This window comes from Scandinavium sp. (assembly GCF_051650185.1).
Lineage (GTDB): Bacteria > Pseudomonadota > Gammaproteobacteria > Enterobacterales > Enterobacteriaceae > Scandinavium.
Genome location: NZ_JBOFIN010000014.1, coordinates 1 through 57671 on the forward strand (window position 1 = coordinate 1; position 57671 = coordinate 57671).

Annotated in this window: 51 protein-coding genes, 1 other RNA gene and 1 pseudogene (1 of these 53 running past the window's edge); 36 read left to right on the forward strand and 17 right to left on the reverse strand. The window is 54.9% G+C overall.

The window, feature by feature from the left end; all coding sequences use genetic code 11:
• Positions 1 to 23: 23 nt before the first annotated feature.
• From ihfA to selO, 7 genes and pseudogenes are all read left to right on the forward strand, one after another.
• Positions 24 to 320, forward strand: a pseudogene (gene ihfA, locus ACRCWW_RS01525) (integration host factor subunit alpha); the annotation flags it as partial.
• A gap of 168 nt (positions 321 to 488) precedes the next feature.
• The gene (gene btuC, locus ACRCWW_RS01530) at positions 489 to 1469 is read left to right on the forward strand and encodes a vitamin B12 ABC transporter permease BtuC (RefSeq protein WP_438680815.1); all 981 of its coding nucleotides are present in this window, start codon (positions 489 to 491) and stop codon (positions 1467 to 1469) included.
• A 28-nt stretch (positions 1470 to 1497) separates the two neighbouring features.
• Positions 1498 to 2049, forward strand: coding sequence for a glutathione peroxidase (locus ACRCWW_RS01535; RefSeq protein WP_438680816.1), 552 nt, complete (start codon positions 1498 to 1500; stop codon positions 2047 to 2049).
• An 11-nt stretch (positions 2050 to 2060) separates the two neighbouring features.
• Complete coding sequence (btuD, locus tag ACRCWW_RS01540) at positions 2061 to 2798, forward strand: vitamin B12 ABC transporter ATP-binding protein BtuD (RefSeq protein ID WP_438680871.1); 738 nt, start codon at positions 2061 to 2063, stop codon at positions 2796 to 2798.
• A gap of 77 nt (positions 2799 to 2875) precedes the next feature.
• Positions 2876 to 3340: an NlpC/P60 family protein gene (locus tag ACRCWW_RS01545; protein WP_438680817.1), complete on the forward strand. Its 465-nt coding sequence runs from the start codon at positions 2876 to 2878 to the stop codon at positions 3338 to 3340.
• Positions 3341 to 3615: 275 nt separating this feature from the next.
• Positions 3616 to 4329: an EAL domain-containing protein gene (locus ACRCWW_RS01550; protein ID WP_438680818.1), complete on the forward strand. Its 714-nt coding sequence runs from the start codon at positions 3616 to 3618 to the stop codon at positions 4327 to 4329.
• 61 nt (positions 4330 to 4390) lie between these two features.
• Positions 4391 to 5833 carry a protein adenylyltransferase SelO gene (selO, locus tag ACRCWW_RS01555; protein ID WP_438680819.1) on the forward strand — a complete coding sequence of 481 codons (1443 nt, stop codon included), beginning with the start codon at positions 4391 to 4393 and terminating at the stop codon, positions 5831 to 5833.
• Between the two features lie 3 nt (positions 5834 to 5836).
• On the opposite strand, the gene ACRCWW_RS01560 is transcribed toward selO, so the two are convergent.
• The 8 genes from ACRCWW_RS01560 to ppsR all read right to left on the reverse strand — a co-directional run bounded on the left by ACRCWW_RS01560 (position 5837) and on the right by ppsR (position 14054).
• Entirely contained in the window at positions 5837 to 6604 is a 768-nt protein-coding gene (locus ACRCWW_RS01560; RefSeq protein ID WP_438680820.1) for a heme ABC transporter ATP-binding protein, read from the reverse strand.
• Positions 6597 to 7586: a FecCD family ABC transporter permease gene (locus ACRCWW_RS01565; protein WP_438680821.1), complete on the reverse strand. Its 990-nt coding sequence runs from the start codon at positions 7584 to 7586 to the stop codon at positions 6597 to 6599. The genes ACRCWW_RS01560 and ACRCWW_RS01565 overlap by 8 nt, the downstream gene beginning before the upstream one ends.
• Positions 7586 to 8404, reverse strand: a complete 819-nt coding sequence (locus tag ACRCWW_RS01570) for a heme/hemin ABC transporter substrate-binding protein (protein ID WP_438680822.1) — start codon at positions 8402 to 8404, stop codon at positions 7586 to 7588. The genes ACRCWW_RS01565 and ACRCWW_RS01570 overlap by 1 nt, the downstream gene beginning before the upstream one ends.
• Positions 8401 to 9429 (reverse strand): hemin-degrading factor, encoded by a 1029-nt coding sequence (locus tag ACRCWW_RS01575; RefSeq protein ID WP_438680823.1) that lies wholly within the window; start codon positions 9427 to 9429, stop codon positions 8401 to 8403. The genes ACRCWW_RS01570 and ACRCWW_RS01575 overlap by 4 nt, the downstream gene beginning before the upstream one ends.
• A gap of 49 nt (positions 9430 to 9478) precedes the next feature.
• Positions 9479 to 11458 carry a TonB-dependent hemoglobin/transferrin/lactoferrin family receptor gene (locus ACRCWW_RS01580; RefSeq protein ID WP_438680824.1) on the reverse strand — a complete coding sequence of 660 codons (1980 nt, stop codon included), beginning with the start codon at positions 11456 to 11458 and terminating at the stop codon, positions 9479 to 9481.
• Positions 11459 to 11540: 82 nt separating this feature from the next.
• Positions 11541 to 11765 (reverse strand): hemin uptake protein HemP, encoded by a 225-nt coding sequence (hemP, locus tag ACRCWW_RS01585; RefSeq protein WP_438680825.1) that lies wholly within the window; start codon positions 11763 to 11765, stop codon positions 11541 to 11543.
• Positions 11766 to 12020: 255 nt separating this feature from the next.
• On the reverse strand, positions 12021 to 13067 hold the full coding sequence (aroH, locus tag ACRCWW_RS01590; RefSeq protein WP_438680826.1) for a 3-deoxy-7-phosphoheptulonate synthase AroH: 1047 nt from the start codon (positions 13065 to 13067) through the stop codon (positions 12021 to 12023).
• A 153-nt stretch (positions 13068 to 13220) separates the two neighbouring features.
• Complete coding sequence (ppsR, locus tag ACRCWW_RS01595) at positions 13221 to 14054, reverse strand: posphoenolpyruvate synthetase regulatory kinase/phosphorylase PpsR (protein WP_438680827.1); 834 nt, start codon at positions 14052 to 14054, stop codon at positions 13221 to 13223.
• A 339-nt stretch (positions 14055 to 14393) separates the two neighbouring features.
• On the opposite strand from ppsR, the gene ppsA reads away from it, so the two are divergent.
• Complete coding sequence (ppsA, locus tag ACRCWW_RS01600) at positions 14394 to 16772, forward strand: phosphoenolpyruvate synthase (protein WP_438680828.1); 2379 nt, start codon at positions 14394 to 14396, stop codon at positions 16770 to 16772.
• A 188-nt stretch (positions 16773 to 16960) separates the two neighbouring features.
• Positions 16961 to 19336 carry a glycoside hydrolase family 3 N-terminal domain-containing protein gene (locus tag ACRCWW_RS01605; RefSeq protein ID WP_438680829.1) on the forward strand — a complete coding sequence of 792 codons (2376 nt, stop codon included), beginning with the start codon at positions 16961 to 16963 and terminating at the stop codon, positions 19334 to 19336.
• Here the strand turns inward: ACRCWW_RS01605 and rprA are convergent.
• Both rprA and ydiK read right to left on the reverse strand, forming a co-directional pair.
• An RNA gene (gene rprA / locus ACRCWW_RS01610) (antisense sRNA RprA) lies at positions 19334 to 19441 on the reverse strand. The two genes, ACRCWW_RS01605 and rprA, sit on opposite strands and share 3 nt — an antisense overlap.
• 195 nt (positions 19442 to 19636) lie before the next feature.
• A complete protein-coding gene (ydiK, locus tag ACRCWW_RS01615) occupies positions 19637 to 20761 on the reverse strand; it encodes an AI-2E family transporter YdiK (protein ID WP_438680830.1) in 1125 nt (374 codons plus the stop codon).
• Positions 20762 to 20970: 209 nt separating this feature from the next.
• On the opposite strand from ydiK, the gene ydiJ reads away from it, so the two are divergent.
• The 10 genes from ydiJ (at position 20971) to ldtE (ending at position 32746) form a co-directional block, all read left to right on the forward strand.
• Positions 20971 to 24027, forward strand: coding sequence for a D-2-hydroxyglutarate dehydrogenase YdiJ (ydiJ, locus tag ACRCWW_RS01620; RefSeq protein ID WP_438680831.1), 3057 nt, complete (start codon positions 20971 to 20973; stop codon positions 24025 to 24027).
• Entirely contained in the window at positions 24024 to 24434 is a 411-nt protein-coding gene (gene menI, locus ACRCWW_RS01625) for a 1,4-dihydroxy-2-naphthoyl-CoA hydrolase (protein ID WP_438680832.1), read from the forward strand. Before ydiJ ends, menI begins: the two co-directional genes overlap by 4 nt.
• A gap of 433 nt (positions 24435 to 24867) precedes the next feature.
• Positions 24868 to 25782, forward strand: a complete 915-nt coding sequence (lpxP, locus tag ACRCWW_RS01630) for a kdo(2)-lipid IV(A) palmitoleoyltransferase (protein ID WP_438680833.1) — start codon at positions 24868 to 24870, stop codon at positions 25780 to 25782.
• 337 nt (positions 25783 to 26119) lie between these two features.
• Complete coding sequence (gene sufA / locus ACRCWW_RS01635; protein ID WP_438680834.1) at positions 26120 to 26494, forward strand: Fe-S cluster assembly scaffold SufA; 375 nt, start codon at positions 26120 to 26122, stop codon at positions 26492 to 26494.
• Between the two features lie 2 nt (positions 26495 to 26496).
• Complete coding sequence (sufB, locus tag ACRCWW_RS01640; RefSeq protein WP_438680835.1) at positions 26497 to 27984, forward strand: Fe-S cluster assembly protein SufB; 1488 nt, start codon at positions 26497 to 26499, stop codon at positions 27982 to 27984.
• A 16-nt stretch (positions 27985 to 28000) separates the two neighbouring features.
• Positions 28001 to 28747: a Fe-S cluster assembly ATPase SufC gene (gene sufC / locus ACRCWW_RS01645; RefSeq protein ID WP_438680836.1), complete on the forward strand. Its 747-nt coding sequence runs from the start codon at positions 28001 to 28003 to the stop codon at positions 28745 to 28747.
• Entirely contained in the window at positions 28722 to 29993 is a 1272-nt protein-coding gene (gene sufD, locus ACRCWW_RS01650) for a Fe-S cluster assembly protein SufD (RefSeq protein ID WP_438680837.1), read from the forward strand. The genes sufC and sufD overlap by 26 nt, the downstream gene beginning before the upstream one ends.
• On the forward strand, positions 29990 to 31210 hold the full coding sequence (gene sufS, locus ACRCWW_RS01655; RefSeq protein WP_438680838.1) for a cysteine desulfurase SufS: 1221 nt from the start codon (positions 29990 to 29992) through the stop codon (positions 31208 to 31210). Before sufD ends, sufS begins: the two co-directional genes overlap by 4 nt.
• A 12-nt stretch (positions 31211 to 31222) precedes the next feature.
• On the forward strand, positions 31223 to 31639 hold the full coding sequence (sufE, locus tag ACRCWW_RS01660; RefSeq protein WP_438680839.1) for a cysteine desulfuration protein SufE: 417 nt from the start codon (positions 31223 to 31225) through the stop codon (positions 31637 to 31639).
• 102 nt (positions 31640 to 31741) lie between these two features.
• Complete coding sequence (gene ldtE, locus ACRCWW_RS01665) at positions 31742 to 32746, forward strand: L,D-transpeptidase LdtE (RefSeq protein WP_438680840.1); 1005 nt, start codon at positions 31742 to 31744, stop codon at positions 32744 to 32746.
• A 66-nt stretch (positions 32747 to 32812) separates the two neighbouring features.
• Here ldtE and ACRCWW_RS01670 read toward each other — a convergent pair whose 3' ends face one another.
• The 3 genes from ACRCWW_RS01670 to ynhH all read right to left on the reverse strand — a co-directional run bounded on the left by ACRCWW_RS01670 (position 32813) and on the right by ynhH (position 34992).
• On the reverse strand, positions 32813 to 33049 hold the full coding sequence (locus tag ACRCWW_RS01670) for a major outer membrane lipoprotein (RefSeq protein ID WP_002908860.1): 237 nt from the start codon (positions 33047 to 33049) through the stop codon (positions 32813 to 32815).
• A 310-nt stretch (positions 33050 to 33359) separates the two neighbouring features.
• Positions 33360 to 34772, reverse strand: a complete 1413-nt coding sequence (pykF, locus tag ACRCWW_RS01675; RefSeq protein ID WP_438680841.1) for a pyruvate kinase PykF — start codon at positions 34770 to 34772, stop codon at positions 33360 to 33362.
• Positions 34773 to 34779: 7 nt separating this feature from the next.
• Positions 34780 to 34992 carry a protein YnhH gene (gene ynhH / locus ACRCWW_RS01680; RefSeq protein WP_438680842.1) on the reverse strand — a complete coding sequence of 71 codons (213 nt, stop codon included), beginning with the start codon at positions 34990 to 34992 and terminating at the stop codon, positions 34780 to 34782.
• Between the two features lie 198 nt (positions 34993 to 35190).
• Here ynhH and fumD point away from each other — a divergent pair, with 198 nt between their 5' ends.
• On the forward strand, positions 35191 to 35403 hold the full coding sequence (gene fumD, locus ACRCWW_RS01685) for a fumarate hydratase FumD (RefSeq protein WP_438680843.1): 213 nt from the start codon (positions 35191 to 35193) through the stop codon (positions 35401 to 35403).
• A gap of 28 nt (positions 35404 to 35431) precedes the next feature.
• Here fumD and ACRCWW_RS01690 read toward each other — a convergent pair whose 3' ends face one another.
• A complete protein-coding gene (locus ACRCWW_RS01690; protein ID WP_438680844.1) occupies positions 35432 to 36070 on the reverse strand; it encodes a TetR family transcriptional regulator in 639 nt (212 codons plus the stop codon).
• Positions 36071 to 36196: 126 nt separating this feature from the next.
• Here ACRCWW_RS01690 and ACRCWW_RS01695 point away from each other — a divergent pair, with 126 nt between their 5' ends.
• The 4 genes from ACRCWW_RS01695 (at position 36197) to ACRCWW_RS01710 (ending at position 41093) form a co-directional block, all read left to right on the forward strand.
• Positions 36197 to 38056: a bifunctional sugar phosphate isomerase/epimerase/4-hydroxyphenylpyruvate dioxygenase family protein gene (locus tag ACRCWW_RS01695; RefSeq protein WP_438680845.1), complete on the forward strand. Its 1860-nt coding sequence runs from the start codon at positions 36197 to 36199 to the stop codon at positions 38054 to 38056.
• Between the two features lie 65 nt (positions 38057 to 38121).
• Positions 38122 to 39450, forward strand: coding sequence for an MFS transporter (locus ACRCWW_RS01700; protein ID WP_438680846.1), 1329 nt, complete (start codon positions 38122 to 38124; stop codon positions 39448 to 39450).
• Positions 39451 to 39460: 10 nt separating this feature from the next.
• On the forward strand, positions 39461 to 40297 hold the full coding sequence (locus ACRCWW_RS01705) for a shikimate dehydrogenase family protein (RefSeq protein ID WP_438680847.1): 837 nt from the start codon (positions 39461 to 39463) through the stop codon (positions 40295 to 40297).
• Positions 40298 to 40367: 70 nt separating this feature from the next.
• Positions 40368 to 41093 (forward strand): substrate-binding domain-containing protein, encoded by a 726-nt coding sequence (locus ACRCWW_RS01710; RefSeq protein WP_438680848.1) that lies wholly within the window; start codon positions 40368 to 40370, stop codon positions 41091 to 41093.
• Here the strand turns inward: ACRCWW_RS01710 and ACRCWW_RS01715 are convergent.
• From ACRCWW_RS01715 to ACRCWW_RS01725, 3 genes are read right to left on the reverse strand one after another with little or no spacing between them, the layout of a single operon-like run.
• The gene (locus tag ACRCWW_RS01715; RefSeq protein ID WP_438680849.1) at positions 41073 to 41825 is read right to left on the reverse strand and encodes an ABC transporter ATP-binding protein; all 753 of its coding nucleotides are present in this window, start codon (positions 41823 to 41825) and stop codon (positions 41073 to 41075) included. The two genes, ACRCWW_RS01710 and ACRCWW_RS01715, sit on opposite strands and share 21 nt — an antisense overlap.
• Positions 41822 to 42826, reverse strand: coding sequence for a FecCD family ABC transporter permease (locus tag ACRCWW_RS01720; protein ID WP_438680850.1), 1005 nt, complete (start codon positions 42824 to 42826; stop codon positions 41822 to 41824). The genes ACRCWW_RS01715 and ACRCWW_RS01720 overlap by 4 nt, the downstream gene beginning before the upstream one ends.
• A complete protein-coding gene (locus ACRCWW_RS01725; RefSeq protein ID WP_438680872.1) occupies positions 42813 to 43820 on the reverse strand; it encodes an ABC transporter substrate-binding protein in 1008 nt (335 codons plus the stop codon). Before ACRCWW_RS01725 ends, ACRCWW_RS01720 begins: the two co-directional genes overlap by 14 nt.
• Before the next feature lie 409 nt (positions 43821 to 44229).
• On the opposite strand from ACRCWW_RS01725, the gene ACRCWW_RS01730 reads away from it, so the two are divergent.
• The 12 genes from ACRCWW_RS01730 to ACRCWW_RS01785 form a co-directional block, all read left to right on the forward strand.
• The gene (locus ACRCWW_RS01730; RefSeq protein WP_438680851.1) at positions 44230 to 44745 is read left to right on the forward strand and encodes a fimbrial protein; all 516 of its coding nucleotides are present in this window, start codon (positions 44230 to 44232) and stop codon (positions 44743 to 44745) included.
• 92 nt (positions 44746 to 44837) lie between these two features.
• Entirely contained in the window at positions 44838 to 45521 is a 684-nt protein-coding gene (locus tag ACRCWW_RS01735; protein WP_438680852.1) for a fimbria/pilus periplasmic chaperone, read from the forward strand.
• Between the two features lie 29 nt (positions 45522 to 45550).
• Complete coding sequence (locus tag ACRCWW_RS01740; protein ID WP_438680853.1) at positions 45551 to 48064, forward strand: fimbria/pilus outer membrane usher protein; 2514 nt, start codon at positions 45551 to 45553, stop codon at positions 48062 to 48064.
• A 24-nt stretch (positions 48065 to 48088) separates the two neighbouring features.
• On the forward strand, positions 48089 to 49105 hold the full coding sequence (locus tag ACRCWW_RS01745) for a fimbrial protein (protein WP_438680854.1): 1017 nt from the start codon (positions 48089 to 48091) through the stop codon (positions 49103 to 49105).
• 71 nt (positions 49106 to 49176) lie between these two features.
• Complete coding sequence (locus ACRCWW_RS01750; RefSeq protein ID WP_438680855.1) at positions 49177 to 49800, forward strand: response regulator; 624 nt, start codon at positions 49177 to 49179, stop codon at positions 49798 to 49800.
• Between the two features lie 4 nt (positions 49801 to 49804).
• Positions 49805 to 53425, forward strand: coding sequence for a transporter substrate-binding domain-containing protein (locus ACRCWW_RS01755; protein ID WP_438680856.1), 3621 nt, complete (start codon positions 49805 to 49807; stop codon positions 53423 to 53425).
• Between the two features lie 125 nt (positions 53426 to 53550).
• The gene (locus ACRCWW_RS01760) at positions 53551 to 54318 is read left to right on the forward strand and encodes a basic amino acid ABC transporter substrate-binding protein (protein ID WP_438680857.1); all 768 of its coding nucleotides are present in this window, start codon (positions 53551 to 53553) and stop codon (positions 54316 to 54318) included.
• Between the two features lie 69 nt (positions 54319 to 54387).
• Positions 54388 to 55152: an amino acid ABC transporter permease gene (locus ACRCWW_RS01765; protein ID WP_438680858.1), complete on the forward strand. Its 765-nt coding sequence runs from the start codon at positions 54388 to 54390 to the stop codon at positions 55150 to 55152.
• Positions 55139 to 55861, forward strand: coding sequence for an amino acid ABC transporter ATP-binding protein (locus ACRCWW_RS01770; RefSeq protein WP_438680873.1), 723 nt, complete (start codon positions 55139 to 55141; stop codon positions 55859 to 55861). The genes ACRCWW_RS01765 and ACRCWW_RS01770 overlap by 14 nt, the downstream gene beginning before the upstream one ends.
• Positions 55862 to 55951: 90 nt before the next feature.
• Complete coding sequence (gene pgeF / locus ACRCWW_RS01775; protein WP_438680859.1) at positions 55952 to 56674, forward strand: peptidoglycan editing factor PgeF; 723 nt, start codon at positions 55952 to 55954, stop codon at positions 56672 to 56674.
• Positions 56675 to 56877: 203 nt separating this feature from the next.
• Entirely contained in the window at positions 56878 to 57498 is a 621-nt protein-coding gene (locus ACRCWW_RS01780) for a helix-turn-helix transcriptional regulator (protein WP_438680860.1), read from the forward strand.
• Between the two features lie 4 nt (positions 57499 to 57502).
• A protein-coding gene (locus tag ACRCWW_RS01785) for a response regulator transcription factor (protein ID WP_438680861.1) crosses the window boundary here: on the forward strand, positions 57503 to 57671 show its 5' portion. 437 nt of this gene lie beyond the right edge of the window; the window shows 169 of its 606 coding nt (coding positions 1-169); it begins with the start codon at positions 57503 to 57505; its stop codon lies off the right edge, out of view.

Sequence of the window (57671 nt, forward strand, 5' to 3'; positions counted from 1 at the left end):
GGCATCATTGAGGGATTGAACCTATGGCGCTTACAAAAGCTGAAATGTCAGAATATCTGTTTGATAAGCTTGGGCTTAGCAAACGGGATGCCAAAGAACTGGTAGAGCTGTTTTTCGAAGAGATCCGTCGCGCTCTTGAAAACGGTGAGCAGGTAAAACTCTCCGGTTTTGGTAACTTCGATTTGCGCGATAAAAATCAACGCCCCGGGCGCAACCCGAAGACGGGCGAGGATATTCCCATTACAGCCCGGCGCGTGGTGACCTTCAGACCCGGCCAGAAGTTAAAAAGCCGTGTCGAAAACGCTTCGCCCAAAGCAGAGGAATTTCTGATTAACCAAAAAGGTCGCTTATGCGGCCTTTTTTCTTTTCTGCTTTCAGGCAAGTCGCATCCCTCCGAAGGTAATCGCCTTGCATGCAGAGCTTTTCCTTCCCACTTGGCCGTAACCCTCTTAAAATCATTCACCTGACCTCAATGGATCCCGGATTTCATGCACACACTCGCCCAACGACAGCACAGACGAAATCAGCGATGGCTTGGCGTGTTGCTGCTGCTTCTGCTGCTGGCTATTTTTATTAGCCTTTGCGCGGGGGAACAGTGGCTGTTTCCTCACGACTGGCTGACGCCGCGTGGGGAATTGTTCGTCGGGCAGATTCGTTTGCCGCGTACACTGGCGGTGATGCTGGTCGGGGCGGCGCTCGCTGTCTCTGGCGCGATAATGCAGGCGCTCTTTGAGAACCCGCTGGCGGAGCCTGGACTGCTGGGTGTCTCTAACGGCGCGGGCCTTGGGCTGATAGCGGCGGTGCTGCTCGGAAAAGGCTTGCTCCCCGGTTGGGCGCTTGGGTTCAGTGCGATTGCCGGGGCATTGCTGATCACCGTTGTCCTTCTTCGCTTTGCCCGCCGCCACCTTTCAACCAGCCGTTTGCTCTTAGCGGGCGTAGCGCTGGGGATTATTTGCAGTGCGCTGATGACCTGGGCAGTTTATTTTTCGACGTCGTTCGATTTACGTCAGCTCATGTACTGGATGATGGGCGGTTTTGGCGGCGTGGACTGGCATCAGGCCTGGCTGATGCTGGCTTTACTCCCGGCGATGCTGTGGGTTTGCCTGCAATCTCAGGCGCTGAATTTGCTGTCATTAGGCGAAACGTCTGCCCGCCAGTTGGGGCTTCCCCTCTGGCTGTGGCGCAGGCTTTTGGTGCTGGTGACCGGCTGGCTGGTGGGCGTCAGCGTGGCGCTTGCTGGCGCAATTGGATTTATTGGTCTGGTTATCCCGCATATTCTGCGTTTATGTGGCCTGACGGATCACCGTGTTTTGCTCCCCGCATGCGTACTGGCGGGTGCCACGACGCTGCTTTTTGCTGATATCGTTGCCCGACTGGCGTTGGCATCGGCGGAATTGCCGATAGGCGTTGTGACCGCCACGCTAGGCGCGCCCGTATTTATCTGGCTATTATTGAAAGCTGGCCGCTAAGCGCCGGTTAATCACCGAAGAGGATGCTATGCAACACGATATTCTGAACACCCACGTCACGACCATTGATGGCGAAAACATCAGCCTCGAAAAATTCAAAGGGGATGTCCTGCTGGTGGTGAACGTTGCCTCCCAGTGCGGGTTAACGCCGCAGTATGAGCAACTGGAGAACATTCAGAAAGCCTGGGAATCGCAGGGTTTTCGCGTGTTAGGCTTCCCGTGCAATCAGTTTTTGGGCCAGGAGCCGGGTAACGAAGAAGAGATCAAAACCTTCTGCAGCACCACTTACGGTGTGACTTTCCCGATGTTCAGCAAAATCGACGTCAACGGTGAACATCGTCACCCGCTGTACCAAAAACTCACTGCGGCGGCACCCGTAGCCGTAGCCCCTGAAAGCAGCGGTTTCTACGAGCGTATGGCCAGCAAAGGGCGCGCGCCAAAACACCCTGGCGACATTCTGTGGAACTTCGAGAAATTCCTGCTTGGTCGTGATGGTGAAATTATCCAGCGTTTCTCACCGGATATGACCCCAGAAGATCCGATTGTGATGGAGTCAATCAAGTTGGCACTGGCGAAGTAATCATGCCATTGATGCAGCTTCAGGCAGTGGAAGAATCCGGGCGGTTGCAGCCCGTCACAGCGGAAGTTATGCAGGGTGAAATCCTGCATCTTGTCGGGCCAAACGGGGCCGGCAAGAGCACGCTGCTGGCGCGAATGGCGGGCATCAGTCAGGGCAAAGGGCAGGTTAGCTTGCTGGGCCGCTCTTTGACGGAATGGCAGGCGTTAGCGCTTGCCCGCCATCGGGCTTATCTGACGCAGCACCAGACGCCACCGTTCGCCATGCCTGTCTGGCACTATCTGACGTTGCATCAGCATGATAAATCGCAGCACCCGTTGCAGCACGACATTGCCGAGAAGTTAGGGCTTGAAGATAAACTAGCACGCCCGGTAAATCAGCTTTCCGGCGGAGAATGGCAGCGCGTCCGTCTCGCTGCTGTCGTTTTGCAAATTCATCCTCAGGGAAACCCGGACGGCAAATTGCTGTTGCTGGATGAACCGATGAACAGCCTTGATGTCGCTCAGCAAGCGGCATTCGACAGGGTGCTGACAGAGCTTCATCAGCAAGGCATCATGATTGTGATGAGCAGCCACGACCTTAATCATACGTTGCGCTTTGCCAGCAGCACGTGGTTGATGCGTCGAGGGAAATTACTGGCGAGTGGCAAGACGCCGCACGTTTTGACGACAGAAAATCTGACGGCTGCGTATGATATGCCGTTCAAAAAGCTGACGACGGACGGCACTGAAATCCTGATAGCAGCCCTGTGAGGCGGCTAATGGTTGCCAGTTTCCGGCATCGCGAGCTAAATTAAACCTATAAAAAAACTCAGAGGATACGCCAGGATATGCGTCCCTTTATTTTGTTAGTGGCGGCATTAATTTTAGCAGGGTGTAGCAGCCATCGTGCGCCGCCGCCCAACCCACGCCTTTCTGATTCCATCACGGTCATTGCCAATCTTAACGATCAGCTAACGAACTGGCGCGGTACGCCGTATCGGTACGGTGGCAGCACGCGTCGCGGGGTAGATTGCTCCGCCTTCGTCATGATGACTTTCCGCGATCAGTTCGATATGCAACTGCCTCGCGACACGAAAAATCAGGCGAGAGTTGGCACGAAAATTGACAAAGACGATTTATTGCCGGGCGACCTGGTGTTCTTTAAAACCGGGTCTGGTGGCAGTGGTTTGCATGTCGGGATCTACGACACCGACAATCAATTTATTCACGCCTCAACCAGCCAGGGGGTGACGCGTTCCTCGCTGGATAATGTCTACTGGCGGAAAAATTTCTGGCAGGCAAGACGGATATAGCCATAAGACAAAAAGGGCCGAAAGGCCCTTTTTGTTTAGGAAGAAATAAAAGCCCGCTTGCGAAATAATTATCGCGTCTAACACTATTCACGTAATGAATCTGTGGATTGTGCGTCTGCATGAATATGGATTACAATCATCATAATGATAATGCAAAGGAATTCCTGAAATAAAAAGGAACGAATGAACTTAATCTTTTTGAAATCAAAGATTTTCTATTCTACTGGAACCACACAGCCGCGACCGGGGATAGCCCTTAAACAGGGGTGGGCGCAATGATTGTCTCACTGGATAAAGCATACCGGCCAGAATTGTTATTCCTCCCTGCCAGAAATGGCGGGGGCGAGCTTGTGGGGCTTGAGCTCATTGCTAACTTCGTTGGTGCGCAAGACAACGTCCGCACGCCAACCAGTTTGATTACCTCACGCCTGAGTCCGGATGATGAAATTGCGCTGTTTACTGAAAAACTCTTGCTGCTTGAAAGCTGCCATATCTTTTTTATTCAACAGCAATTGATTGCCTGGATTAATATAACGCCGGCAATCGCCGAAGCACTTTTAGCGCAAAAGGAACTGGCAGAACGCGCTGCCCGATTTTCTTTTCTTGAATTCACCGTCAATGAGAATTTTCCTCAGTTGAATACGCTCGATGAACAGCATTTGTTAGTTCAGCTGGTGAATCACTTTCCGTTGGTATTGGGCAATTTTGGTGCCGGAGAAGCGTCGGCCTTACCTGTTTTTAGCGGGCTGTTTAAACGCGTTGCGTTGGATAAAAACTTTATCCAACAGCAGGCACCGCTATTATCTTTTGACCCTTTTATGCGAGCGATCACCGCTCAAATTAAACCGTTCTGCAGTGTCATGATGGCGGCCGGAGTGGACAGCCAGGCACTGCTCGAGCGCCTGCAGCCATGGGGGTTTAGTGCCTATCAGGGCGCACTGTGGCCGGCTGTGGATGCGGCGGCGTTAACGTCACTGGTGCAGCAATAACCCTGCATCTCGCCCGTATTTATCTGCCTGCGTTGGCACTACACTAAAGACAGGAGGAACCATGACCCTGTCTTTTACCCATCACTGGCACGATGAGCTGCCAGGTTTTTATACCGAGCTTTCCCCAACGCCGCTGGATAACGCGCGCCTGATTTGGCACAACGCGCCTTTGGCGGAAGAGCTCAGCTTGCCCGCATCACTCTCTGCCACGACAACCGGCGCGGGAGTCTGGGGCGGTGAAACGCTGCTGCCCGGCATGCTGCCTTTGGCGCAGGTTTACAGCGGTCACCAGTTTGGCGTCTGGGCTGGACAGCTTGGCGACGGGCGAGGGATCCTGCTTGGCGAGCAGCAGCTGGCCGACGGTCGTCGTTATGACTGGCACCTGAAAGGCGCTGGTCTGACACCGTATTCACGCATGGGTGACGGGCGTGCAGTATTGCGTTCAACGCTGCGTGAAAGCCTTGCTTCAGAAGCCATGTTTGCTCTCGGCATTCCAACGACTCGCGCGCTGTCTGTGGTCACCAGCGACACGCCGGTGTACCGCGAAACGGTTGAGCAGGGGGCAATGCTGATTCGCGTGGCGGAAAGTCACGTCCGCTTTGGGCACTTCGAGCATTTCTATTACCGCCGGGAGCCGGAGAAAGTACGCCAGCTCGCCGACTATGTGATTCGCCACCACTGGGCTCATCTCGATAAAGAGGAACATAAATACGCTTTATGGTTCCGTGACGTTGTCACAAAAACGGCGCGAATGATTGCCCGTTGGCAAACCGTCGGCTTTTGCCATGGCGTGATGAACACCGACAACATGTCGATCCTTGGCCTGACCATGGATTACGGCCCGTATGGTTTTCTCGATGACTACCAGCCGGGTTATATCTGCAACCACTCGGACCATCGGGGGCGTTACAGCTTTGAAAACCAGCCTGCTGTAGGGTTGTGGAATCTGCAACGTCTGGCACAAACGCTGTCGCCGTTTATCGCCGTCGACACGCTGAACTCGCTGCTGGATGTTTATCAGGAAGCGCTGCTGGTGGAGTACGGCAAGCTGATGCGTGCCAAATTGGGCCTGTTCAGCGAAGAAAAAGGCGACAATGAGCTGCTTAATGGCCTGTTTGGCCTGATGGAACGCGAGGGTAGCGATTACTCGCGGACGTTCCGCATGTTGAGCGAAACGGAACAAAACAGTACGGCGTCACCGTTGCGGGATGAGTTTATCGACCGGGCCTCGTTCGACAGCTGGTTTGCTTCTTATCGCGCCCGACTGCAACACGAGCAGGTGGATGACGCGCAGCGTCAGCAAAGCATGAAGCAGGTTAATCCGGCGGTTGTCCTGCGTAACTGGCTGGCGCAACGCGCGATTGAACAGGCTGAACGTGGAGAGTATGAGGAGTTCGCTCGTTTGCATGAGGTGTTACGTGATCCTTACGCTGACAGGAACGACGATTACGCCAGCCGCCCCCCAGAGTGGGGCAAGCGGCTGGAAGTGAGCTGTTCCAGTTAAGGCTTAGCGAGCTAAAAAGACCTGCGGCGTCTGGCTGCCAGGATGCTGTCCTATATGCACTTCAGCGCCGTACCAGCGGCTCAGGGTTTCCGCCTGCAAAACTTGCGCAGGCGTGCCCTGGGCCACCATTTCCCCCTGATGCAATAGCAACAGTCTGTCTGCCCAGAGTGCGGCCAGGTTCAAATCATGCAGTACGGCACAGACGTGCAATTCACCCTGAGACGTCAGATTTTTAAGCAAGCGCAGTAAATGCTGCTGGTGATACAAGTCCAGCGCTGAAGTCGGCTCATCGAGAAATAGCCAGCCTCGTGGCGCATTGTCCGTCCACAGTTGAGCGAGCGCGCGGGCTAATTGTACGCGCTGCTGTTCGCCACCCGAGAGCGTGTTGTACTTGCGATTTTCCAGTGGCTGACAGCCCGTTAATGCCATTACCTGCGACACGATCTTACGACTATCCTGCTGCGGCCAGGGCGCGCGACCCATAGCGACGACGGCTTCCACCGGCCAGTCAAATCCCAGCTGACTTTGCTGGCGCATTACCGCTCGCTGGCGCGACAACGCTTCGGGTGTCCACTCGTTGAGCGCTTTGCCTTTCAGGTCACACTGACCGTTATCGGGTGACAAGTAGCCCGTCAGCACCCGCAGCAACGTCGATTTCCCTGCGCCGTTTGGGCCAATCAGGGCGACCAGCTCTCCCGGCTCCAGGGAAAGTGAGATATCACGCAACACCGGCGAATAGCAAAGCGACCTGGCTTGTAAACAGTTATCCATTAGCGCCTCCGCGACGGAAAATCATCCATAAGAACCACGGCGCACCGAGCAGGCTGGTTAGCAGGCCGACAGGCATTTCAGCGGGCGCAACAAGCGTTCGCGCGAGAGTATCAGCAATCAGCAGCAAAATGGCGCCGACAAGCACGGAGCCCGGGATCACGGCGCGATGATCGGCCCCCAGCCACATCCTCAGCAAATGCGGCACCACCAGGCCGATAAAGCCTATCACCCCGCTAACGGCAACCGCAGAAGCCACCAGCAAGGCGCTGCACATCAGCAAACGCCTTTGGATTTGACGCACGTTCACCCCGAGGTAATGCGCTTCTTCATCACCTAACTGAAGCAAGTTGAGTTGCTTTGCCTGCCGCCAGATCATCGCTACCGTAGGCAGCATCAGCGAGGCGGTGGCGAGCAAGGTCGACCATTGCGCCTGCCCAAGACTACCCATGCCCCACAGCGAAAGCTGGCGCAGTTGAGCATCGTTGCTGAGCCAGGACAGCACGCCAACCGCCGCGCCACACAGCGCATTAATCGCAATGCCCACCAGCAGCAGACGTGAGAGCGAATTATCGTGACGCTGGCTGAGTATAAAAATAATCACCGTCACCGCCAGGCTGCCGATGAACGCGGCAAGCATGGGCATATACAGCATCAACACCGCGGGCAGGGAAAACGGCAGGACAACCCACAGCGCCACCGATAGCGCGGCACCACTGCTGATCCCCAAAAGACCGGGATCGGCCAAAGGATTGCGAAATAAGCCTTGCATCACACAGCCTGCCAGCGCCAGAGAGCTGCCGATGGTGAGAGCCAGTAACACGCGGGGTAAGCGGATGGTGAACCAGATTTGGCGCAGTGCGCTGTCGCCGTGCCAGAGGGCATCAAGCGGCAGCTTCAGCGCCCCGAAGGTGGTGGCGCAGAGCGTTAACAGCAGCAACAGCGCCAGCAATGAGCACAGTGAACGGAAAACCTGCGGCGTCATCAGGGCAGCTGCTCCGCTTTCTGGCGCAATTGCAGGATGGCTTCCGGCGAGCGGATGCTGAAGCCCAGCAGCGCCATGTCATCCACCAGTAACACCTGTTTATGACGGCCTGCGGGCGTTTGTGCGAGACCCGGCAGCTTCCACACTCCCTCTTCGCCGCCCATGCTTTTTACGCCGTCGTGTGAAATGACGATTAGATCAGGCTGGCTGGCGATGACGCCTTCCTGGGAAAGTGGCTGGTAGCGGTTGAAACCCTGCATCGCATTTTGCAGGCCAGCCGCGCGAATCGCGGCGTCGGCCCCCGTTTGCTGCCCCGCAGCCATCGCGCTCATGCCGCCATGACTAAGAATAAACAGCACGCGTTTGTTGAGCGGCGTATCTGGCAAGGCGGCCAACTGGGTCTGCATTTGCTGGCGCAGTTTTTCGCCTTCGGCGTCCTTATTCAGCGCGGCAGCAATCACCCGGATCTTTTCATCAATCACCGAAACGTCATTACTGCCGGGAACGGTCACCACGGCCACACCGTTTTGCGCGACTTGTTTCAGTGCCAAAGAAGGCTGAGCCTGAACGCTGGCGAGCACGGTCGTTGGGCGAGTGGCAAGAATGCCTTCCGCATTCAGCTGACGCAGATAGCCGACATCCGGCAGCTTCGTCGCTTCAGGAGGCCACATGCTGGTACTGTCGCGTGCAACGAGGGCGCTTTGCGCCCCCAGTGCATAGACAATCTCCGTCACGTCGCCGCCAAGTGAAACCACTTTTTGTGTCGCTGCACCGGCCAGAAGCGGCAGGGCAGCCATCAACGCGACGAGGGATTTCATGCGGCAAGCCCTTTGGCGATCAGCGCTTCAACCTGCGCGCGCCATTGCGTTTGCTCTGGCTCGCCTTCGGTACGCTGGCCGTAAAGTTGCGCAATCTGTGTGCCATCGGCGGCGAACAGTTCCAGGCTGGTGACATGCCCGTCAGCCGTTGGTTTACGCGTGATCCAGCTTTCGGCGATGGTGTCTTCGCGCAGATGCAGGGTAAAGGCGCTGTTGAAGATATTCAGCCAGCCTTTCATTGGCACCACTTTCTCAATCGCTCCGGTGAAAATCTGCACGCAGCCACGGTTGCCGACAAACACCATGATTTCGTTGGCATCCTGACGGGCGTTTTCGAGCAGGCGGGCAACGGCATCGTTATCCACCTGACAGGCGAGATCGTCGCCCACCAGGCGGAAAGCCTGCTGGCGGCTCAGGTTATGATGCCTGAGCAGGGTAAAGAACTGATGGACGTCAGTCATCGCGCGCCATTCGCCATCAAGCGTAGCGCCGTCAATATCGCCAGCCATGGCTGGTGCTTCAGCTGGTTGCAGCGCCAGTACCGGGTTATCCGCGTGAATAAAACGGGTCAGAACATCCCCCCAGGCCGCCATATCGGTGGCATCGGTGGTATAGACTTTTAACAGCGCATCGCCCTGATTATCGAAAAACTGGATGCTTTGGCGCTCGCCACGCGCGCTGGTTTCGCTGATATGGAACACGCTTGCCCACTGATTGAGGAACAAACGCAGATCCAGAGCACGCGGGTTTAACACCAGCCCGGCGTGTCCGCTCAGGTGCTGGTTGGTGAAACTGCCCACCTGTTCGTGAACGGCATAGTCGTTGCGGCAAATGCACTTCACGTCGCCAACAGCTTCGAGAGCAGCCAGCACATCGCGAACTTCGCCTTTTACTCGCCAGGCATCGTGACCCACGCGTGCCCAGGTGAGTTCTGCCTCGCTGATCTCCATCAGCGCAGCAATATCACGGGCATATTTCCCGGGGTTTTCTTCTTTCAGTGCCAGCCAGCGTGCGTAGTGATTCATTCTCTTCTTCCTTCCAGTTCAGAACCCCGGCGAGCCGGGGTGGGTGTGATTACCACTGATAACTCACGAAAATTTTGCCGTTCTGCCCGTCCTGCGGAATGCCTTGCGGCGAGTAATACTCTTTGTCGAAGGCATTGCCGAAGACCAGCGTGGTGGTCAGGCCGCTGAGGGCTTGCTGGCCTTTATAGCTGACGTAGAAGTCGTTCACGCCATAACCGGCCTGCGGGCTGGCGCTGATGTTTTTGGTGTCTTCGGCAAAGGTGCCTATCCAGCCAACCGAGAAGCCAGAATGCGCAATCGGTACATCCAGGCGAGACGTCACCGTGTCGGGGTTGATGCTGGTAAGCCAGGCGCCCGTGTCGGTGTCTTTACCGCGGGTACGGTTGTAGGCGACATCAAGGCTGAAGAAGTCGGTGGAGTATTTGCTCATCACGTCCCAGCCCCAGATTTTGGCGTTGGGCACGTTGACCGAAGTGGTCGTCGCGGCGGCAAAATCGACGGAAGTGGTGATGTAATCTTTGGCGTTGGTATCAAAGTAGCTGGCTTTGAACTCCAGACCGTCGTTAGCCATCAGCAGATCGTCAAAGCGCAGACCGAAACCGTATTCCTGCGTTTCGTTGGTTTCCGGACGCAGGTTCGGGTTTGGCACCCAATAGTTGGTGTAGAAGCTGCCGATGGAGAAGTGCTTCGCATCGTTATACATCTCACCCATTGTCGGGGCGCGGAAGGCCTGTGCGTAAGAGCCGAACAGCATTAACCAGTCTGTCGGGCTGATGGTCAGACCGGCGCGGGAAGACCATTTGTCCGCATCGACATCGTCGTAGCCGTCGCTGCTTCCGCGATAGTTGTCATAGCGCGTCCCGCCCAGCAGGGTAACGGGCAGGTCGCGCAGCGTGATCTCATCCTGTAACCAGCCGGAGCTGAAATTGATGCTTGCGTCCGGGAATCCGGTGGTCACGCCGCCCGGATTTTGCTCCTGGCGGTAGTATTCCCCGCCGTAGGTCAGCAGGTGAGAGGCGAAGCTGTCGCTGAACAGGCGCGTGTGGTTTTCAACCTTACCGCCTTTGGTGGTCTGTTTACGGAATTCACCGGAGTCATCGATGTTTTGCGCGTTGATGCGCACTTCAGACCAGTAAGCTTTAACGTCCGCATTGAGCCAGTCGTTGCCTTCTGGCGCAATGTTGTAAGTCAGCTGGGCGTCACGCTGAATGGTCGAGCGATCGGTCAGCGGGTTGCTGTTGTCAGAAGCCGCAGGCGTTTGCGGGTTTTTCGGTTCCTGCGCGGCGTTGTTGTAATAACGCAGAGAGCCACTCAGCTTCTGAGCTGGGTCGATTTTCCAGCTCCCTTTAGCAAGGAAATTGCTGATGCTTTCGTCATTGGGGGCGGTAAAGCCGTCGCTTTGTTTTAAATCACCACGATCGCGGCTTGACCAGGAGACCAGCCCGTCCAGCGTATCGGTGCGGCCAAACGCGCTGGCCCCCATGCCAAGACTGTGATCGCCCGTACCGCCGGTGCCAAACACGCGGTATCCGCTGTTCTGGCCTGCACTCAGTAAATCGGCGGCATCAACGGTGTCGTAGGAAATCACGCCGCCCAGCGCGCCGCTGCCATAGAGCAGGGCGGAAGGGCCGCGAACCACTTCGATGCGCTTGATAAGCGCCGGATCGAGGAATGTGCTGTTCAGGTGGCCTGTATCGGTGCCCTGACGAATGCCATCAACCAGCACCAGCACGCCGCGGCGGTCATAACCGCGCAGATTGACGTCCTGCCCGTTAGTCCGGCCAGTGCCGTCAATCGTAAGGCCAGGCACCTGGCGCAGCATATCGGCGGCAGAACTGGCGGTTTGCCCTTCCGGGGTATCAGCATCAATCACGGTGACCATCATCGGCGCTTCAAAAGCGCTACGCTCGTTGCCGGTGGCCGTGACGGTCATTTGTTCAGAGGCGGCGAAGGCCGGGGAAGCGATAGCGCCGAAAACAGCCAAAGCGACCAGCGACGGGCGCAAAGACGCGGAATGCAGGTGTAGCATGCAACTCTCCAAATAGGTGAAAAGCGCTGGCTGCCTCGGCATTGGATCCTGGGTGGCTGGCGAAAGGTTGTGTGTTAACGCATTATTTTGTCAGGATTAATTTACCGGCATGAGTCTGTCGCAGCAGGTAATGCTGACCATCATGTTCGATAATGACGCGGCCTTCCGGGCCCAGCAGTGTTTTGCTGTCTATACGACGATCGTCAGGCTGTGGCTGCGGTTTTGGCATGAGTGGGCCGCGGGGAACTGTTGTGTCCAGAGATGTCATAATGTTAAAAATAGCAATCAAAGTAACAATGATAATCATTATCAACAAATCAATTCACACAGCAACCCCTTTTGTGAAAAATAGGTGACTGGATCAAAAAATAGCGGTTGGTGGGATATTGGCTTTTGGGTATTGCCGGGCGGCACGAGGTGAACGGCAAAACCTTCTCCGCGGAGAAGGTTTTTAGTGTTGGCTCCCTCTCCCCGTGGGAGAGGGCCGGGGTGAGGGGATCAGACCGCAGAGTGTTTTTTGTAAGTCGGGTAAGCGAAAGCGCCACCCGACAAAGCAACAGACTCAGAAGCGACTATCAACAGCCGCAGCCAGTTTATCCAGCAGAATTTCGCTGTCTTCCCAGCTCAGGCAAGGATCGGTAATCGACTGACCGTAGGTCATGGGCTGACCGGCGACGATTTTTTGTGTGCCTTCGCGCAGGAAGCTTTCGGCCATGATCCCGGCAATCGCGGTGGAACCATTGCGGATCTGATCGCAGATATCATCACACACTTCGAGCTGGCGACGATGCTGCTTCTGACAGTTACCGTGGCTGAAATCCACCACCAGATGTTCCGGCAAATCAAACTCATGCAGCGTATCGCAGGCCGCAGCCAAATCCGCCGCGTGATAATTTGGCTTTTTGCCGCCGCGCATAATGATATGGCCGAAAGGGTTGCCGCTGGTCTGATAAATAGTCATCTGACCGTTCTTATCAGGCGAGAGGAACATGTGGCTGGCCCGGGCGGCACGAATGGCGTCAACGGCGATCCGGGTGTTGCCATCCGTCCCGTTTTTGAAGCCAACAGGGCAGGAGAGCGCAGAGGCCATTTCGCGGTGGATCTGGCTTTCCGTGGTGCGAGCGCCAATCGCGCCCCAGCTGATGAGATCGGCGATAAATTGCCCGGTCACCATATCAAGGAACTCGGTGGCGGTTGGCACACCCAGCTCGTTAACCTGCAACAGCAGCTTGCGGGCAAGTTCAATCCCGTAGTTAACGCGATAGCTGCCGTTGAGATCGGGATCGGAAATTAGCCCTTTCCAGCCAACAACAGTGCGCGGTTTTTCGAAATAAGTGCGCATAACAATTTCAAGGCGATGCTGGTGCTTTTCACGCAGCGCCTGCAAACGGCGGGCGTAATCCATGGCCGCGTCCAGATCGTGAATCGAGCACGGCCCGACGATCACCAGCAGACGTTTATCTTCACCATTGAGGATTTTTTCAATACGGCGGCGTGAGGCGGTGACATGGCTTGCGACTTCAGCCGAAACAGGGTGGCGCTGCGCCAGTTCAGCAGGCGTTACCAGGCTGTCGATGCGCGCCGAACGCAGTTCATCAGTTTTGTTCATTGTGACTCTCAGAATTGGGTTGCTTCAGCGGCTGAAATGCCGGAAGTGATGCGCATCACGATAAACCAATCCCTGTTTTATTCAAGGCAGAATGTGACGCACATCTTATTACGCAGCAAATCTTACCGCATTTTGCTGCATTGTACTAGTGTGTTAGTACATACGGCGACTGAGACCCATGATGTCGAGAATTTTGGTGGCTATCTCTTCCACCGAATAGTTGGTGCTGTTCAGCCACGGGATCTGATTTTTGCGATACAGCGCCTCGACTTCCGTGACTTCCATACGGCACTGGCGCATCGATGCGTAACGGCTGTTTTCACGGCGTTCTTCGCGGATGGCTGCCAGCCGTTCCGGGTTGATAGTCAGACCGAACAGCTTGTGTTGTAACGGCTTCAGCGCGGCGGGAAGGACAAGGTTATCCATATCGTCGGCGATAAACGGGTAGTTTGCGGCGCGGATCCCAAACTGCATGGCCAGGTACAAACTGGTCGGAGTTTTTCCGCAGCGAGAAACACCCAGAAGAATGACCTGGGCCTGATCGAGATTACGCAGTGAAATGCCGTCATCGTGCGCTAACGTGTAATCAATGGCAGCGATACGGGCATCGTATTTGGTGAGGTTGCCTGGGGTTAAGCCATGCGTACGGTGCGCGATAGGCGTGGGGTCCAGTTTGAGTTCTTGCTGAAGAGGGGCAACCAGCGCCTGAACGATATCCTGACAAAAGCCCTCGCTTTGCAAAATGATGGTGCGGATTTCAGGCAACACGATGGAGTAGAACACCAGAGGGCGCACGCCGCTTTGCTGATAGATGGCGTCAATTTGCTCTTTAACGGCTTTGGCCCGGCTTTCGGTTTCGACAAACGGCAACGTGATGCTGTTGACCGAAACCGGGAATTGCGACATGACGGCGTGACCAAGCACTTCGGCCGTGATGGCGGTTCCATCAGAAATATAAAATACGTGGCGATCGACAGCATTATCCATTTTGACCATCCGGTTTGTTTGACGTTAATTTGCTGAAGGCTCTGTTTATTTTAATCATAACGGAGGATGTTTTGTCTCCCTTTTAAAAATGGAACGGTATTTTTATTTTTAGTGAAAAGGGCCGTTCATTTTTCATTACGCTGTCTATAGACCGCCATTTGGTGTGGGAATCCTGATGAATCATGGAGTTAAGCTAAAGAGGGGAACTGTCTGAAAAAAGGGAAAAATAATTTGCTTGAACGATTCACCGTTTTTTCAGCCGGGTTAATTATGGCAGGATAAATAACGAAGCCAGTGCTCTTCTGGCATTTTTCTTAATTCATATAAGGAATTATTTCGATGTCCAACAATGGCTCGTCACCGCTGGTGCTTTGGTACAACCAACTCGGCATGAATGATGTAGACAGCGTTGGGGGCAAGAATGCCTCCCTGGGTGAAATGATTACGAATTTGTCCGATTTGGGCGTTAGCGTCCCGAACGGCTTTGCCACAACGGCTGATGCCTTCAATCAGTTCCTCGACCAGAGCGGCGTTAACCAGCGCATTTATCAGGTGCTGGACGAAACCGACATTGACGACGTGACGGCGCTTGCGAAAGCCGGGGCGCAAATTCGTCAGTGGATCATCGATACGCCTTTCCAGCCTGAGCTGGAAAAGGCCATTCATCAGGCTTACGACCAGCTTTCTGCTGATGACGCGGAAGCCTCCTTTGCCGTGCGCTCTTCCGCGACGGCTGAAGACATGCCGGATGCCTCGTTTGCCGGACAGCAGGAAACGTTTCTCAACGTGCAGGGCTACGACGCCGTGCTGGTGGCGGTGAAGCATGTGTTTGCTTCTTTGTTCAACGACCGCGCCATCTCTTATCGCGTGCATCAGGGCTATGACCACCGCGGCGTGGCGCTGTCTGCGGGCGTTCAGCGTATGGTTCGCTCTGATCTTGCCTCTTCCGGCGTGATGTTCTCCATTGATACTGAATCCGGCTTTGATCAGGTGGTGTTTATCACCTCCGCGTTCGGCCTGGGCGAAATGGTGGTGCAGGGCGCAGTCAACCCGGATGAGTTCTATGTGCATAAACCAACGCTGGCGGCTAATCGCCCGGCGATCGTGCGCCGTACCATGGGCTCGAAAAAGATTCGTATGGTGTATGCCCCGACTCAGGAGCATGGCAAACAGGTTCGCATTGAAGATGTACCGCAGGCCGATCGCGACCGCTTCTCGTTGACCAACGAAGAAGTGCAGGAGCTGGCGAAGCAGGCGGTGCAGATTGAAAAACATTATGGTCGTCCGATGGATATCGAATGGGCCAAAGACGGGCACACCGGCAAACTGTTTATCGTCCAGGCTCGCCCGGAAACCGTGCGTTCGCGTGGGCAGGTGATGGAGCGTTATACCCTTCACGCTCACGGGAAAATCATCTCTGAAGGCCGTGCTATCGGGCACCGCATCGGCGCGGGCCCGGTGAAAGTGATTCATGACATCAGCGAAATGAACCGCATTCAGCCAGGTGACGTGCTGGTCACCGACATGACCGACCCGGACTGGGAACCGATCATGAAAAAAGCGGCAGCGATAGTCACTAACCGTGGTGGTCGCACCTGTCATGCGGCGATTATCGCGCGTGAGTTGGGGATTCCAGCGGTGGTGGGTTGCGGTGATGCCACCGAACGCATGAAGGATGATGAGAAAGTGACCGTCTCCTGTGCAGAAGGCGATACCGGCTACGTTTATGCCGATATGCTTGATTTCAGCGTGAAAAGCTCCAGCGTCGATACCATGCCGGATCTGCCGCTGAAGATTATGATGAACGTCGGTAACCCGGATCGCGCATTTGATTTTGCCTGCCTGCCGAACGAAGGCGTGGGGCTGGCGCGTCTGGAGTTCATCATCAACCGCATGATCGGCGTGCATCCGCGTGCGCTGCTGGAGTTCGACGATCAGGACGCGAAGCTGCAGGCCGAAATCCGCGAGATGATGAAAGGCTACGATTCGCCGAAAGAATTCTATGTGGGTCGTCTGACAGAAGGCATCGCGACGCTGGGTGCGGCGTTCTATCCGAAGCGCGTGATTGTTCGTCTGTCCGACTTCAAATCTAACGAATACGCCAACCTGGTGGGCGGCGAGCGTTACGAACCGGAAGAAGAAAACCCGATGCTGGGCTTCCGCGGGGCAGGCCGTTATGTGTCGGAAAGCTTCCGCGACTGCTTCGCGCTCGAGTGCGACGCCGTTAAACGCGTGCGTAATGAGATGGGGCTGACCAATGTGGAAATCATGATCCCGTTCGTGCGTACCGTTGACCAGGCGAAAGCGGTGGTCGACGAGCTGGCACGTCAGGGGCTGAAGCGCGGTGAGAACGGGCTGAAGATCATCATGATGTGCGAAATCCCGTCCAACGCGCTGCTGGCGGAGCAGTTCCTCGAACACTTTGACGGCTTCTCCATCGGGTCGAACGACATGACGCAGCTGGCGCTGGGTCTGGATCGTGACTCCGGCGTGGTTTCCGAGCTGTTCGATGAGCGCAACGAAGCGGTGAAAGCATTGCTGTCGATGTCGATTCGAGCAGCGAAGAAGCAGGGCAAATATGTCGGGATCTGCGGACAGGGGCCTTCGGATCACGAAGACTTTGCCGCATGGCTGATGGAAGAGGGCATCGATAGCCTTTCCCTTAACCCGGACACCGTCGTACAGACGTGGCTCAGCCTCGCTGAACTGAAAAAATAATCGCCTCCTGATCCCCGGCACTGTCCGGGGATTTTTTTATCCAGCGTTCAACGCCTTGCGGCGGATCACACTCCGGGCAAAAAACAAAAAATCATAAAACCGCTGGTCAATTCTGCAATTGTCGGTCTGCGGAGCCTTTCCAATACTGAGTGCCTTAGCCTTTCCTTTCACGCACTCAGGAGTCAAAGATGACCGCTCTCTACCAAGATGCGCAGCGTCCCGTTGCCGACCGTGTTGCCGATTTACTGGCGCGAATGACACCGGAAGAAAAATTCGCCCAGATGCATGCTTACTGGCTGGTGCTCAGCGTTCAGGGCGATCACCGGGAGCGTTCAGATATGAGCGATGAGTTTGCCGGTGTGTCGGAACAGGCCTCCTTAAACGAACGACTGAAGCTCGGGGTGGGGCAAATCACGCGCCCGCTGGGGACACACATTGTGGATGCCCGAACCGGCGTGCGGGCGGCGAATCGCCTGCAAAAGATGTTGGTGGAAGAAACCCGACTTGGCATCCCCGCGCTGTTTCATGAAGAGTGTCTGGTAGGCTTGCTCTGCAAGGACGCCACGCTGTTTCCCTCCTCGCTGAACTACGGATCAACCTGGGACCCGGAGCTTGTTCGACACGCCGCAGAATGTATTGGTCAGGAATCCCGCTCCACGGGCTGTCATCAGGGATTAGCGCCCGTGCTGGATGTCTCCCGCGATGTTCGCTGGGGGCGCACAGAAGAAACATTTGGCGAAGATCCGTGGTTAGTCGGCGTGATGGCATGTGCTTATGTTGAGGGGTTACAGGGCAAAAAACGTGATGTGCTGGCAACCTTAAAACATTATGTCGGGCACTCCTTCAGCGAAGGCGCACGCAATCATGCCCCGGTACATCTTGGTTTTTGTGAACTCAATGACACGTTCCTGCTGCCCTTCGAAATGGCCGTCAAGCTGGCGAATGCGGGTTCCGTAATGCCTGCTTATCATGATATCGACAATCAGCCCGGCCACAGTGACCACTTCCTGTTAACTGACATTCTGCGGGAAAAATGGGGATTCGATGGCATCGTGGTTGCCGATTATGGCGGCGTTAGCCTGTTACATCAGCACCATGGGGTTTCGCACGATGCGGCTGAATCTGCGGCGCTGGCGTTTAATGCCGGGCTGGATGTCGAATTGCCCAAGGATGATTGTGCTCGACATCTGGCGCAGGCCGTGGAGCGAGGGCTGATCTCGATGCAAAAAGTCGACGAAATTGTGGCTCGCACGCTCACTGAAAAATTCCGCCTCGGCCTGTTTGAACGGCCTTATGCCGATGAAAACACCATTGAGTTGCAAAGCGCGGTTACCCGCCAGGCTGCGCGCGATGTGGCAACACGTTCGATCACGCTGCTGGAAAATAACGGAGTGTTACCGCTGGCAGGAAAACCCCGTGTCGCGGTGATTGGCCCGACGGCCAACGACCCGTTAGCGCTGCTTAGCGGCTACAGCTTCCCGGTGCACCTCATCATCAGCGATATGTTAGAAGAGACTTCTCAGGTCACTACGCCACTCAATGCTCTGCGCCAGTGCCTGGGGGAACAGAATATTCGCTACGCCAAAGGCTGCCATATTATTGAAAAGCGTATGGCCGGTGCGCCTGTGTTTCCGGGCGAGAGCAGCGGCAAGCCGATGCAGCAATCCCCCGTTTCTTTTGATATTTCGCTGATCCCCGAAGCCGTTCAAATCGCGCAGGAAAGCGACGTGGTGGTGGCCTGCGTGGGCGATCTGGCAGGATTATTCCAGAGTGGAACCGTGGGTGAAGGGTCAGATACCGACTCGCTGGAATTGCCCGGTGTGCAGCAACAGTTGCTTGAAGCGCTGGTGGCAACCGGGAAACAGGTCATCGTGGTGATGACGGGCGGACGGCCTTACCACCTGAAAGGCCTGGAAGACAAAGTGGCTGCCTTGCTGATGGCATGGGCGCCAGGCCAGGAAGGCGGCTGGGCAATAGCCGATGTACTGACCGGGCGAACTGAGCCTCAGGGAAGATTAGTGGTCAGCGTGCCGAAAAGCGCCGGGGCAATGCCGTATTACTACAACCATAAACTGAAAAGTGGCGGAACGCCTTTCGCCTTCCACTTCGGCAGCCGCTATCCGTTTGGTTATGGCAAAGGTTGGGCGGAGTTTAGCTTTGGTCAGCCTGAATTGCTGACATCAGAAGTGACGCCAGAAGGGGATATTTCAGTGCGTATCGCCATCACCAACAAGGGCGAACGCCACGGCAGTGAAGTGGTGCAAGTGTATGTCCATGACAAAGTCGCCTCGATGGTGCGGCCGGTCAAAGAGCTGAAAGCCTTTCAACGAGTGTCATTGGCAGCGGGGGAATCGGCAAGCCTGACCTTTACGCTGCCTGTCGATATGCTTAATTTCACCGCGCGTAATGGGAAGCGAGTCGTCGAACCCGGGAAGTTTGAGCTGATGATCGGCACATCATCAAGGGATATTCATGGCACGGTGATGGCTACAGTGAGAGGTGAAACGCGAGTTTTGCCAGAAAACTGGCGCATGATGAGCCGATGTGACGTGAAACGCGGATAAAAAAAAGGCCCATCGTGGGAGATGGGCAAAGACTACACACAGCAATTCGTTGTTTCACTCAGGGGATTTCCATGCTTATAAATCAAGGTGTTGATTTATAACCTTGAGCTAATAGTAGGCATGGAGAATTTTTGCGTCGATCAGATTGGTCTTAATAGTTAAAAAGAGGTAAAGAATTTGCGACGCGAAAGAGGATGATCCAGAGGGAAAGAAGTACTGAGTGCAGCCGATGGGGTTTTAATGATTAGCGATGCTTAAGTATTTGGCCCGGGAAAGTAACTATTCCCGGGCCGAAATTATTTAGTTATCAAGCTTTTGATGACTGGCTTCGAACTCTTCGAGCTCCTCAAGCACTTCATCCTGGTCTTCAGACGGTGGCGGGATTTCACGAACCCAGGCATCAAACAGACGCCAGGTCACCGCGAGCAGCACCGGCCCAATAAACAGCCCGATCATCCCAAAGGCAATCAAGCCTCCGATAACGCCGGTCAGTATCAGTACCATTGGCAAATCGGCGCCCATACGAATCAGCATTGGGCGGATGAAGTTGTCCATCGTCCCCACCACGCAGCTCCAGACCAGCAGCACGGTGCCCCAGGTGGTATCACCCGTCCAGTACAGCCAGATGATGGAAGGAATGAGGACGATAAGCGGGCCGAGCTGAACGAGGCAGGAGAAGATCATCACCACCGTCAGCAGCGTGGCGTAAGGCACGCCGCTGATAGCCAGACCGATTCCGCCCAGTACCGCCTGTGTCAGTGCTGTCACCACGACGCCAAGCGCTACGGCACGTATAGCCTGACCTGCCAGCAGCACTGCGGCATCACCACGCCTGGACGCCAGCCGTGTCGCGAAATAGCGCACACCAAATGCGACTTTTTCACCCTGCCAGTAAAGCAGGGCGCTGAACAACAGCATCAAGGCACAGTGCATCATAAAGCGACCGATGTGCGCCGCCTGACCCACAAACCAGGTGGTCGTGGTGCCGATATAAGGGCGTACTTTCGCCATGATGGCTGTGCCGCCCATATCCAGCAGGCTATGCCAGCCTGAATACAGTTTTGCGCCAACCAGCGGAATGCTGTTCAGCCAGGCGAGATCGGGTAACGTCAGATTGCCGGAAGTGACCACGTGAACCAGCGGCGTGCTGCTATCCACCAGGCTGTTGACCAACAGGGCAATCGGGATAACAAACAGCAGGAACAGTAACAGCGTCATCACCAATACCGCGAGAGAGCGGCGACCGAACAGCAGACGCTGGAGCTTAATCAGAACAGGCCAGGTGGCAATTACCACCATCGCGGCCCAGGCAAAGCCAAGAATGAAGGGCTGGACTATCCACAGACAGGCCACAATCATGAGGCTTAAAAACAATACCGACAGCAGGGTCTGCGGTATATCACGGGGCCGATGAACGGTTGTCATACAGTTTGTACCTTTATAAATGCGCCCAAATCAGGCGCAGGAGATAAATCCGTTTACTGATAATAATATCAACAATTTCGGGATCATGATCGCTGCAAAATCCAATAAGCGTATAAGGAAAAAATGTGATACAACGAAGGAGCAATACGCAAACGATAAAACAGACCTAACACAACCATCCACAACTTAGTCAGGCAGGGTCGAGCGTCATGATCCCACAAATTTCTCAGGCACCCGGCGTCGTTCAGCTGGTGCTGAATTTTTTGCAGGCACTGGAGCAACAAGGTTTTACCGGCGATACCGCCACCCGTTACGCCGACAGGCTGACGATGGCAACGGATAACAGCATTTATCAGCTCCTTCCCGATGCCGTGGTTTTTCCCCGTTCTACCGCTGATGTCGCGCTGCTTTCACGCATCGCCGATGAAGAGCGTTTCCGCTCACTGGTCTTCACCCCACGCGGTGGCGGCACTGGCACCAACGGCCAGTCCCTGAATCAGGGCATCGTTATCGATCTTTCCCGTTACATGAACCGCATTATTGAAATCAACCCGGAAGAGGGTTGGGTGCGAGTCGAAGCCGGGGTCATCAAAGATCAGCTTAATCAGTTTCTCAAGCCTTATGGGTATTTCTTTGCACCCGAGCTTTCAACGAGCAACCGCGCCACGCTTGGCGGCATGATCAACACCGATGCTTCCGGCCAGGGTTCGCTGGTGTACGGTAAAACGTCCGACCATGTGCTGGGTGTTCGCGCTGTCCTGCTGGGCGGCGATATTCTGGATACCCAGCCGGTTCCGGTGCTGCTGGCCGAAACGCTGGCCAAAGAGCAATCCGCCAGCGGGCGCATTTACCGCACGGTGTATGAACGCTGCAAAGAAAATCGTCAGCTGATTATCGACAAATTCCCCAAACTCAACCGTTTCCTGACGGGCTACGATCTGCGCCACGTCTTTAACGATGAGATGAGTGAGTTCGATTTAACCCGCATTTTGACCGGCTCCGAAGGCACGCTGGCGTTCATTACCGAGGCGCGGCTGGATATCACCCGCCTGCCAAAAGTTCGGCGTCTGGTGAATGTGAAATACGATTCGTTCGATTCTGCGCTCCGCAATGCCCCGTTTATGGTGGATGCACGGGCGTTGTCGGTCGAGACCGTCGATTCAAAAGTCCTGAATCTGGCGCGTGAAGATATCGTCTGGCATTCGGTGAGCGAGCTGATTACTGATGTACCTGATAAAGAGATGCTGGGCCTCAACATCGTCGAATTTGCCGGGGATGATGAGGCGCTGATTGAAAGCCAGGTCAGCGCACTGTGCGAACGTCTGGATGGGCTGATAGCGGCGAGCGAAGGCGGCGTGATTGGCTGGCAGCTTTGCAATGAGCTTGACGGTATCGAGCGAATCTACGCGATGCGTAAAAAGGCCGTAGGGTTGTTGGGCAATGCCAAAGGGGCCGCCAAACCGATCCCGTTTGCGGAAGATACCTGCGTGCCGCCTGAACATCTGGCTGATTATATTGCCGAGTTTCGCGCCTTGCTGGACGGCCACGGCCTGAGCTACGGCATGTTTGGTCACGTTGATGCCGGGGTGTTGCACGTTCGTCCTGCGCTGGATATGTGTGACCCGCAACAAGAGATCCTGATGAAGCGGATCTCAGATGATGTGGTGGCGTTGACAGCCAAATACGGCGGTTTGCTGTGGGGTGAACACGGTAAAGGCTTCCGTGCTGAATACAGCCCGGCGTTCTTCGGTGAAACGCTGTATGGCGAACTGCGCAAAGTGAAAGCGGCGTTCGACCCGAATAACCGTCTGAACCCGGGGAAAATCTGTCCGCCAGAGGGCGTTGACGATCCGATGATGAAAGTCGATGCGGTTAAGCGTGGCACGTTCGACAGACAAATTCCCATTGCGGTGCGCTCATCCTGGCGCGGCGCGATGGAGTGCAACGGCAACGGCCTGTGTTTTAATTTCGATGTGAACAGCCCGATGTGTCCGTCGATGAAAATCACCAGCAACCGCATGCATTCACCGAAAGGGCGCGCCACGCTGACGCGTGAGTGGCTGCGTTTGTTAGCCGATCGCGGCGTTGACCCGCTGAAACTTGAGAAAGAACTGCCAGAGAAACGTGCCAGCCTGCGCTCATTGATCGAACGGACCCGCAATACCTGGCATGCCAGCAAAGGCGAGTATGATTTTTCTCACGAAGTGAAAGAGGCGATGTCCGGCTGTCTGGCCTGTAAAGCGTGTTCGACGCAGTGCCCCATCAAGATTGACGTGCCGGAGTTCCGCTCGCGTTTCTTGCAGCTCTACCACACGCGCTATCTGCGACCGCTGCGCGATCACGTTGTCGCCACGGTGGAAAGCTACGCGCCGCTGATGGCGCGCGCGCCGAAAACCTTTAACTTCTTCATCAGCCAGCCGTGGGTGAAAAGCCTGTCGAAAAAACACATCGGGATGATCGACCTGCCGCTGCTCTCCGTGCCGTCACTGCAACAGCAAATGGTGGGGCACCGGTCGGCGAACCTGACCCTGGAGCAGCTTGAAGCGCTGTCGCCAGAACAGAAAGCGAAAATGGTGCTGGTGGTACAGGATCCTTTCACCAGCTATTACGACGCGCAAGTGGTGGCAGATTTTGTCCGTCTGGTTGAACGTGTGGGCTACCAGCCTGTGGTGCTACCCTTCTCGCCAAACGGGAAAGCGCAGCACATTAAAGGTTTTCTCGCGCGTTTCGCCAAAACGGCCCAAAAGACAGCTGATTTCCTGAACCGCATTGCAGAGCTTGGCATGCCGATGGTGGGCGTCGATCCGGCGTTGGTACTGTGTTATCGCGATGAGTACAAGCAGACGCTGGCGGATAAGCGCGGTGATTTTCAGGTACAACTGGTTCACGAATGGTTACCAAAGGCGCTCGAAAATAGTGACGTGACTGAGGTCAGCGGCGAATCCTGGTATCTCTTTGGTCACTGTACAGAAGTGACGGCGCTGCCCATGGCGCCGAAACAGTGGGCGGCTATTTTTGCCCGGTTTGGGGCGAAACTGGAAAGTGTCAACGTCGGCTGCTGCGGAATGGCAGGGACGTACGGGCACGAAGTCCAGAACCATGAAAACTCCCTCGGCATCTATGCACTTTCCTGGCAGCAGGCGATGCAGCGTTTACCTCGTAATCGCTGCCTGGCGACAGGCTACTCCTGCCGCAGCCAGGTGAAACGTGTTGAAGGCAGCGGCGTGCGCCATCCGCTACAGGCCCTACTGGAGATTATGGGATGATCTGGAAACGTACCGCTACGTTGGAAAGCCTCAATGCCATGAGCGAAGGCAATATGGTCGGGCTTCTCGATATTCGTTTTGAGCGCATTGATGAAGACAGCCTGGAAGCTTCCATGCCGGTCGACAGCCGCACGCACCAGCCATTTGGCCTGTTACACGGTGGTGCTTCCGTGGTGCTGGCAGAAACCCTGGGTTCCGTAGCGGGTTATCTCTGCACGCAGGGTGATGAGAAGGTGGTGGGCGTGGAAGTGAACGCCAATCATCTGCGTTCTGTTCGTGATGGACGAGTGCGCGGTGTCTGCAAGGCATTGCATGCCGGACGCAGGCATCAGGTGTGGCAAATTGAGATCTTCGATGAGCACGGCAAATTGTGCTGCACTTCTCGTCTGACAACGGCCGTGGTTTAGGCCAATGTTGAGATAAATTGAACAACAATGATTCTGAAAAAGCACCGCGCCGCGGTGCTTTTCTTCATTATTTCTGACGAATTGCCTTAATAAACAGCATGGCCAAAATCATTAATCATTAGCAGTGTAATTATTCGTAATTAAATATCAGACATTTCCCGTTTTATAAATGAGCACTTAAGGTGAGCTTCAGATTAATTCACTATCTTTTTCTAAACGAATGTAGCATCCTGCCTCCAGGCAGTTAACCTTGCCACAACGAAACCTGCTTTTATCTCTTATATGGACTCAGTTTATCGGGAGATTTTTGGCGTTCGACTCAGAACTCTGTTTTTGAGCAACGTGAAAATTTGTTCTGTATCGCCTAAAGATTGATGATTTCCTTCGTTTTTTCCTTATGCGCTACTGGCTCACATGCTTACAGGAATTAACGATGGCAAAAGCCTTCGACACAACGCTGCTGCACCCCCGTAACTGGCTCACCTGGTTTGGCTTAGGCGTGCTCTGGCTGATCGTACAACTCCCTTATCCGCTGCTTTATATCATTGGCTCTTCTCTGGGTCGTGCATCACGCCCATTTTTGAAAAGAAGGGAAAAGATAGCGTCAAGAAATATATCGCTCTGTTTTCCTGACATGAATGCTGAAGCGAAAGAGAAATTAATTGAACAGAATTTTATTTCTTTAGGAATGGGATTAATTGAAACGGGAATGGCCTGGTTCTGGAGTGATGCCCGGGTTAAAAAATGGTTTGATGTAGAAGGCTATGCCAACCTCACTCGTGCGCTGGAAGATAAAAAGGGCGTCATGGTGGTCGGCGTGCATTTTATGTCGCTTGAATTAGGTGGCCGCGCCATGGGGCTGTGTCGCCCGATGATGGCAACCTATCGTCCGCATAACAGCAAAATGATGGAATGGGTGCAGACCAAAGGTCGCCTTCGTTCTAATAAGGCCATGATCGATCGTCGTAATTTGCGCGGCCTGGTCAGTGCGCTGAAAGACGGCGAAGCGGTGTGGTTTGCGCCCGATCAGGATTACGGCCCGAAAGGCAGTACTTTTGCGCCGTTCTTCTCGGTTCCTCAGGCGGCAACCACAAACGGTACCTACGTGCTTTCGCGCCTCTCCGGAGCTGATCTGCTGAGTATTACCATGGTGCGTAAAGCGAATAACCGTGGTTACAGCCTGCACATCAGCGAACTGATGACCGATTACCCGATTGAAGACGAGTTCAAGGCTGCAAGCTACATGAACAAGGTGATTGAGAAAGAGATCCTGCGTGCGCCAGAACAGTATCTGTGGGTGCACAGGCGCTTTAAGACTCGCCCGGCCGGCCAGTCTTCGCTCTATTGATCTGACCGTTTTTACCGAAAGCCCTGCGCGTCTGCTCTGACCGCAGGGCTTTTTTGTTGCCTTAACCCCCGTAAACCCTATCTCATAAATAGATATTTTCTATACATCTTTTAAAAACCGCCGAATTTGCGACTGGTTCACGATAAAGTCATTATTTTTCATAGCATTGAACAATTAAACCGATGACTACGTTCTCGGCGCACAGGGTCTATGCTTAGTGAAAGCCCCCAAAAAGGGTGATTCCGGGGAAAGCCCCTGCTGGTAAGGGGTTGAAGTGATAATCATTATCACTAACATAGCGATATGCCCTGGTGGCTTCAACTCATAAGGTGAACCTATGGAATTGCAATCAGAAACCTTCAATCCTGCCGATTTTGCCTGGCGCGGCATCAGCATGACGCCAGAAGCCGCCGCACACGTGCGTGAGCTTGCGGCAAAGCAACATGTGCAGGGGATCCGGCTTGGGATCAAAACTTCCGGCTGCGCAGGTTTTGCCTACGTGCTGGACACGGTCACGGAACCGAAAGCTGACGATCTGCTGTTTGAATCGGAAGGCGCGAAATTGTGGGTGCCTTTGCAGGCCATGCCTTTTATTGACGGTACCGAAGTCGATTATGTGCGTGAAGGCTTAAACCAGATCTTCAAGTTCTATAACCCGAAAGCGCAGCACGAATGCGGCTGTGGTGAAAGTTTTGGGGTGCAGGCGGAGTAACCATGTCACGTAATACTGAAGCAACTGACGATGTCAAAACCTGGACCGGTGGGCAGCTGAACTATAAAGAAGGCTTTTTCACCCAACTGCAAACCGATGAGCTGGCAAAAGGGATCAGCGAGGAAGTCGTGCGCGCTATCTCGGCGAAACGTAACGAGCCAGAATGGATGCTCGAATTCCGCTTAAACGCCTACCGTGCGTGGCTTGAAATGAAAGAACCTCACTGGCTGAAAGCCCATTACGACAAGCTGAATTATCAGGACTACAGCTACTATTCCGCGCCATCCTGCGGCAACTGCGATGAGACTTGCGCTTCTGAACCCGGGGCGGTGCAGCAAACGGGAGCGAATGCGTTCCTCAATGAAGAAGTTGAGGCCGCGTTTAATCAGCTCGGCGTGCCCGTCCGTGAAGGGCGTGAGGTTGCCGTCGACGCGATTTTCGATTCTGTGTCCGTGGCGACAACCTACCGTGAAAAACTGGCGGAGCAGGGGATCATTTTCTGCTCGTTCGGCGAAGCCATTCATGACCATCCTGAACTGGTACAGAAATACCTCGGCACTGTGGTGCCCGGCAACGATAACTTCTTTGCGGCCCTGAACGCGGCTGTGGCCTCCGATGGCACCTTTATCTATATCCCCAAAGGCGTGCGCTGCCCAATGGAGCTGTCGACCTATTTCCGCATCAACGCGGAGAAAACCGGCCAGTTTGAACGCACCATTTTAGTGGCCGATGAAGACAGCTATGTCAGCTATATCGAAGGGTGTTCCGCGCCAGTGCGCGACAGCTATCAGCTGCATGCCGCAGTGGTTGAAGTCATCATCCACAAAAATGCCGAAGTGAAATACTCCACGGTGCAGAACTGGTTCCCGGGCGACAACAACACCGGCGGCATCCTGAACTTTGTGACCAAGCGTGCGCTGTGCGAAGGTGAAAACAGCAAGATGTCATGGACGCAGTCGGAGACCGGATCGGCAATCACCTGGAAATACCCGAGCTGTATATTGCGCGGCGACAACTCCATCGGTGAGTTTTTCTCCGTCGCGCTCACCAGCGGGCATCAGCAGGCCGATACCGGCACCAAAATGATCCACATCGGCAAGAACACCAAATCGACCATTATCTCGAAAGGGATTTCCGCCGGGCACAGCCAGAACAGCTACCGCGGCTTAGTGAAAATCATGCCGACAGCGACCAATGCGCGAAACTTTACCCAGTGCGACTCGATGCTGATTGGGCCGGACAGCGGGGCGCATACCTTCCCGTACGTTGAGTGCCGTAACAACACGGCTCAACTCGAACATGAGGCTACCACTTCGCGCATTGGTGAAGATCAGCTGTTTTACTGCCTGCAGCGCGGGATCAGTGAAGATGACGCTATCTCGATGATCGTCAATGGTTTCTGTAAGGACGTTTTCTCTGAGCTGCCACTGGAATTTGCCGTTGAAGCGCAAAAACTGCTGGCTATCAGCCTCGAACACAGCGTCGGTTAAGGATTAAGGGACACACATGTTAAGCATTAAAGATTTGCAGGTTGCGGTAGAAGACAAAGAAATCCTGCGTGGGTTAAGCCTGGACGTTCGTCCGGGTGAAGTGCATGCCATTATGGGGCCGAACGGTTCCGGGAAAAGCACGCTTTCCGCCACTTTAGCGGGCCGTGAAGATTATGAAGTCACGGGTGGGAGCGTCGAATTTAAAGGTAAAGACCTGCTCGAACTTGCGCCGGAAGACCGCGCGGGTGAAGGCATCTTTATGGCATTCCAGTATCCGGTGGAAATTCCCGGCGTCAGCAATCAATTCTTCCTGCAAACGGCTCTCAATGCCGTGCGCCAGTATCGTGGGCAGCCCACGCTCGACCGCTTTGATTTTCAGGATCTGATGGAAGAGAAAATCAAACTGCTGAAAATGCCGGAAGACCTGCTGACCCGTTCCGTTAACGTGGGCTTTTCCGGCGGCGAGAAAAAGCGCAACGATATCCTGCAAATGGCGGTGCTGGAGCCGGAACTGTGCATTCTGGATGAGTCCGATTCAGGGCTGGACATCGACGCCCTGAAAATTGTCTCTGAGGGCGTCAATGCTCTGCGTGACGGCAAACGTTCTTTTATCATCGTCACGCACTATCAGCGCATTCTCGATTACATCAAACCGGATTATGTCCATGTTCTGTATCAGGGCCGTATTGTGAAATCCGGTGATTTTACGCTGGTGAAACAACTCGAGGAGCAAGGCTATGGCTGGCTTACCGAACAGCAGTAACGCACTGCAACAGTGGCATCATCTGTTCGAGGCTCAGGGCAAGGCGCGCACGCCGCATGCTGAGCAACACTTGCAACAGATGTTGCGCCTTGGGTTGCCAACGCGTAAGCACGAGAACTGGAAATACACCCCGCTGGACGGGTTGCTGAATAACCGGTTTGTCAGCACCGCGTCGACGTTGACGGCTGAGCAGCGTGACGCACTGGCATTGCCTGTCGAAGCGTTGCGGCTGGTCTTTGTTAACGGTCAGTATTGCGCTGAACTGAGCGATAAACTGGCTGACAGTGGTTTTCAGATCACGGTTGATAACTATCGAGAAAATTTACCCGCTGCGGTGCAGTCTGAAGTCTTCCTGCATCTGACGGAAAGCCTCGCGCAGACCGTGACTCACATTAAGGTGGCGCGAAATCAGCGTCCTGAAAAGCCTCTGCTGCTGATGCATATCACCCAGGGGCTGGACGGCGAGGAGATGAATACTGCGCATTATCGCCATCATCTTGAGCTGGAAACTGGCGCAGAAGCGACGGTCATCGAGCATTTTGTCAGCCTGAACGAAACGCGCCACTTCACCGGTTCACGCCTGACCATGCAGGTTGCGGCTGGGGCACATCTGCAACACATCAAACTCGCGTTTGAGAACCCGCAGAGTTACCACTTCGCTCACAATGATATTCAGCTAGGCCAGGATGCCAGCGCCCACAGCCACAGCTTCCTGCTGGGCGGCGCGGTGTTACGCCACAACACCAGCACGCAGCTGAATGGTGAAAACACGACGCTGCGTATCAACAGCCTGGCGATGCCGGTCAAAAGCGAAGTCTGCGACACGCGAACCTGGCTTGAGCATAACAAAGGGTACTGCAACAGCCGTCAGCTGCATAAAACGATCGTCAACGACAAAGGCCGTGCGGTGTTTAATGGCCTGATTAACGTGGCGCAGCACGCCATCAAAACTGACGGGCAGATGACCAACAACAATTTGCTGTTAGGACGCTTGTCGGAAGTGGATACCAAGCCGCAGCTTGAAATCTACGCCGATGACGTTAAGTGCAGCCATGGGGCAACCATTGGTCGTATTGATGATGAACAGCTCTTCTATCTGCGTTCACGCGGCATAGACCAGCAGGCTGCGCAGCAGATGATCATTTACGCCTTTGCCGCGGAACTGACGGAAGCAATCAGCGACGAAGCCATCAGGCATCAGATTCTGGCCCGTATCGGTCAGCGTTTGCCGGGAGGAAGCGAATGACATTTTCCATTGAGCGAGTCAGGGCTGATTTCCCGGTGCTTTCCCGTGAGGTTAATGGGCAACCGCTGGCGTATCTCGACAGCGCCGCCAGTGCGCAGAAACCCAATGCTGTGATTGATGCCGAGGCCGAGTTTTATCGCCACGGTTACGCCGCTGTGCATCGCGGCATTCACACCTTGAGCGCGGAAGCGACCACGCGTATGGAGCAAGTGCGCCAGCAGGCGGCTACGTTTTTGAATGCTGCGTCGGCGGAAGAGTTAGTTTTCGTGCGTGGCACCACTGAAGGGATCAACCTGGTCGCCAACAGCTGGGGCAGCAGCAACGTCGGCAAGGGCGATAACATCATCATCAGTCAGATGGAGCACCATGCGAATATCGTGCCCTGGCAGATGCTCTGTGCTCGCGTGGGAGCAGAGTTGCGTGTTATCCCACTCAATCAGGACGGCACGCTTCAGCTTGATGCGGTGCCTGCGTTGTTTGACGAGAACACCAGACTGCTCGCCATCACTCAGGTTTCGAACGTCCTGGGAACCGAAAATCCGGTAAAAGCGCTGGTTTCACTGGCCCATCAGCACGGGGCGAAAGCGTTGATCGATGGTGCACAGGCGGTGATGCACCATGCGGTGGACGTGCAGGATCTTGATTGCGATTTTTACGTTTTCTCCGGCCATAAACTGTACGGCCCAACCGGCATTGGTGTGCTGTATGTGAAAGAGGCGATTTTGCAGGAGATGCCACCGTGGGAAGGGGGCGGCTCAATGATTGCCACCGTCAGCCTGACGGAAGGCACCACCTGGGCGAAAGCGCCGTGGCGATTCGAAGCAGGCACGCCGAATACGGGGGGGATTATCGCGTTGGGGGCTGCCCTGGAGTATGTCAGCGGTCTTGGGCTGGAGAATATTGCCGATTACGAACAAACGTTAATGCACTATGCGATGGCGGAGCTCGCCACCGTGCCGGATATCGTTTTATATGGCCCACAAAATCGTCTGGGGGTAGTCGCGTTTAATCTGGGCAAACACCATGCGTACGATGTTGGCAGCTTCCTCGATAACTACGGCATCGCTGTGCGCACCGGGCACCACTGCGCCATGCCGCTGATGGCGTTTTATAACGTGCCAGCCATGTGCCGCGCTTCACTGGCGATGTACAACACGGTTGAAGAGGTGGACCGTCTGGTGGCAGGATTAAAACGTATTCACCGCCTGCTGGGCTAACAGGGAGCAAACATGGCCGACTTGCCGGACAAAGACAAACTGTTGCGCAACTTCGCCCGTTGCGCCAACTGGGAAGAGAAATACCTCTATATTATCGAACTGGGGCAGCGATTAGCGCCGCTCAGCCCGGAGGCGCACACGCCAGACAACATCATTCAGGGCTGTCAGAGTCAGGTCTGGATAGTGATGCAGCGTAATGAAGAAGGGCGCATTACCTTACAGGGTGATAGCGATGCAGCCATTGTTAAAGGGCTGATTGCTATTGTGTTTATCCTCTATCACCAGATGACCGCTCAGGACATTCTGGCGTTTGATGTGCGCCCGTGGTTTGAGCAAATGGCGCTGACTCAACACCTCACGCCCTCGCGTTCGCAGGGGCTCGAAGCCATGATCCGTGCAATTCGCACGCAGGCTCTCAGTTTTAGCTAAACTAAAAGTACAGCTTTCATTCTGTTACGCGAGGTGGGGATGCCGCCTCGCTGGTCGTTCAGCTTTCTGGCGTCCTGTCAGTGAATAAAAGGGAAACTCAGTATGAAACGCGCGTCTCTTATTACTCTTATGCTGTTGGGTGCTCTTGGCGCGTCTCAGACCGCCAGAGCGGTTGAATACACATTGCCGTCCGACGGTAGCCGCCTGGTCGGGCAGAATCAGACTTACACGGTGCAGGAGGGCGATAACAACCTGCAAACTATCGCGCGACGGTTTGATACCGCAGCGATGATCATTCTTGAAGCCAACAATACCATTGCCCCCGTACCGAAGCCGGGCACGGAGGTGATCATCCCGTTGCAGCTGTTGCTGCCTGATGTGCCTCGTGAAGGGATTGTGGTCAATCTGGCGGAGCTGAGGCTCTATTATTTTCCACCTGACGGTAAGAGCGTGCAGGTTTACCCGCTGGGCATCGGGCAATTGGGGCTGGAAACACCGGAGATGACGACACGCGTGGGGCAAAAAATCCCTAACCCAACGTGGACGCCAACTGCCGGGATACGTCAGCGTTCGCTGGAAAAAGGTGTCACGTTGCCTCCAGTCGTACCCGCAGGGCCGAATAATCCTCTGGGGCGCTTTGCACTGCGTCTTGCGTTCGGGAACGGCGAGTATTTGATTCATGGTACCAATGCGCAAAGCAGCGTTGGGCTGCGAGTCAGCTCGGGCTGTATGCGTATGTTTGCCGATGACATCAAAGCGTTGTTCGCACAAGTCCGTGTCGGGACGCCAGTCAGGGTTATCAATCAGCCCGTGAAGTATTCAGTCGAGCCGAATGGCATGCGCTATATCGAGGTGCATCGTCCACTCTCACAGAGCGAAATGCAGAACACCCAGACCATGAGCTACACGCTGCCGGTGGGTTACAGCCAATTTGCCAGCGACAAAGGCACGGATAAGAGCATGGTGGATAAAGCGATGTATCGTCGGGCAGGGTATCCGGTAGTGGTTTCTCAGGGCGTTACGCCTGCGGCGACAGGAACGACGCCTGTGCTGTCTGTGCAAAACGGCATGCCAGCGACAGCCAATGAAACGCGGATAACTCAGTAAAGCGGAATGAAAAAGAAGGGCAAAAAAAATGGCGCACATTGTGCGCCATTTTTATTACAGGTACTCTTACTTACGGTAAGAGTGAGCCTGGTTGTCCAGACGCTGGTTAGCGCGAGCTGCGTCATCTTTAGCAGCCTGAACGTCAGAACGCATTGCGTTCACGTCGTTGCTCAGCTGGTCAACTTTAGCGTTCAGAGTCTGAACGTCAGAAGACAGCTGATCGATTTTAGCATTGCTGGAGCAACCAGCCAGCAGAGTAGAACCCAGGATTACCGCGCCCAGTACCAGTTTAGTACGATTCATTATTAATACCCTCTAGATTGAGTTAATCTCCATGTAGCGTTACAAGTATTACACAAAGTTTTTTAGGTTGAGAATATTTTTTTGATGGGAATACGCTTATTTTTGATCGTTCGCTCAAAGAAGCATCGAACTTAACAATCAGGGGCAAAAAACTGTGTGAAAACAGCGCGGTTTCATCGGATTCATCTTAAATAATCAAAACTTAAATAGTGAAATCCGATTTGCTTTTTTATTAAACGTGGCTATTAGGTGGAATAAAAAAAGCGCCACGAGGGCGCTTTAGCGGATAAATTAATACGACTGGTAATAATTACAGTACGTGAACAGACGCGGTGTTTGTGGTGCCGCTCGGTACCAGAGCACCGGAAACCATCACTACAACGTCGCCTTTCTGAGCCAGACCGCTCTGCAGAGCCACTTCTTTACCCAGACGGTAGAAATCATCAGTAGAGGAGATTTCTTTCACCAGCTGCGCGGTAACGCCTTTAGACAGCACCAGCTGACGAGCAGTCAGTTCGTTGGTGGTCAGCGCCAGAATGGTCGCATCCGGGAAGTATTTACGGATAGCGCGTGCAGATTTACCGCCCTGGGTCGCAACCACGATCAGTGGCGCTTCCAGTTTCTCAGCAGTTTCTACCGCACCGCGGCAGACCGCTTCAGTGATACGCAGCTTACGGCTGTCGTTGTTGAAGTCCAGACGGCTGGTCATCACGCGGTCAGTACGCTCACAGATGGTCGCCATGATGGACACAGCTTCCAGTGGGTATTTCCCTTTTGCGGATTCGCCAGACAGCATCACGGCATCGGTACCGTCGAGGATGGCGTTCGCCACGTCACCGGCTTCTGCGCGGGTAGGGCGTGGGTTTTTGATCATGGAATCCAGCATCTGGGTCGCAGTGATAACCACTTTACGAGCGCGGACGCATTTTTCGATGATCATCTTCTGAGCGAAAATAACTTCTTCAACCGGGATTTCAACGCCCATGTCGCCACGAGCAACCATGATGCCGTCGGATGCTTCGAGGATTTCGTCGAAGTTGTTCAGGCCTTCCTGGTTTTCAATTTTGGAGATGATCTGGATGTTTTCGCCGCCGTGCGCTTTCAGGTGCTCACGGATTTCCAGCACGTCAGAACGCTTACGGATAAAGGATGCCGCGACGAAGTCAACGCCTTGCTCGCAACCGAAAATCAGGTCTTGTTTGTCTTTCTCAGCCAGGGCTGGCAGCGCGATAGACACGCCTGGCAGGTTAACGCCTTTGTTTTCGCCGAGATCGCCGTTGTTCAGCACTTTACAGATAACTTGGTTGCCTTCGATGGCGGTGACTTCCATGCCGATCAGGCCGTCATCAACCAGAATGGTGTTGCCGACTTTCAGGTCAGTGGTGAAACCTTCGTAGGTCACCGCGACCGTTTCGCTGTTGCCCACCACGGATTTGTCGGTGGTGAACGTAAAGGTCTGGCCTGCTTTCAGGGAGACGTCATTACCGCCTTCCAGCTTGATGGTACGGATTTCCGGACCTTTGGTATCAAGCAGAATGGCTGCTTTCTTACCGGATTTGCTCAGCACGTTGCGCAAGTTCTGGATGCGCTGGCCGTGTTCAGCGTAGTCACCGTGGGAAAAGTTCAGACGCATTACGTTCATGCCGGCGTCCAGCATTTTGGTCAGCATCTCTTCGGATTCGGTTTTTGGACCGATAGTACAAACGATTTTGGTCTTTTTCATGACAGTCTTAGTCTTTAAGTTGAGAAGGATAGGGGAATCTCGATTCGTGGGCGCACTGCCACGAAGTCAAACCGGTATAACGAAAGTTGCGATGCCACGAGTTAAGGATAGGTGACATCAAAAAAGCGTGCAGAGGAAAGTGAGCCTGGCTGTCAGCTACGAAGGAAGGATGAAGTTTTAAGCTATTTTTTGTGCAGTCCAATGCGCTGAAACCATTCAATAAAGAACCGGCGCGTATTATACGAGGTTACGGGTAAAAAAGAAAATGAAAACGCTGTTTCAGAACAAGACGATAGCGCTTAACAAATTCCCTACGAAATCTTTTGCTACCTGTAACAGAATCGCTGCGCGAAAATCTCGCCGAATAGGGCTATTATCAATAATGAATTGATAATTAATGAGTTAGCAGGAGCAGGGAATGGGCAATCAACACAGTGATGACACGCTGTATCAGGAAATGTGCCGGGTGGTCGGCAAAGTGGTGCTGGAAATGCGAGACCTCGGGCAGGAGCCCAAACACATTGTGATTGCCGGCGTGTTGCGCACCTCACTGGCCAATCAGAAAATCAAACGCAGCGAACTGACCCGAGAGGCCATGGAACGCGTGATCCTCGCGCTGGCAGGGCAATAACCCGGAGGCCGCCTGATACGCCAGCGAATCAGGCAATCACAAACCTCAGCACTGCTTTGACGGCAATGTCACTGTGATGCGCAACAAGGCCCGGATCGTCAATCTCCGGTAACGGGCCTTCCAGATACAGGCTGTTGAACGTATAGAAGTTGGACACCTGATAAAAGCTGAAGCTGCTGATTAAACGGTGAACATCGCGCGCTTCAACGCCTTGCTGGAAGATGCCTTCCTGCTGACCGCGCTGGAGGATGTTCTCCAGAATCGACAACGCACTTTTGTTCAGCGACTTCAGCAAGCCTGAAGCATTCAGCCACTTTCCACGCTGCATGTTCTCCATGCAAATCACCCGCATATAATCCGCATGACTGGCGTGATAGGCCACGCTCCACTTCACCAGCTGCACCAGCGCTTCAACGGGCGGCAGATTTTCCAGGCCCAGCTCCTGTTCCGTTTCACGAATACGCGCATAAACATGCTCCAGCACCGCCTGGTAAAGTTGCTCTTTCGTTTTGAAGTAATAGACCACCATCCTCTTGGTGGTTTGCGCTTCCCCGGCAATTTGCTCCATGCGCGCCCCGGCAAGGCCATGTTCGGCAAACACGGCGATAGCCGCAGTAAAAATCTTCTCTTTCAGGCTCTGTGCCTCATCGTGAGCAACAACCGACATAACCACTCCAGCATTTTAGGAAGAACAAAAAATACACACTACGATCACAAATTAGCAACTGATGATGGCACGAATGAACCAAATGATTCATATTCAGATTCCCCGTGGTTCAGGACAGGTGAAAACATGCTGCGATCCATCGCAACGGTGTCCATCTCAGGCACCTTACCGGAAAAACTCAGCGCTATTGCCGATGCAGGCTATCAGGGCGTTGAAATTTTTGAAAATGATCTGCTCTATTATACCGGGTCACCGGCCGATATCCGACAGATGGCCGCCGATCTTGGGTTACAGATAACGCTTTTTCAGCCCTTTCGTGATTTCGAAGGCGCGAGTCGCCCGCAGTTTGCCGCCAATCTGGAGCGTGCGCGCCGAAAATTTGACCTGATGCATCAGTTAGGTTGCAACACCTTGCTGTTATGCAGCAGCGTTGCGCCAGACACCAGCGCGGATATCAGTCTGCAAATCAGCGATCTCCGCGCATTAGCAGAGCTTGCGGAAGCGGAAGACATTCAGGTCGGTTACGAGGCGCTGGCGTGGGGCACCCACGTTAATCACTGGCACCAGGCGTGGCAAAGGGTGAAAGCCGTCGACAGCCCGGCAATGGGCATTGTACTCGACAGCTTTCATGTGCTGGCGCTGGGGGACGATCTCAGCCGGCTTGATGAAGTCCCGGTCGATAAAATCACCTTCCTGCAACTGGCCGATGCGCCAGTGATGAAAATGGACGTGCTGGAGTGGAGCCGCCATTTCCGCTGCTTCCCTGGGCAAGGCGAGCTTCCGGTCGTGAAATTTGCCCATGATTTAACCCGTCGCGGCTATCGCGGGCCGTGGTCGCTCGAAGTGTTTAACGATGGTTTCCGTGCTTCTCCCAATGGCGCAACAGCCAAAGATGGTTATCGCTCGCTGCTGTGGCTGGAAGATCAGACGCGTCAATTATTGCCTGAATCCGATGCAGACTTATTTATTGCGCCACCCATACCGCGTTATCACGGCCCGGAATTTATCGAATTTGCGGCAAGCCCGGCAGAAGCAAAATCACTGGGCGCGAGCCTTAACCAGCTCGGTTTTCAGGCCACCGGCACGCACCGAAGCAAAAAAGTTTCACTCTGGCAAAACGGCGGTGCGCGAGTCATCGTCAATCATCAGCCTCATAGCTGGGCAGATCATTTCTGGCAGCGCCACGGCGTCTCTCTATGCGCCATGGCATTAAGAGTGAGTGACAGCGCCGCGGTGATTTCACGCGCGAAAGCTTTTGGTTATGCCACCTGGCAGGGCGAAGCCGGGCCGAATGAAAGCTCGATTCCGGCTGTTTGTGCTCCGGACGGCAGCCTGATTTATCTGATTGAAGAGGGCGATGATATCTACGCCCGTGACTTCACGCTGACAGAACCTGCAACCCCCGGCACGCTGTTGGGTATCGACCACCTGGCGTTGGGCATTGAGGCCGATAACCGGGATAACTGGGTAATGTTCTTCCGCGCCGTGTTCGGTTTTGCGCCGGAGCACGAACAAACGATGCCCGATCCTTACGGGCTGGTGCGCAGTCTGGCGGTACAAAGCCCGGAAGGCGGCATACGGCTGGCACTGAATATGTCACAAAGTCGTGCCACGCAGATTGCCCGCTCAGTGGCCTGCTATCAGGGCGCAGGGTTGCAGCACGCCGCCTTTGCCAGTGCGGATTTGGCCGACACGCTACAGCACTTGCCGAATGCCGCCTCGCAGGCACTGCCCATTCCTGCAAACTATTATGAGGATTTGCGTGCCCGCTTTGGCGACAGCGAGCAGACCACGCAGCTCCAGCGCCTGCAAATCCTGTATGACCGGGACAGCAAAGGGGGAGAGTTTTTCCATCTCTACACGCAACCTTTCAGCCCTGGCCGATTTTTCTTTGAGTTAACCGAAAGACGACACGGCTACGCGCAATATGGCGCAGCGAATGCCGCCGTGCGTCTGACGGCGATGCAGTCCCGTCAGTCAGTCTGAACCAGAAGGTTCGGATAAAGAATAAAAACGAGTCATCTGCACCCTACAACAAGACAGGAAAGACAATGAGCACATATAGCCACGAACAAGCCGTCACCACGGAGGCAGTTGCCTCTGTGCGTCGCACCCGGCGGCGTATTGGGATCCTGGCCCTGCTGGCCGTGGGCACCATGATCAACTATCTCGACCGTACCGTGCTGGGTATCGCTGCCCCGGAACTGACGCAGGAACTGGGCATCAATGCCGCGATCATGGGGATTGTGTTTTCGGCCTTCGCGTGGACGTATGCGCTGGCGCAAATCCCCGGTGGCCTGTTCCTTGACCGCTTCGGTAATAAGATCACCTACTTCCTTTCGTTAACACTGTGGTCACTGTTTACGCTGTTTCACGGCATGGCGGTGGGCATCAAATCGCTCTTATTGTGCCGTTTCGGCCTGGGCGTGAGCGAAGCACCTTGCTTCCCGGTGAACAGCCGTGTGGTCAGCGCCTGGTTTCCACAGCAGGAACGCGCCAAAGCGACGGCGGTGTATACCGTGGGGGAATATCTTGGTCTGGCTTGTTTCTCGCCCTTGCTGTTCTGGATCATGGGCAGCTTTGGCTGGCGAGCGCTGTTCATCAGCGTGGGCGTCGTCGGGATTATCTTCGCGATTGTCTGGTGGCGCTGTTATCGCGAACCCCAGGAAGACAAGCATTTAAGTAAGCAGGAAAGAGACTATATTGCCGCTGGCGGGGGCATTGAAGCCGCCGCGCAAACCACCCAATTCAGCTGGCCGCTGGTTCGCCAGTTGCTGAGCAAACGTCAAATTGTGGGGGCGAGTATTGGCCAGTTCGCGGGCAATACCGTGCTGGTGTTCTTCCTGACCTGGTTCCCAACGTGGCTGGCGACCGAACGCCATATGCCGTGGCTGAAAGTGGGTTTATTCGCCATTCTGCCTTTTCTTGCCGCAGCGGGCGGCGTGATGTTTGGCGGTTGGGTGTCCGACAAATTGCTCAAAGCGACCGGTTCGGCAAATCTTGGCCGCAAGCTGCCCATTATTGTTGGGCTGTTGATGGCAAGCTGCATCATCAGCGCCAACTGGCTGCACAGCGATACCGCCGTGATCCTGGTGATGTCTTTTGCTTTCTTCGGGCAGGGCATGGTCGGGCTGGGCTGGACGCTGATTTCTGACATGGCCCCTGCCGGGCTTGGCGGCCTCACCGCCGGGCTGTTTAACTTCTGCGCCAACCTGGCGGGCATCCTCACACCGCTGGTCATTGGTTTTATCGTCGCCGCTTTCGGCAACTTCTTTTACGCGCTGATTTACATCGGCGGGGCCGCGCTGCTGGGCGTGGTGGCCTACGTTTTCATTCTTGGGGATGTCAAACGCCTCGAACTCACGGAGCAGCAACGCTAAGGAGCAGGACATGTTGATAAGTGGAAAAACGCGACTGATTGCCCATCTTGGCTGGCCGACAGAAAGTTTTAAGGCACCGATGATCTACAACCCGTGGTTTGCGGCGCAAAACGTGGATGTCAAAGTCGTGCCGATGGGCGTGCAGCCGGACGCGTTTGCAGGGTTTGTGCCGGCGTTATTCCAGATGACCAATCTTGTCGGGGCGCTGGTCACTATGCCGCATAAAGTGGTGACGGCAAGCCTGGTGGATTCGCTTAGCCCAACGGCGGCCATCGCCGGAGCGTGTAACGCCATTCGCCGTGAACAAGATGGCAGCCTGACCGGTGATATGTTCGACGGGGAAGGGTTTGTGCTGGGCATTCGACGGAAGGGGTTTCGACCTGAAGGTGCAAGCGCGTTAATCGTTGGTTGTGGCGGCGTGGGCTCGGCCATTGCGGCGTCTTTAGCTGCGGCTGGCGTTTCGCGATTAGCGCTGTTCGATACACGTAATGAAACCGCGCAGGCGCTGGCCATGCGTTTGTTACGTCACTATCCGGCGCTCGCTATCACGCTGATGAACAACGACCCCGCCGGACATAGCTTAGTGGTCAACGCCACGCCGATGGGGATGAAGGAAGGCGACCCGTTGCCCATGGATGTCAGCCGTCTGACGCCCGGTACTTTTGTGGGTGAAGTGGTCATGAGCCAGGCCTGGACGCCGTTCTTACAAGCGGCGATGGCGTGTGACTGCCATGTGCAGCGCGGCACTGACATGTTGTTCGAAATGATCCCGGCTTACCTGCGCTTCTTCGGGTTGCCCGTCGCCACGCCCGAGCAGCTACGGGAGCTGGCTGAGATCAGGGAATAGCCCGACAGGGCTGGCATTCTGTGTTTGCCTGGCTAAGATAGCGGTTTTGGTTCAGGCAACACATTCACTTATGACAACCACCCTCCAGCTTTTTGCCGCCGGCAGCCTGAAAAGGGCCTTCATACCGCTTTGTCAGCAGTTCAGCGCTGAAACAGGTATCCCTGTTGAGGTCAGTTTTGGGCCAGCAGGATTGCTGCGGGAACGCATTGAAGCAGGCGTGTCCTGCGATTTGTTTGCCTCCGCCAATACCGCGCATCCGCAAGCGTTGTTGCAAAGCGGGCAGGCGTTGAGCGTGCAGAGCTTTGCGTTTAATCGTTTGAATCTGACGGCACGTAAAATCCCTGAAACAGAGGATGACGACTGGTTAAGTCTTTTGGCTAATCCAGCGTTGCGTCTGGGGACTTCGACGCCGGGCTGCGATCCGTCCGGGGATTACACCTGGCAGCTTTTTGAGCAGCTCGAACAACGTGTACCCGATATCGGGCTGAAGGAAAGAGCGATAAAGCTGGTGGGCGGACGAGACACCTTAACGGTGCCGGAAGGGCAAATCGCCAGCGCCTGGCTGATTCGCCACGACTATACCGACCTGTTTATCGGCTACGCCCATTACGCGCAGGCGCTGGAGAACAGCGACGACCTGCGCATTCTGGACATCCCGGATGCCGATAATCCTCATTGTGAATATCAACTGGCTGTACTCAGTAAAGCCGCCGAAACGCTGGCGGCTTATATCGTGGCTGAAGAGGGGCAGCGATTTTTAGCGCAGGCAGGATTTCTACCGCTTGATGGAAAATAGCGGCGCAATGACGGGCGCTGTGTTTTCCGCAAGCGTTACGGTCTTTACCTCTACGCCATAGGCTTGCAGCAGATGCTTTTCCGTCACGATGTCTTCCGTTTTACCGGCAAGCCATTCGCCCTGTGGCAAAAGCAATAAAGTATGACTGGCGACCTGAAGTGCATGAGTCGGATCGTGGGTAGTGAACATCACGCTGCGCTGCCGGCGATGCGCCAAATCGCTGATGAGCTGAAGCACCACCTGCTGATTCGCCAAATCTAACGCAGAGCAGGGCTCGTCCAGCAACACGTTTTGGCTGCCGCTAACCAGCGCCCGGGCAATCATCACCAGATGCTGCTGCCCACCTGAAAGTCGATTAAAGGTCTTCTGTGCCAGCTCGAGGATATTCAGCTGCGCCAGAGCCTGCTCCACCTGATGAATATCATCCGAAGACGGCTGCGCAAACAGCCCGACATGCCGTGCTCGCCCCATCAGCACCACATCCTCCACGCGCCAGGCAAACGCCGCACGGAAAAATTGCGGTACCACGCTCACGCCGCCTTCAACGATAACATTGCCACCCAATGGCGGAAGCACGCCAGTCAGCGTATCCAGCAAGGTGCTTTTCCCACGTCCGTTGGCACCCAAAATGGCCCAGATTTCACCTGGTTTGCAGGTGAAACTTAAAGGGGAGAAAAGTGGCTGCTGATAGCCGTAGCGCAATTCATGCGTGGATAAAGAAACCGTTGTCATGGGGTGCTCCTGCGCTGGCTGTAAATCAGCAAAAAGGTGAACACCGGCGCGCCGAGCAAAGCGGTGATGATGCCAATGGGAATTTCTGCGGCGGTGAGCGTCCGCGCAAGGTCATCCACGACAATCATAAAACAGCCGCCAAGCCAGAAAGAAACGGGCAACAAACGGCGGTGATCAACACCCGTCAGCAATCGCGCGAGATGTGGGATAACTAATCCGACCCAGGCGATGCTGCCGCTGACAGCCACCTGAGCGGCAACCAGCAGGGCACAACACACGAGGACAGCCGCACGCAGCGGTTTGACCGGCACGCCGAGCGCGCGGGCATCTTTCTCATCGAGCGACAGCAAATTTATCCGCCAGCGCAGGCTAAACAGCACAGCGCTGCCAGCCAGCACCGGAAGCGCGCAGATCAGCACTTTGTGCCAGTTTGCCGTGGCGAAACTGCCCAATAGCCAGAACACGATATTGGGCAACGTTTCTTCGGTATCGGCGAGATACTGCATCAGGCTGACCAGTGCGGCAAAAAAGCCGCTGAGAATAATTCCTGAGAGGATCAGCACCAGCGTATTTTCCCGGCCTTGCAGGCTGGCAATGAGATAGACCAGCCCCAGTGCCGCCAGCCCAAAGGCAAAGGTGGAACTCATCATGATCAGCGGACTGAGCCCAAGCAGGATAGCAAGCGTGCCGCCAAAGGCAGAGCCGGACGTCACGCCAATGATGTGTGGATCAACCAAAGGATTGCGGAACACGCCCTGCAATGTGGCACCGCTCAGCCCAAGTGCTGCGCCCGCGAGAAACGCAAGCGTAATGCGGGGCAGGCGCACCGACCAGACTATCTGGCTGGCGATCCCGGCCTGATTTTGCGGATGTAAAAGATGCTGGATAACCTCAGTCAGCGGCAGCCGATACTGGCCGAGACAAAGCGATGCCAGAGCCAGCATCAGACTTAGCAGAATCAAACCCAAGTGCAGAACGCGAAAACGATCAGAACTGAGCATCCGCTTTCCAGTTCATCCGGTAAAAGCGCTGATAGTAATCCTGTGCCTGGGCGTCCATGTTGACGTCCTGATAACGCTGCGGATAGAGCTTTTTCGCCATCCACAGTTCGCCGAGCGCCAGTGCTTCCGGCATCGGGTAGCCCCAGGCTTTGGCGTACTCCGGCATCAGCCATACGCGATGGTTTTTCACTGCATCTATCGCCTGCCACTCAGGATCGTTTTCAATTTCCTGCACCACTTGCGGATAGCGATCCTGCACAAAGATGACTTCCGGGTTCCATTGCAGGACTTGCTCCAGTGAAACCTGACGCGCGCCTTTCACGGTTGCGGCCGCGACGTTGAGCGCCCCTGCATGTTCCATCATCAGGCCGGTGTATTTGCCGGAACCGTAGGTATTGAGATCCGGGTTAGCCATATACACCCGAACTTTTTTGTCCTGAGGAATATCGGCCACCGGCGCGTTGGCTTTGGCTCGCGCGCTGAAGGTGTACTGAATGAGATCTTCGGCCTGTTTCTGCCGCTCAACCACTTCCCCAATCAGCCGAATACCCTGTTTCAGCCCATTGTTATAGGCCTGTTCTTCATTCGCCATGGTGGGGTTCATTTTGTTTTTTTCCCCGGCGGCATCTTCACGAAGCGAAACCGCCACCACCGGAATGCCCGCATTTTGAATCTGTTCGATCATCTGCGCAGGGGCGTAATTGGCAACGAAGACGACCTGGGGATGGAGCGCCAGTAAGCTTTCAATATTCGCCTGGGTTAAATCACCCGGCATCGGCAGTTTGGTGATTTTCGGCATAAAGCGTGCGAACTGCGGCCCAAGCTGTTTTTGCCAGCTGCTGAGCACGCCGACAATGTCGTCTGCGGCATCGAGCTGCACCAGAAGATTCAGGGTTTGATGCTGAAGGACGACAACCCGATTAACGTGGTCCGGCAGCGTGACCTGGCGGCCTAGCTGGTCAGTGACGGTACGGTCTGCGTGAGCGGCAGACATGCTGAACAGCGCGCCACAGGCAAGGGCTGTGCTGAAGAAAAGGCGGTGTAATGGGCTCATGAGTTCGCTCGAAGAAAGGAAAAATCGCTGTGTATTAAAATATATAGCGATGGGTGTTGCAAACCCTTCCTGCGATTTACCCCTAAAGAGCCAGAGGGAAGGGATGACAACAAACCCGAAATTTGTCGTCCTTTGGATGACAAAGCTTACCAGGCAGGAGGACAACGCGACCGCCTGCCGTCCTGGTGCCTTTTTTTAGCCGATCTTTATAGTACACCTCAGGCAAACGAAGAACGTTTCGCCAGTGACAGTTCACTTATTTCATGCATCGCTGCTGTGGGGGCAAACATGGAATGAAATAAGCGGCAGGGTAATGACAACACTATTTTTAAGACATCAGGAAAGTATCATGAAAAAGCAACTGGCAATTCTGGCAATCGCATCCGCAATGACCACTTCTGTATTTGCAGCAGACGGCACCATTAATTTCACGGGTGAAATTATTGACGCCGCATGTGACGTAACGCCAACCACAGCAAACCAGACCGTTAACCTGGGTAAAGTCAGTGACAAAGCACTGGGCACTGTCGGTAATACCGCTGCGGCAACCAGCTTTAAAATTGATCTGGCAAGCTGCCCGGCTGCGGTAAATACCGCCAGCGTTAAATTTGACGGTGTTCCTTATAACGGTGACACCAGCGCAATCGCCCTGACGCCTGCTGCCGGTGCGGCGACTGGCGTGGGTATCGAGATCCGTGACGCTGACGGCTCTGTACTGCCGCTGTACGCTGCTTCTCAGGGTGTCACGCTTTCTCAGGCTGGCACTAACAGCCTGCAGTTCAGCGCCGCGTACGTGGCAAAAGACGCTACCGTGACTGCGGGCCCGGCTGACGCCACCGCCACCTTCTCCGTCGTGTATAACTAAGTTCACTCGATAAAAGCAGTAGTCTCATTAATCAGTTGTAATTTGTCCGTAATTCCGGCGGCTCGCCGCCGGCTTTTTTTTGGAGTTGGAGTATGAACGCGAAATTCATCGCACTGGGGTTATCACTGGCCTCGTTATATTGTCATTCGGCAAGTGCTGGCGTCGTTGTCGGTGGAACTCGCGTGGTTTATGACGGGACGAAAAAAGAATCGTCAATCCAGATTAATAACCCGGATAAGACGGCCTGGTTAATTCAGTCGTGGGTTGAAAATAGCCAGGGCGTTGCCGATAAAAGTGCATTCTTTGTGACGCCACCTTTATTCCGGCTGGACGGCAATCAAAATAATACGCTGCGAATTATGCTGGCTACGCCCGCACTGGCAAAAAATAAAGAAAGCCTCTACTGGCTGAATATCAAATCGATTCCGGCGGTAGAACAAAATACGGCTGGCAACTCTCTGCAACTGGCGGTCAAGACTCGCATCAAGCTGATTTATCGCCCGGCAGAACTGAAAGGCCAGGTGCCGGAACAGCTGGCGGATAAACTGACCTGGCAGCGTATTGGCAATCGCCTGACGGTGACTAACCCAACGCCTTATTACATGAATTTTTATGCGATAAGCGTGGGCGGCAAAGCGGTTCAGGACGTGACATGGGTTGCACCCGGTGCGACAGCGACTTTTGCACTCAGCCCGGCCCATAGCGGGTCGCAGGTGAGCTGGCAAATCATCAGCGATTACGGTGCCAGCGGTGCCACACATCAGGCTGCACTCTAGTCAGCATTAGCCTCTCCCGGAGCACTACCATGGAATTATTCATCGCCGATAAGGGGCGCGCTTGCCTGCGCCCGACGCCTGTCGCCGTTTCTCTGGCTCTGATGCTGCACCTGTGGTCGCAGACCGCAACGGCGAGAGACTATTTTAACCCTGCGCTGCTGGAACAAACCGGTGGTGAGGGCGGACAGGTCGACCTGTCCACGTTCGAAAATGGTGGGCAATTGCCGGGCCGTTATCACGCCGATATTTATCTTAACGGGCAGTTTGTTGAAAGCCGTGACCTCGATTTCACTCAGGATCAGAACGGCAAACTGCAACCCTGCCTGCAGCTCAGCGATCTGAAAAGCTACGGCGTACGCGTCGAACAGTTCCCCGAGTTGCAGCTGGCCGGCGAGCGCTGCGCCAACCTGGCGGCGATCCCTCAGGCTTCTGCTGAATTTGTTTTCAGCTCGCAGTCTTTGCAACTGAGTATTCCGCAGGCCGCCGTGACCACCCGCGCGCGTGATTACGTCTCGCCGGAACAGTGGGATGAAGGCATTACAGCCGCGCTGATGAACTACAGCTTCAGCGGCAGCAATGCCCGCCAGAACGGCACCAGCAGCGACAGCCAGTATCTGAACCTGCGTCCGGGGATTAACGTCGGGCCATGGCGGCTGCGCAACTACAGCACCTGGAATCGCAACGGCGACCAGCAGCAGTGGAACACTGTCTACACCTACGCCCAGCGCAATATTGTGGCGCTGAAAAGCCAGTTGTTGCTCGGCGACAGCTCAACACCGGCAGACGTGTTCGACAGCGTCCCGTTTCGCGGTGCGCAGCTGGCTTCTGACGACGACATGCTGCCAGAAAGCCAGCGCGGTTACGCGCCTGTGGTTCGTGGGATTGCGCGCAGCAATAACGCGCAGGTCATCATTCGTCAGAATGGCTACATCATTTATCAAAGCTATGTGCCAGCCGGGGCGTTTGAGATTTCAGACATGTACCCGACAGGCGGCAGCGGCGACCTGCACGTCACGGTGAAAGAGTCTGACGGCAGCGAGCAGACCATGGTTGTGCCGTTCGCTTCATTACCCGTTTTGCAGCGAGAAGGGCGACTGCGCTTCAGCCTGACCGGCGGCCAGTATCGTGCTTATGACAGCGGTGTTGAAAACAACGTTTTTATGCAGGGCACGGCCATTTACGGGATTGCACGCGGCACGACGCTGTACGGCGGCACGCAGGTGGCGGAACACTATCATTCCGGTGCGTTAGGCGTGGGCCAGAACCTTGGTACGGTCGGTGCGTTGTCTGCTGACGTGACATTGTCACGCAGCCAGATGAAGGACAGCGACACTGAGCAGGGGCAATCCTGGCGCCTGCGTTACAGCAAAAGCATGGTGGAAACCGGCACGAATGTGGCGATCGCGGGCTATCGCTATTCAACCAAAGGCTTCTACGCGCTGGGCGATGTGATGGAAAGCTGGCGCGACTCGCCACTTTCGGCTTCAGCCTCTGCGCGTAAAAACCGCGCCGAAATGACCATCAGCCAGGATTTAGGCGGCAGCGCCGGGTATCTCTCGCTGAGCGCCATTCGTGAGGATTACTGGAACGGCAGCCAGACCAGCAACAACTGGAGCGTCGGCTACAACAACAGCTGGCAGAGCGTCAGCTACAGCCTGAACTACGCCCGTAATCAGAACGTGAGCAGCCGTTCCTCCTCAACGAGCGGCCCACAGCGAGACGATATTTTCTCGCTGAGCATCAGCGTGCCGCTGGATCGCTGGTTGAGCAATACCTGGAGCAGCTACAGCCTGAACAGCAGCCGTCAGAACGGCAGCGTCAGCACCCTCGGGGTGAACGGCGTGGCGCTCGAGGACAACAATCTGAGCTGGAGCGTAAATCAGGGCTACGGCAATCGCGGCACAGGCTACACCGGGTACGCGAGCGCGGATTACCGCGGCACCTACGGGCAAGTCTCCAGCAGCTATAGCTACGGCAACAATCAATCCAGTCTGAGCTACGGCATGCAGGGCGCGGTGCTGGCGCATGCCGATGGCGTCACACTGGGTCAACCCGTGGGCGAAACCTTTGGCCTGGCAAAAGTGCCGGGTGCCAGCGGCGTGAGTATCGAAAACCAGCCTGGCGTGAAGACGGACTATCGCGGCTATGCGCTGGTGCCGAATCTGACGGCTTACCGCCGTAACGACGTCAACCTGAAAACAGAAAGCATGAAGGACGACGTTGACGTTCAGCAGACCAGTCAGGGCGTAACACCAACCCGTGGCGCAGTCGTGCGCGCGAGCTATCAGGCGCAGGTCGGACAGCGCGTGCTGATGACATTACTCAGAGCCAACGGCAGCCCGGTACCTTTCGGGGCAACGGTCAGCAATGACACGGTGAGCAGCATTGTGGGTGACGGCGGTCAGGCGTATCTGGCCGGGCTGCAACCCTCCGGCAAGCTGAAAGTGCAGTGGGGGAATGGGCGTGAAAGCCAGTGTTCCGTTGATTACCGCCTGAGCGACAGTCAGAGCGGCATTGTGAGTCAAAGTGCGCGCTGCCTGTAACCGAATGAAGAGTTGAGAAAGACTATGCGAAATAAACACAAAAGAATGACTCAGGCGTTAATGGCTCTCGCCCTGTGCCTGGGCTCAGTGAAGGCGATGGCCGCTTGTTCCTTTATGGATGGTCGCTTTAATGCCGGTAACTCGGACACCCTGAATTTTGGTGATGTGGTGGTGCAGCGAACTGCTGCGGTGGGAAGCGTTGTCGCGTCGATATCGAGCACCAGCCTTGGCAGTCGTAATAACTTTTTTACTTGCGATGACAACAGCTTCCGCACCGTATGGGCAGAAGGCACGGGTGGCTTTACGCCAGTCAGTTACGGCGGGCAAACATTGTATCAATCGGGTATCCCAGGGCTGGCAATCCGTATCGTGACGCCAGGAGCAGGCTCTAATGCAGGACGCTTTGGTACAGGTGCTTTACCGCGTGGCTATACGGGGTCGGCCTGTACGTGGTCCACATCCTGGTGGCGTCTGTGTGGGGGCACCTGGGGAAATGTGACGCTGCAACTGGTAAAAATTGCGGCGACAACGGGCTCCGGACCCATAACCGGAGGATCGATAGTGAAGGCGCAGGTTGTTGGCGAAAGTGACATCCTGAACGTCATTCTCGGTAGCGGCTCCGTGCGCACAGTAGGCTGTTCCGTAGGTAACACCACTATTAACGTGCCGATGGGACTGACGCGAAATATCGATTTCAGTGGGCCGGGCAGTGCAGGCAACGATAACAATTTTGATATCGCGCTAAGTTGTGATGCCGGAACGAGGGTAGCGATGCGCCTTGATGCAGGCAGTGCAGGCGTTGCCGATGCCACAAATGGCGTCCTGAACCTCAATGGCGGCACGGGTTCGCAGGCGAGCGGCGTCGGCGTTCAGGTGCTTTACAAAGACGCCCCGGTTCAGTTTGGTACGGCAATGGACGTGGGGACCGCTGCGGGGGGCTTCGTCGATATCCTGCTGAAAGCGCGTTACTACCAGACGGGCGGCAAAGTCATGCCAGGACAAGCGGATGCCACAGCGACGTTTACGATGACTTATCAGTAAAAGGTGTTTTTCCACGCATCTGCTACATTTTTGGTATCCGACTGAAAAATAAAACGATAGCTGGAGCTTACATGGCCAATATTGCGATCATTGACGATCATCCCGTAGCCCGACTTGCCATTCGGATGCTGCTTGAAAAAGATGAACACAGCATTGTGCTGGAGGCCGATGATGGCCTTCAGGGGCTTAATCTGATCCAAACCCGTCAGCCGGATATGGTGATTGTCGATCTGGATATCCCGACCATGAGCGGCGTGGAAGTGATTGAAAAACTGCGTGCCGCAGGCTTTAGCGGCGGCATTCTGGTGTTAACCGGGCGTGATGACGCCCACTTTCTGAGCCGCTGCCAGCAGATTGGCGCGGACGGCTTCGTCAGCAAACGCAACAACCTGGAAGAGCTGGGCGATGCCGTCAAAGCGATTCTTCGCGGTTACAGCTATTTCCCGCGTAAACGCAGCGATGGCTCAGCGTTAAAAACCGACGATCAGGAAACCACCGCACTGACGCAGCTTTCCAGCCGTGAACTGCAAGTGCTGCGTTATCTGGCGCAAGGGCTGCGCCTCGTGGATATCTCCCGGCAGATGCACATCAGCAATAAAACCGTGAGCACCTACCGCAACCGGATTATGGAAAAACTCGACATTAGCGATCTGCCTGCGCTGCTGAATTTTGCGCGCAGGCACCATCTGGATTAACACTGTGAAGTTTCTTTTTTGTCTCTTTCTTTTTTTAAGCACCCTGACGACCGCCTACGGGCGGGAGCCACTGCCGCCTGAAGCACTGCAAATCCGCAGTCAGGAACACTATCACAACAGCAACTTCTCCCTGAGCGATCAGGACTGGCGCTGGCTGGGTGAAAAACGTGTGCTGACGATTGGCGTATGGCGGCCTGAAATTCCCCCGCTCAATTTGTTCACTGAAGCCGGGAAATACGAGGGTATCGGTGCGGATTATGTGCTGCTGGTGGCGCAGTATCTTGGTCTGCAAACGAATATTCAGCGCTTTAGCACCCGTGACGAAGCCATCAGCGAACTGGAGAATGGCAGCGTGGATATGGTGGTCGATCCGGCTGGCTTTCCGATTTCGACCCACAGCAACCTGGCGACAAGCCGCAATTTCGTGACCGATCATCCGGTTCTGGTTCATCGCCAGCAGGCGACCCGAGGCCATTTCGAGTACCAGCCGGGGATGCGGCTGGCGATATCTAATTGGTATATCGACGACAGTTGGTTGACGACGCAATTTCCCGGCGTGCGAATTGTGCGTTTCAACAGTGACACCGAAGCCATGGCCTCGGTGGCGTTTGACGAAAATGATTTCTACGTCGGCAACCTGATTACGGCTTCCTATCTGCTGACGCGGAACTACAGCCACTTCCTCGAACTGCAACATGTGTTTCCCGATCACGATACCGGGAGCCGTTTTATTCTGCGCCGTGACGAAGATGTTTTGCTTAAAGGCGTCGACAAAGCGCTGCAGGCTATCCCGCGAGCGCAGGGCGAAGGCATTCTTCACAAGTGGAGTGAAGAGGCGGAGCTGTGGCGCACCCAGCAAACCGTGGCGTTTACCGAACGCGAACAGCGTTGGATCGCACGAAATTCTGTGGTGCCGGTGGGCGTGAATGCTTTCTATGCCCCTTTCACCATGGTCAGCCAGAACGGAACGTTCTATGGGATCACCGCCGATATTCTGCGCCTGATAAGCCTTCGAACCGGAATCACCTTCAGCCCGCAACCTGCGGAATCGGTCGACAGCATGTTCAGCCATATCGGGTCGAAGCAGGTGGCTTTTCTTGGCTCGATGACCTGGAGCGACACCCGCGATCATGAGCTGCTCTTCAGTCGCCCGTATTTCACCTCACCTTTTGTGCTGGTGGTCAAAGCGGGTATTGATCATCCGGTGCGTATCAGTCGCGCGATGACTCTGGCCCTGGTGAAAGGCAATGCGCTGATCCCGGAACTGCGCAGCCGCTATCCGGGGATCAATTTGCTGCTGGTGGATAATGCCAGCCTGGCGCTGCAAAGCGTGAAAGAGGGCACGGCCGACGGCGCGGTGCACACTTTGATTGGCGCGCACTACATGATTGCCCGCTATTTCCAGAATGAATTGAAAATCGCCAATACCCTTGGGGAGCACTCAGCGGAAGTCGGGTTTGCCGTGCGCCGCGATCAGCCTGAGCTGCTGAGCATTCTTAATAAGGCCCTGGCGGATATTCCTTCGAACGATGTTTCGCGCATTCTGGCGAAATGGCAAACCCGGCCGGACGTAAAGCTGGACACCTGGGAAATCTATCGCAAGCAGTTCTGGCTGGTGGTGGCGATGGCAGCGGTGGTGGCGGCGACGTTTTTGGGGTGGGTGTGGTTTTTGCGGCGTCAGGTGGCGGCACGCCGTCGGGCGCAGAACCAGATGCAGACCGAGCTTTTGTTCAGCGACACCTTGCTTAACAGCGTGTCGGTGCCAGTGTATGTTGTGAATCAGCGCGGCGATTTACTGCGCTATAACCCCGCGTGGTCAGCTTTTTTTAACGATGAGCAGCGTGACAAGGCCCAGCAGAATATCGGTAATGAGGACAATCCTCTGCACGCCATCTGGCAACAGCTGCAACCCTTGATGGCGGAAGGGCAGCTACCACACTCTTCAACCCCGCTGGCGGTGAAGATTGACAGCGGGGAGTCTGAACGCAGCGTGCTCCACTACGCCGTGCCGTGGGGCAACGAACAGCAACCTTTTGCCGGTCTCATCTGCAACTGGATTGATTTGACCCGTCACGAACAGCTGATGCAGGAATTGTCAGAAGCTCGCGAACGTGCTGAGCAGGCTAACAGAGCGAAGAGTACCTTCCTCGCCACCATGAGCCATGAAATTCGCACGCCGGTGAGTGCCATCATTGGGCTGCTGGAGCTGGCAGTGAAAACCGCCGAAGAGGAGCCGGGTGAGGAAGATCCAATCCGCGTGGCGTGGGAGTCCTCCCGCAGCCTGATGGGCATTATCGGCGACATTCTTGATATGGCGCGGATTGAATCCGGGCGACTGGAGCTGTCACCGGAGTGGGTGCGAACCACCGAACTGTTGCCGCCGGTATTGCGCGTATTTGAAGGGCTGGCGCGGCAAAAAGGCCTGCGTTTGCGTTGCACTCTGCCGCCCACGCTGCCGGGTGAAGTGTTTATCGACCCACTGCGCTTCCGTCAGATCCTGTCGAACCTTGTCGGTAATGCCATCAAATTTACCGAACAGGGCGGGATTGATATCGCCATGGATATTGCGCCGCGCGACGCCGAAACGGTGGTCTTGCAGATTGCGGTGCAGGACAGCGGTCAGGGCATTGGTGAAGAGGCGCTGGCAACCATCTTTGATCCGTGGGAACAGACCGAAGTGGGGCGCAAGCAGAGCGGTTCCGGGCTGGGGCTGGCTATCTGCGCACAGCTGGTCGAAATGATGGGGGGTGACATTTCGCTGACCAGTGAAAGTGGCCGGGGAACGACGGTGAGGTTCTCCATCCCTGTGCAGCAAAGTAACAAGCGACCGGAAGCTCGCGTCACTGAAGGGGTTCCGGCGCTGCTTCCGGACAGGCTTTCACTGAACATTTTGACGGCGGATGACCATCCGGCGAACCGCATGTTACTTCGTCGGCAGCTCACTCATTTGGGGCATCGGGTGACCGAAGCCTGCAATGGTGAAGAGGCTTTCGGGCTATGGCAAAAAGGGGATTTCGACCTGGTGATCACCGATTGCAGCATGCCGGTGATCGACGGAATTGGGCTGACGAAGCTGATTCGTGAGCATCAAAAGCAGCCGGTGGTGATCCTCGGGCTGACGGCAAACACCTGGCCTGAAGAGCGTAACCGCTGCATAGAGGCGGGGATGGACGACTGTTTGTTTAAACCGCTCCAGTTGCCGCAGCTTCAGGGGATGCTTGAGGCGGTAGCCAAAAAACTGGCCTCGCAGGGGCTAACGCTACGGCCTTCGCTGGGATCATTCCTGTCGCTGGATAAGTTGCGAGAGTTTACTCAGCACGATGACGAATGGCTCAAAACGTTGCTGCAAACCACGCTGGAGGCTAACCGGGAAGACGCGATAAAAGCCCGCGATTGCCTGGAGATCGAAGACTGGCCTGAGTTGGGATCCTGCGTGCATCGCTTGCACGGTATGGCGCAGATTATCGGCGCCACAGCAGCAGCGAAAGCCTGTAAAGAGGTGGAGGAGCTCTGCCGACAGCAAGTGCCCGATCCCGAATGCATCCGCACCACCTGGCTGGAAACCGAACATCATCTGGATCAACTCAACGAGGCCATTGCGAGCTGGCTGGAGGCGCCTCAATAAGGTGTCTTCTGGCCGGATGAGGCAGCGGCAGGGGATAACCGACAGTTATAAGGCAGATCATTTGTTGCATAAGCAGAGTAAGTTATGTATTTTTATGCAAATTAAATGCATAAAAAGGTAATGATATGATCAGCAAATGGATGAAGGTATGTTGTCTGACGGCAGCGTTAGCCGCCAGCGCTCAGGCTGCGGCAGAAACTTATGTGGTAGGGGCAGGCGGAACGTATCGCCCGTTCGAATTTGAAAACAATCAAAAGCAGCTGGAAGGCTTTGATATCGACGTGATGAAGGCCATCGCCAAAGCGGAAAATTTTGATATCAAACTGGTCAACACGCCATGGGAAGGCATTTTCGCTACCCTTAATTCTGGCGATCGCGACATCATCATTTCAGGGATCACCATTACCGACAAACGTAAACAAATGGTCGATTTCTCTGCGCCTTATTTCCCGGCAGAACAGTCCATTGTGGTGCCGAAAGATTCCAAAGTGACGTCGCTTGCTGCGCTGAAAACAGAGAAAGTCGGCGTGGTGAACTCCAGCACCGGCGATATCGTCGTCTCTGACGTGTTGGGAAAAAACAGCACGGCTATCAAACGTTTTGACAACACGCCGCTGATGCTTCAGGAGCTGTTTGAAGACGGTGTGAGCGCGGCGGTCGGCGATGTTGGGGTGGTGAAGTACTACATCAAACAGCACCCGGAAAAACAGTTCAAACTGGTGCCGGACGCCAAATTTGAACGCCAGTATTTCGGCATTGCGGTGGCAAAAGGCAACACCGAGCTGCTGGGCAAAATCAACGACGGCCTGAAGAAAATCGTCGCTGACGGCACTTATGCCAAAATCTACCAGACCTGGTTTGACGCAGACGTCCCAACGCTGCCAGCACAATAATCACGATTTTCATTCAACACCACGGCGATCGCCTTCGCGGACGGTCGCCGTTTTTTTCAGGGATAAAGTATGACGGGATTCCGTTGGGAAATTATCGAGGAGTACGGCCCGCTGTTTATTGACGGCGCGATAATGACCCTCAAATGCACCATCATCTGTGTGATCCTCGGCACGCTGTGGGGGCTAACCCTTGGCCTTGGGCGAATGGCAAAAGCGGAACACGGGCCATGGAAATACATCCTGCGCTATCTGGTGCAGTTCCCGGTGCGTTTTTATGTCAGCGCATTTCGTGGCACGCCGCTGTTTGTGCAAATCATGGTGGTTCACTTCGCGCTGGTGCCGCTGTTTATCAATCCGCGTGACGGGCTGCTGGTCAGCGGCGGGATGATGAGCAGCGACTTCGCTCGAGAACTGCGCTCGAACTACGGCGCGTTTCTCTCCTGTATCGTGGCGATTACGCTCAATGCAGGGGCTTATGTTTCGGAAATTTTCCGTGCCGGCATTCAGTCCATCGACAAAGGGCAGATGGAAGCCTCCCGTGCGTTGGGGATGCCATGGTGGAAAACCATGCGTAAGGTGATCCTGCCGCAGGCATTTCGCCGCATTCTGCCGCCGCTGGGGAACAATGCGATCGCTATCGTGAAGGATTCTTCCCTGGCTTCTGCGATTGGCCTTGCCGATCTCGCCTATGCCGCGAGAACGGTTTCCGGGGCTTACGCCACCTACTGGGAACCCTACCTGACCATTTCAGTGGTCTACTGGGTTATTACTTTCGTGCTGGCGCAGCTGGTTAACCGTCTGGAAAAGAGGTTTGGCAAAAGTGATTCACATTAAAAATCTGCATAAACGCTTTGGTGAAAGCCATGTCCTGCGCGGGATCGACTGCGATGTTCAGCCGCAGGAAGTGGTGTGCGTGATTGGCCCGTCCGGCTCCGGGAAAAGTACGTTTCTGCGCTGCATGAATGCGCTGGAATCGGTGAGCGAAGGGGAAGTGGTGGTCAACGGCTTCCCGGTGCACGACAAAAAAACCGACCTCAATAAGATGCGTGAAAGCGTCGGGATGGTGTTTCAGCGCTTTAACCTGTTCCCGCACATGACCGTGCTGGAAAACCTGCTGATGGCACCCATGGCGCTGCGGGGCATGTCCCGAGCGGAAGCTATCGCTTTTGCCGAAGGCTTGCTGGCGAAAGTAGGGCTTAGCGACAAGCGTGACGCCTGGCCGTCGAGCCTTTCCGGCGGACAGCAACAGCGCGTAGCCATCGCCCGGGCGTTGGCGATGCAGCCGTCAATCATGTTGTTTGATGAGCCCACTTCCGCGCTGGATCCGGAACTGGTGGGCGACGTGCTGGACGTCATGAAAAATCTGGCCAAAGAAGGGATGACGATGGTTATCGTGACCCATGAAATGGGCTTTGCACGCGAGGTGGCGGACCGGGTGATTTTTATTGACCAGGGCGTGATCCAGGAGCAGGGCACACCGGAACACATTTTCAACACCCCGCAAAACCCTCGTACGGCTTCCTTCCTCAGCAAAGTGTTGTAATGATACAAACCTTGCGGTGTCATCCGGCTTGCCGGAATGGCATCGCTGGTTTACGGTTACAGGCTAAGCCCCAAAGACATATTGATAATCATGGCCTATTTCTCGCGTTTACTGAACGACATTCCCGGCATCCGCCATTCTTTCCTGAACGTACATGAATCTGCTGCTTTTGATAAATCCCGGCTGGTGGATATCAAACAGGTGCATGGCGCTGAGCTTTTGTCCCTGACTGAACTGCCGCAACAGCGCCCACACGTGGACGGCGTTATCACATCGCTCACGGCGCAGCAGATAGGGATTGTGACTGCGGATTGCTTGCCTCTGCTGATGGCCTCCCGCGACGGCAGGGTGGTTGCCAGTGTCCACGCAGGCTGGCGTGGCACCGCGGCGGGCATCGTTCAACAAAGCGTAAGGCGGTTTGCTGCCAGCGGCGTTGAGGCGAAAGATATTGTTGTCGCTATCGGGCCGCACATTCGGGCTTGCTGTTACGAGGTATCTGAATCGTTCTGCGACGGATTGTTACAGACTCCCGCCAGAGAAATCGTTTCCCGACATTTATCCGCGCTGTTCTTTCGCGAGCCGCAAAACCCTAACGCTTTAAGCGCAAGCGCCCGTGAAAACAGTCATCAGTGGTTTGACCTGCCGGCCTTCTGTCTACTGCAACTGCGTGAAGCGGGGATCCGTGACGAGAATATCGAAGTGCTTGAAAAGTGTACCTACTGCACGCCTGACGAACTGGGGTCCTATCGCCGACGAACTCATGTGCCAGCGACCAAAACGCAGCAGGTGTCCTGGATTGTTAAGGAGAGATAAGTCATCGGATAAATGTATTTATCCGAATTTTCAGGAATATACTCTTTTGTCAATTCACTGACGGGGGGAGTAAATAGGAGAAAACGTATCATTTTAATCCAATAAAGGACCATCTGACTCATTGAAAAAAGGTATAAATCGATTATTCTTGCGCCGCTAATCATATTCTGATTATGGATGCTATAAAGCAAGGAAGGACATCGGTGCCAGCGTTATTTCTCTATGAACCGCGCATGCTTATGCGAACGGTAGTCACAAATCTGTTAACAGAACAATATCCCCACATTCAGGCGCATCAGACACTGCCTTCATTAATTGAGAGCCTTCACGGCAGTTATTCCGAAAATAAAACCTTGCTGATAGGGATCGCGGGCGCGGGGCACGCCTTTTTCGATCTCCTGAGATGTATTCGGCGTATGAAATCGCTGAAGGTGAAAATCCTTGTTTGGGTTCCCGCAGAATATCCCTGGATGCTGCCGCTGTTGCGGGCCATTCACGTCCAACAGGTGCTGGTTGAAGAGGAGATCGCCACGCTCCTGCCTGCTGCTGCCGATAACATTGTGAGCGCGCGACCGCGGCCTGCACGCGAAACGGGAGAGGTGAGGCGTACGCGCAGTATTACTCAGACAGAACTCGACATTTTGCTGCAATTTGCCTCCGGCCTTTCGTCACGGGAAATGGCTGCACAGCGAAATTGCAGTTATAAAACAATATTTTCGTGGAAACATAATATTTGTGAAGCCTTAGCGCTGGAGTCTCATTCCGACTGGCTTGATGTGCTGTTTGAGCTTTCACAACTCTCATCGCAATATCAGGTAGGGTAATAGTGTGAAGAATTATAATGTGTTATCGCTTTGTGCAAATAGCGTCTGGGTCCGGGCTATTGAACTGGGCTTTGCCCATCTTGCGCGCACCAATCCCGGCTGGAATTATCTCCTGACTTCACAACAGGAAGACGGGGTGAAGCCGGATTTATTTATTATTGATTTTACCCGGC

Bases quoted from the DNA above. Each gene is read 5' to 3' on its own strand.
- btuC (WP_438680815.1), top strand. From the start codon at position 489: ATGCACACACTCGCCCAACGACAGCACAGACGAAATCAGCGATGGCTT.
- ACRCWW_RS01535 (WP_438680816.1), top strand. From the start codon at position 1,498: ATGCAACACGATATTCTGAACACCCACGTCACGACCATTGATGGCGAA.
- btuD (WP_438680871.1), top strand. From the start codon at position 2,061: ATGCAGCTTCAGGCAGTGGAAGAATCCGGGCGGTTGCAGCCCGTCACA.
- ACRCWW_RS01545 (WP_438680817.1), top strand. From the start codon at position 2,876: ATGCGTCCCTTTATTTTGTTAGTGGCGGCATTAATTTTAGCAGGGTGT.
- ACRCWW_RS01550 (WP_438680818.1), top strand. From the start codon at position 3,616: ATGATTGTCTCACTGGATAAAGCATACCGGCCAGAATTGTTATTCCTC.
- selO (WP_438680819.1), top strand. From the start codon at position 4,391: ATGACCCTGTCTTTTACCCATCACTGGCACGATGAGCTGCCAGGTTTT.
- ACRCWW_RS01560 (WP_438680820.1), bottom strand. From the start codon at position 6,604: ATGGATAACTGTTTACAAGCCAGGTCGCTTTGCTATTCGCCGGTGTTG.
- ACRCWW_RS01565 (WP_438680821.1), bottom strand. From the start codon at position 7,586: ATGACGCCGCAGGTTTTCCGTTCACTGTGCTCATTGCTGGCGCTGTTG.
- ACRCWW_RS01570 (WP_438680822.1), bottom strand. From the start codon at position 8,404: ATGAAATCCCTCGTCGCGTTGATGGCTGCCCTGCCGCTTCTGGCCGGT.
- ACRCWW_RS01575 (WP_438680823.1), bottom strand. From the start codon at position 9,429: ATGAATCACTACGCACGCTGGCTGGCACTGAAAGAAGAAAACCCCGGG.
- ACRCWW_RS01580 (WP_438680824.1), bottom strand. From the start codon at position 11,458: ATGCTACACCTGCATTCCGCGTCTTTGCGCCCGTCGCTGGTCGCTTTG.
- hemP (WP_438680825.1), bottom strand. From the start codon at position 11,765: ATGATTATCATTGTTACTTTGATTGCTATTTTTAACATTATGACATCT.
- aroH (WP_438680826.1), bottom strand. From the start codon at position 13,067: ATGAACAAAACTGATGAACTGCGTTCGGCGCGCATCGACAGCCTGGTA.
- ppsR (WP_438680827.1), bottom strand. From the start codon at position 14,054: ATGGATAATGCTGTCGATCGCCACGTATTTTATATTTCTGATGGAACC.
- ppsA (WP_438680828.1), top strand. From the start codon at position 14,394: ATGTCCAACAATGGCTCGTCACCGCTGGTGCTTTGGTACAACCAACTC.
- ACRCWW_RS01605 (WP_438680829.1), top strand. From the start codon at position 16,961: ATGACCGCTCTCTACCAAGATGCGCAGCGTCCCGTTGCCGACCGTGTT.
- ydiK (WP_438680830.1), bottom strand. From the start codon at position 20,761: ATGACAACCGTTCATCGGCCCCGTGATATACCGCAGACCCTGCTGTCG.
- ydiJ (WP_438680831.1), top strand. From the start codon at position 20,971: ATGATCCCACAAATTTCTCAGGCACCCGGCGTCGTTCAGCTGGTGCTG.
- menI (WP_438680832.1), top strand. From the start codon at position 24,024: ATGATCTGGAAACGTACCGCTACGTTGGAAAGCCTCAATGCCATGAGC.
- lpxP (WP_438680833.1), top strand. From the start codon at position 24,868: ATGGCAAAAGCCTTCGACACAACGCTGCTGCACCCCCGTAACTGGCTC.
- sufA (WP_438680834.1), top strand. From the start codon at position 26,120: ATGGAATTGCAATCAGAAACCTTCAATCCTGCCGATTTTGCCTGGCGC.
- sufB (WP_438680835.1), top strand. From the start codon at position 26,497: ATGTCACGTAATACTGAAGCAACTGACGATGTCAAAACCTGGACCGGT.
- sufC (WP_438680836.1), top strand. From the start codon at position 28,001: ATGTTAAGCATTAAAGATTTGCAGGTTGCGGTAGAAGACAAAGAAATC.
- sufD (WP_438680837.1), top strand. From the start codon at position 28,722: ATGGCTGGCTTACCGAACAGCAGTAACGCACTGCAACAGTGGCATCAT.
- sufS (WP_438680838.1), top strand. From the start codon at position 29,990: ATGACATTTTCCATTGAGCGAGTCAGGGCTGATTTCCCGGTGCTTTCC.
- sufE (WP_438680839.1), top strand. From the start codon at position 31,223: ATGGCCGACTTGCCGGACAAAGACAAACTGTTGCGCAACTTCGCCCGT.
- ldtE (WP_438680840.1), top strand. From the start codon at position 31,742: ATGAAACGCGCGTCTCTTATTACTCTTATGCTGTTGGGTGCTCTTGGC.
- ACRCWW_RS01670 (WP_002908860.1), bottom strand. From the start codon at position 33,049: ATGAATCGTACTAAACTGGTACTGGGCGCGGTAATCCTGGGTTCTACT.
- pykF (WP_438680841.1), bottom strand. From the start codon at position 34,772: ATGAAAAAGACCAAAATCGTTTGTACTATCGGTCCAAAAACCGAATCC.
- fumD (WP_438680843.1), top strand. From the start codon at position 35,191: ATGGGCAATCAACACAGTGATGACACGCTGTATCAGGAAATGTGCCGG.
- ACRCWW_RS01690 (WP_438680844.1), bottom strand. From the start codon at position 36,070: ATGTCGGTTGTTGCTCACGATGAGGCACAGAGCCTGAAAGAGAAGATT.
- ACRCWW_RS01695 (WP_438680845.1), top strand. From the start codon at position 36,197: ATGCTGCGATCCATCGCAACGGTGTCCATCTCAGGCACCTTACCGGAA.
- ACRCWW_RS01700 (WP_438680846.1), top strand. From the start codon at position 38,122: ATGAGCACATATAGCCACGAACAAGCCGTCACCACGGAGGCAGTTGCC.
- ACRCWW_RS01705 (WP_438680847.1), top strand. From the start codon at position 39,461: ATGTTGATAAGTGGAAAAACGCGACTGATTGCCCATCTTGGCTGGCCG.
- ACRCWW_RS01710 (WP_438680848.1), top strand. From the start codon at position 40,368: ATGACAACCACCCTCCAGCTTTTTGCCGCCGGCAGCCTGAAAAGGGCC.
- ACRCWW_RS01715 (WP_438680849.1), bottom strand. From the start codon at position 41,825: ATGACAACGGTTTCTTTATCCACGCATGAATTGCGCTACGGCTATCAG.
- ACRCWW_RS01720 (WP_438680850.1), bottom strand. From the start codon at position 42,826: ATGCTCAGTTCTGATCGTTTTCGCGTTCTGCACTTGGGTTTGATTCTG.
- ACRCWW_RS01725 (WP_438680872.1), bottom strand. From the start codon at position 43,820: ATGTCTGCCGCTCACGCAGACCGTACCGTCACTGACCAGCTAGGCCGC.
- ACRCWW_RS01730 (WP_438680851.1), top strand. From the start codon at position 44,230: ATGAAAAAGCAACTGGCAATTCTGGCAATCGCATCCGCAATGACCACT.
- ACRCWW_RS01735 (WP_438680852.1), top strand. From the start codon at position 44,838: ATGAACGCGAAATTCATCGCACTGGGGTTATCACTGGCCTCGTTATAT.
- ACRCWW_RS01740 (WP_438680853.1), top strand. From the start codon at position 45,551: ATGGAATTATTCATCGCCGATAAGGGGCGCGCTTGCCTGCGCCCGACG.
- ACRCWW_RS01745 (WP_438680854.1), top strand. From the start codon at position 48,089: ATGCGAAATAAACACAAAAGAATGACTCAGGCGTTAATGGCTCTCGCC.
- ACRCWW_RS01750 (WP_438680855.1), top strand. From the start codon at position 49,177: ATGGCCAATATTGCGATCATTGACGATCATCCCGTAGCCCGACTTGCC.
- ACRCWW_RS01760 (WP_438680857.1), top strand. From the start codon at position 53,551: ATGATCAGCAAATGGATGAAGGTATGTTGTCTGACGGCAGCGTTAGCC.
- ACRCWW_RS01765 (WP_438680858.1), top strand. From the start codon at position 54,388: ATGACGGGATTCCGTTGGGAAATTATCGAGGAGTACGGCCCGCTGTTT.
- pgeF (WP_438680859.1), top strand. From the start codon at position 55,952: ATGGCCTATTTCTCGCGTTTACTGAACGACATTCCCGGCATCCGCCAT.